The 54901-nt window shown below is 67.1% G+C and carries 65 protein-coding genes and 1 pseudogene (1 of these 66 cut by a window edge); 20 read left to right on the top strand and 46 right to left on the bottom strand.

The features are described 5' to 3' along the window. Positions 1 to 1731: pseudogene (locus WKF39_RS09970) on the bottom strand (hypothetical protein); the annotation flags it as partial. Positions 1732 to 2007: 276 nt separating this feature from the next. On the opposite strand from WKF39_RS09970, the gene WKF39_RS09975 reads away from it, so the two are divergent. The 4 genes from WKF39_RS09975 to WKF39_RS09990 are packed head-to-tail and all read left to right on the top strand — an operon-like array spanning position 2008 to position 5678. After that, complete coding sequence (locus WKF39_RS09975) at positions 2008 to 3261, top strand: glycosyltransferase family 4 protein (RefSeq protein WP_340387897.1); 1254 nt, start codon at positions 2008 to 2010, stop codon at positions 3259 to 3261. Further along, complete coding sequence (locus WKF39_RS09980; RefSeq protein ID WP_340387899.1) at positions 3248 to 3961, top strand: class I SAM-dependent methyltransferase; 714 nt, start codon at positions 3248 to 3250, stop codon at positions 3959 to 3961. The genes WKF39_RS09975 and WKF39_RS09980 overlap by 14 nt, the downstream gene beginning before the upstream one ends. A gap of 2 nt (positions 3962 to 3963) precedes the next feature. Beyond that, complete coding sequence (locus WKF39_RS09985; protein ID WP_340387902.1) at positions 3964 to 5031, top strand: prenyltransferase; 1068 nt, start codon at positions 3964 to 3966, stop codon at positions 5029 to 5031. Beyond that, positions 5013 to 5678 carry a class I SAM-dependent methyltransferase gene (locus tag WKF39_RS09990; protein ID WP_340387904.1) on the top strand — a complete coding sequence of 222 codons (666 nt, stop codon included), beginning with the start codon at positions 5013 to 5015 and terminating at the stop codon, positions 5676 to 5678. Before WKF39_RS09985 ends, WKF39_RS09990 begins: the two co-directional genes overlap by 19 nt. A 14-nt stretch (positions 5679 to 5692) precedes the next feature. Here the strand turns inward: WKF39_RS09990 and WKF39_RS09995 are convergent, their stop codons facing one another. After that, complete coding sequence (locus WKF39_RS09995; protein WP_340387906.1) at positions 5693 to 6715, bottom strand: aldo/keto reductase family protein; 1023 nt, start codon at positions 6713 to 6715, stop codon at positions 5693 to 5695. A gap of 15 nt (positions 6716 to 6730) precedes the next feature. After that, positions 6731 to 7510: an enoyl-CoA hydratase-related protein gene (locus tag WKF39_RS10000; protein ID WP_340388148.1), complete on the bottom strand. Its 780-nt coding sequence runs from the start codon at positions 7508 to 7510 to the stop codon at positions 6731 to 6733. Between the two features lie 198 nt (positions 7511 to 7708). Here WKF39_RS10000 and WKF39_RS10005 point away from each other — a divergent pair, with 198 nt between their 5' ends. Next, the gene (locus WKF39_RS10005) at positions 7709 to 7966 is read left to right on the top strand and encodes an HPr family phosphocarrier protein (RefSeq protein WP_340387908.1); all 258 of its coding nucleotides are present in this window, start codon (positions 7709 to 7711) and stop codon (positions 7964 to 7966) included. 78 nt (positions 7967 to 8044) lie between these two features. Continuing rightward, complete coding sequence (locus WKF39_RS10010) at positions 8045 to 8239, top strand: DUF6458 family protein (RefSeq protein ID WP_340387910.1); 195 nt, start codon at positions 8045 to 8047, stop codon at positions 8237 to 8239. A gap of 173 nt (positions 8240 to 8412) precedes the next feature. Here the strand turns inward: WKF39_RS10010 and WKF39_RS10015 are convergent, their stop codons facing one another. The 5 genes from WKF39_RS10015 to WKF39_RS10035 all read right to left on the bottom strand — a co-directional run bounded on the left by WKF39_RS10015 (position 8413) and on the right by WKF39_RS10035 (position 12343). Continuing rightward, positions 8413 to 9468, bottom strand: a complete 1056-nt coding sequence (locus tag WKF39_RS10015; protein WP_340387911.1) for an MFS transporter — start codon at positions 9466 to 9468, stop codon at positions 8413 to 8415. Further along, positions 9465 to 9989 carry a helix-turn-helix domain-containing protein gene (locus WKF39_RS10020; protein WP_340387913.1) on the bottom strand — a complete coding sequence of 175 codons (525 nt, stop codon included), beginning with the start codon at positions 9987 to 9989 and terminating at the stop codon, positions 9465 to 9467. The genes WKF39_RS10015 and WKF39_RS10020 overlap by 4 nt, the downstream gene beginning before the upstream one ends. A 49-nt stretch (positions 9990 to 10038) precedes the next feature. After that, on the bottom strand, positions 10039 to 11160 hold the full coding sequence (locus WKF39_RS10025; RefSeq protein WP_340387915.1) for an S-adenosylmethionine:tRNA ribosyltransferase-isomerase: 1122 nt from the start codon (positions 11158 to 11160) through the stop codon (positions 10039 to 10041). Position 11161: 1 nt separating this feature from the next. Then, positions 11162 to 11845, bottom strand: coding sequence for an SDR family oxidoreductase (locus WKF39_RS10030; RefSeq protein ID WP_340387917.1), 684 nt, complete (start codon positions 11843 to 11845; stop codon positions 11162 to 11164). 87 nt (positions 11846 to 11932) lie between these two features. Further along, positions 11933 to 12343 carry a hypothetical protein gene (locus tag WKF39_RS10035; RefSeq protein WP_340387919.1) on the bottom strand — a complete coding sequence of 137 codons (411 nt, stop codon included), beginning with the start codon at positions 12341 to 12343 and terminating at the stop codon, positions 11933 to 11935. Positions 12344 to 12401: 58 nt separating this feature from the next. Between WKF39_RS10035 and WKF39_RS10040 the strand changes: the two genes are divergently transcribed. Next, positions 12402 to 13259 carry an NUDIX hydrolase gene (locus WKF39_RS10040; protein WP_340387921.1) on the top strand — a complete coding sequence of 286 codons (858 nt, stop codon included), beginning with the start codon at positions 12402 to 12404 and terminating at the stop codon, positions 13257 to 13259. A 135-nt stretch (positions 13260 to 13394) separates the two neighbouring features. On the opposite strand, the gene WKF39_RS10045 is transcribed toward WKF39_RS10040, so the two are convergent. The 8 genes from WKF39_RS10045 to WKF39_RS10080 form a co-directional block, all read right to left on the bottom strand. After that, positions 13395 to 13598, bottom strand: a complete 204-nt coding sequence (locus WKF39_RS10045) for a cold-shock protein (RefSeq protein ID WP_056605450.1) — start codon at positions 13596 to 13598, stop codon at positions 13395 to 13397. A gap of 169 nt (positions 13599 to 13767) precedes the next feature. Beyond that, positions 13768 to 14721, bottom strand: coding sequence for a hypothetical protein (locus tag WKF39_RS10050; protein WP_340387928.1), 954 nt, complete (start codon positions 14719 to 14721; stop codon positions 13768 to 13770). Further along, positions 14718 to 15851, bottom strand: coding sequence for a hypothetical protein (locus WKF39_RS10055; protein ID WP_340387930.1), 1134 nt, complete (start codon positions 15849 to 15851; stop codon positions 14718 to 14720). Before WKF39_RS10055 ends, WKF39_RS10050 begins: the two co-directional genes overlap by 4 nt. Before the next feature lie 103 nt (positions 15852 to 15954). Then, positions 15955 to 16863, bottom strand: coding sequence for a tetratricopeptide repeat protein (locus tag WKF39_RS10060; protein WP_340387932.1), 909 nt, complete (start codon positions 16861 to 16863; stop codon positions 15955 to 15957). Positions 16864 to 16906: 43 nt separating this feature from the next. Continuing rightward, the gene (locus WKF39_RS10065; protein ID WP_340387934.1) at positions 16907 to 17455 is read right to left on the bottom strand and encodes a PH domain-containing protein; all 549 of its coding nucleotides are present in this window, start codon (positions 17453 to 17455) and stop codon (positions 16907 to 16909) included. A gap of 7 nt (positions 17456 to 17462) precedes the next feature. Next, complete coding sequence (locus WKF39_RS10070) at positions 17463 to 17621, bottom strand: hypothetical protein (RefSeq protein WP_340387936.1); 159 nt, start codon at positions 17619 to 17621, stop codon at positions 17463 to 17465. A 53-nt stretch (positions 17622 to 17674) separates the two neighbouring features. Next, entirely contained in the window at positions 17675 to 18637 is a 963-nt protein-coding gene (meaB, locus tag WKF39_RS10075) for a methylmalonyl Co-A mutase-associated GTPase MeaB (RefSeq protein ID WP_340387938.1), read from the bottom strand. A 22-nt stretch (positions 18638 to 18659) separates the two neighbouring features. After that, positions 18660 to 19850, bottom strand: coding sequence for an acetyl-CoA C-acetyltransferase (locus WKF39_RS10080; protein WP_340387940.1), 1191 nt, complete (start codon positions 19848 to 19850; stop codon positions 18660 to 18662). 116 nt (positions 19851 to 19966) lie between these two features. Between WKF39_RS10080 and mce the strand changes: the two genes are divergently transcribed. From mce to WKF39_RS10095, 3 genes are all read left to right on the top strand, one after another. After that, on the top strand, positions 19967 to 20413 hold the full coding sequence (gene mce, locus WKF39_RS10085; RefSeq protein ID WP_340387942.1) for a methylmalonyl-CoA epimerase: 447 nt from the start codon (positions 19967 to 19969) through the stop codon (positions 20411 to 20413). Between the two features lie 81 nt (positions 20414 to 20494). Further along, positions 20495 to 21832, top strand: coding sequence for a crotonyl-CoA carboxylase/reductase (gene ccrA, locus WKF39_RS10090; RefSeq protein WP_340387944.1), 1338 nt, complete (start codon positions 20495 to 20497; stop codon positions 21830 to 21832). A 116-nt stretch (positions 21833 to 21948) separates the two neighbouring features. Further along, on the top strand, positions 21949 to 23115 hold the full coding sequence (locus WKF39_RS10095) for a hypothetical protein (protein ID WP_340387946.1): 1167 nt from the start codon (positions 21949 to 21951) through the stop codon (positions 23113 to 23115). Here the strand turns inward: WKF39_RS10095 and WKF39_RS10100 are convergent. The 4 genes from WKF39_RS10100 to WKF39_RS10115 form a co-directional block, all read right to left on the bottom strand. Beyond that, the gene (locus WKF39_RS10100) at positions 23112 to 23897 is read right to left on the bottom strand and encodes an alpha/beta hydrolase (RefSeq protein WP_340387948.1); all 786 of its coding nucleotides are present in this window, start codon (positions 23895 to 23897) and stop codon (positions 23112 to 23114) included. The genes WKF39_RS10095 and WKF39_RS10100 overlap by 4 nt on opposite strands. Before the next feature lie 33 nt (positions 23898 to 23930). Next, positions 23931 to 24200, bottom strand: a complete 270-nt coding sequence (locus WKF39_RS10105) for a hypothetical protein (RefSeq protein ID WP_340387950.1) — start codon at positions 24198 to 24200, stop codon at positions 23931 to 23933. Positions 24201 to 24209: 9 nt separating this feature from the next. After that, on the bottom strand, positions 24210 to 24560 hold the full coding sequence (locus tag WKF39_RS10110; protein WP_340387952.1) for a hypothetical protein: 351 nt from the start codon (positions 24558 to 24560) through the stop codon (positions 24210 to 24212). Between the two features lie 111 nt (positions 24561 to 24671). Beyond that, positions 24672 to 25865, bottom strand: a complete 1194-nt coding sequence (locus tag WKF39_RS10115; protein WP_340387954.1) for a 3-hydroxyacyl-CoA dehydrogenase NAD-binding domain-containing protein — start codon at positions 25863 to 25865, stop codon at positions 24672 to 24674. A gap of 83 nt (positions 25866 to 25948) precedes the next feature. Between WKF39_RS10115 and WKF39_RS10120 the strand changes: the two genes are divergently transcribed. Next, the gene (locus WKF39_RS10120; RefSeq protein ID WP_340387956.1) at positions 25949 to 26344 is read left to right on the top strand and encodes a hypothetical protein; all 396 of its coding nucleotides are present in this window, start codon (positions 25949 to 25951) and stop codon (positions 26342 to 26344) included. Between the two features lie 4 nt (positions 26345 to 26348). Continuing rightward, positions 26349 to 27026: an endonuclease NucS gene (gene nucS / locus WKF39_RS10125; RefSeq protein ID WP_340387958.1), complete on the top strand. Its 678-nt coding sequence runs from the start codon at positions 26349 to 26351 to the stop codon at positions 27024 to 27026. A 13-nt stretch (positions 27027 to 27039) separates the two neighbouring features. Here the strand turns inward: nucS and WKF39_RS10130 are convergent, their stop codons facing one another. Both WKF39_RS10130 and WKF39_RS10135 read right to left on the bottom strand, forming a co-directional pair. Further along, the gene (locus tag WKF39_RS10130; protein WP_340387960.1) at positions 27040 to 27477 is read right to left on the bottom strand and encodes an SSI family serine proteinase inhibitor; all 438 of its coding nucleotides are present in this window, start codon (positions 27475 to 27477) and stop codon (positions 27040 to 27042) included. Beyond that, entirely contained in the window at positions 27443 to 27967 is a 525-nt protein-coding gene (locus WKF39_RS10135; protein WP_340387962.1) for a ferritin, read from the bottom strand. Before WKF39_RS10135 ends, WKF39_RS10130 begins: the two co-directional genes overlap by 35 nt. A 63-nt stretch (positions 27968 to 28030) precedes the next feature. On the opposite strand from WKF39_RS10135, the gene WKF39_RS10140 reads away from it, so the two are divergent. Both WKF39_RS10140 and WKF39_RS10145 read left to right on the top strand, forming a co-directional pair. After that, positions 28031 to 28198, top strand: a complete 168-nt coding sequence (locus WKF39_RS10140; RefSeq protein WP_340387964.1) for a hypothetical protein — start codon at positions 28031 to 28033, stop codon at positions 28196 to 28198. A gap of 121 nt (positions 28199 to 28319) precedes the next feature. Continuing rightward, entirely contained in the window at positions 28320 to 29096 is a 777-nt protein-coding gene (locus WKF39_RS10145) for an isocitrate lyase/phosphoenolpyruvate mutase family protein (RefSeq protein WP_340387966.1), read from the top strand. Here WKF39_RS10145 and WKF39_RS10150 read toward each other — a convergent pair. Further along, positions 29006 to 31207, bottom strand: a complete 2202-nt coding sequence (locus tag WKF39_RS10150; RefSeq protein WP_340387967.1) for a protein meaA — start codon at positions 31205 to 31207, stop codon at positions 29006 to 29008. The two genes, WKF39_RS10145 and WKF39_RS10150, sit on opposite strands and share 91 nt — an antisense overlap. Positions 31208 to 31286: 79 nt before the next feature. On the opposite strand from WKF39_RS10150, the gene WKF39_RS10155 reads away from it, so the two are divergent. Beyond that, positions 31287 to 31859: a cob(I)yrinic acid a,c-diamide adenosyltransferase gene (locus WKF39_RS10155; RefSeq protein WP_340387969.1), complete on the top strand. Its 573-nt coding sequence runs from the start codon at positions 31287 to 31289 to the stop codon at positions 31857 to 31859. 84 nt (positions 31860 to 31943) lie between these two features. Here WKF39_RS10155 and WKF39_RS10160 read toward each other — a convergent pair whose 3' ends face one another. The 15 genes from WKF39_RS10160 to WKF39_RS10230 all read right to left on the bottom strand — a co-directional run bounded on the left by WKF39_RS10160 (position 31944) and on the right by WKF39_RS10230 (position 43637). Next, positions 31944 to 32117: a hypothetical protein gene (locus WKF39_RS10160; protein WP_340387971.1), complete on the bottom strand. Its 174-nt coding sequence runs from the start codon at positions 32115 to 32117 to the stop codon at positions 31944 to 31946. Between the two features lie 104 nt (positions 32118 to 32221). Next, positions 32222 to 32668: a DUF2550 domain-containing protein gene (locus tag WKF39_RS10165; protein ID WP_340387973.1), complete on the bottom strand. Its 447-nt coding sequence runs from the start codon at positions 32666 to 32668 to the stop codon at positions 32222 to 32224. A gap of 19 nt (positions 32669 to 32687) precedes the next feature. After that, complete coding sequence (locus WKF39_RS10170; RefSeq protein WP_340387975.1) at positions 32688 to 33065, bottom strand: F0F1 ATP synthase subunit epsilon; 378 nt, start codon at positions 33063 to 33065, stop codon at positions 32688 to 32690. Further along, positions 33065 to 34582 carry a F0F1 ATP synthase subunit beta gene (gene atpD / locus WKF39_RS10175; protein ID WP_340387977.1) on the bottom strand — a complete coding sequence of 506 codons (1518 nt, stop codon included), beginning with the start codon at positions 34580 to 34582 and terminating at the stop codon, positions 33065 to 33067. Before atpD ends, WKF39_RS10170 begins: the two co-directional genes overlap by 1 nt. 5 nt (positions 34583 to 34587) lie before the next feature. Next, complete coding sequence (locus WKF39_RS10180; protein WP_340387979.1) at positions 34588 to 35523, bottom strand: F0F1 ATP synthase subunit gamma; 936 nt, start codon at positions 35521 to 35523, stop codon at positions 34588 to 34590. 2 nt (positions 35524 to 35525) lie between these two features. Further along, entirely contained in the window at positions 35526 to 37172 is a 1647-nt protein-coding gene (gene atpA / locus WKF39_RS10185; protein ID WP_340387980.1) for a F0F1 ATP synthase subunit alpha, read from the bottom strand. A gap of 50 nt (positions 37173 to 37222) precedes the next feature. Beyond that, the gene (locus WKF39_RS10190) at positions 37223 to 38023 is read right to left on the bottom strand and encodes a F0F1 ATP synthase subunit delta (RefSeq protein WP_340387982.1); all 801 of its coding nucleotides are present in this window, start codon (positions 38021 to 38023) and stop codon (positions 37223 to 37225) included. Continuing rightward, a complete protein-coding gene (locus tag WKF39_RS10195) occupies positions 38023 to 38565 on the bottom strand; it encodes a F0F1 ATP synthase subunit B (RefSeq protein ID WP_340387984.1) in 543 nt (180 codons plus the stop codon). Before WKF39_RS10195 ends, WKF39_RS10190 begins: the two co-directional genes overlap by 1 nt. 28 nt (positions 38566 to 38593) lie before the next feature. After that, complete coding sequence (locus tag WKF39_RS10200) at positions 38594 to 38794, bottom strand: ATP synthase F0 subunit C (protein WP_340388150.1); 201 nt, start codon at positions 38792 to 38794, stop codon at positions 38594 to 38596. A gap of 99 nt (positions 38795 to 38893) precedes the next feature. Next, a complete protein-coding gene (atpB, locus tag WKF39_RS10205; RefSeq protein WP_340387986.1) occupies positions 38894 to 39694 on the bottom strand; it encodes a F0F1 ATP synthase subunit A in 801 nt (266 codons plus the stop codon). 136 nt (positions 39695 to 39830) lie between these two features. Further along, positions 39831 to 40232, bottom strand: coding sequence for a hypothetical protein (locus WKF39_RS10210; RefSeq protein ID WP_340387988.1), 402 nt, complete (start codon positions 40230 to 40232; stop codon positions 39831 to 39833). Between the two features lie 28 nt (positions 40233 to 40260). After that, positions 40261 to 41382: an MraY family glycosyltransferase gene (locus tag WKF39_RS10215; RefSeq protein ID WP_340387990.1), complete on the bottom strand. Its 1122-nt coding sequence runs from the start codon at positions 41380 to 41382 to the stop codon at positions 40261 to 40263. Between the two features lie 88 nt (positions 41383 to 41470). Then, a complete protein-coding gene (locus WKF39_RS10220; RefSeq protein ID WP_340387992.1) occupies positions 41471 to 42121 on the bottom strand; it encodes an L-threonylcarbamoyladenylate synthase in 651 nt (216 codons plus the stop codon). 30 nt (positions 42122 to 42151) lie between these two features. Next, on the bottom strand, positions 42152 to 42646 hold the full coding sequence (locus tag WKF39_RS10225) for a VTT domain-containing protein (RefSeq protein WP_340387994.1): 495 nt from the start codon (positions 42644 to 42646) through the stop codon (positions 42152 to 42154). A gap of 58 nt (positions 42647 to 42704) precedes the next feature. Continuing rightward, complete coding sequence (locus tag WKF39_RS10230) at positions 42705 to 43637, bottom strand: SCP2 sterol-binding domain-containing protein (RefSeq protein ID WP_340387996.1); 933 nt, start codon at positions 43635 to 43637, stop codon at positions 42705 to 42707. A gap of 85 nt (positions 43638 to 43722) precedes the next feature. Between WKF39_RS10230 and WKF39_RS10235 the strand changes: the two genes are divergently transcribed. Next, positions 43723 to 44376, top strand: coding sequence for a helix-turn-helix domain-containing protein (locus WKF39_RS10235; protein ID WP_340387998.1), 654 nt, complete (start codon positions 43723 to 43725; stop codon positions 44374 to 44376). Here the strand turns inward: WKF39_RS10235 and prmC are convergent. From prmC to WKF39_RS10275, 8 genes are all read right to left on the bottom strand, one after another. Beyond that, a complete protein-coding gene (prmC, locus tag WKF39_RS10240; RefSeq protein ID WP_340388000.1) occupies positions 44363 to 45208 on the bottom strand; it encodes a peptide chain release factor N(5)-glutamine methyltransferase in 846 nt (281 codons plus the stop codon). The two genes, WKF39_RS10235 and prmC, sit on opposite strands and share 14 nt — an antisense overlap. Beyond that, positions 45205 to 46284 carry a peptide chain release factor 1 gene (prfA, locus tag WKF39_RS10245; protein ID WP_340388002.1) on the bottom strand — a complete coding sequence of 360 codons (1080 nt, stop codon included), beginning with the start codon at positions 46282 to 46284 and terminating at the stop codon, positions 45205 to 45207. Before prfA ends, prmC begins: the two co-directional genes overlap by 4 nt. A gap of 91 nt (positions 46285 to 46375) precedes the next feature. Beyond that, a complete protein-coding gene (rpmE, locus tag WKF39_RS10250; RefSeq protein ID WP_340388004.1) occupies positions 46376 to 46597 on the bottom strand; it encodes a 50S ribosomal protein L31 in 222 nt (73 codons plus the stop codon). Between the two features lie 263 nt (positions 46598 to 46860). Continuing rightward, a complete protein-coding gene (locus WKF39_RS10255; protein WP_340388006.1) occupies positions 46861 to 47343 on the bottom strand; it encodes a glutathione peroxidase in 483 nt (160 codons plus the stop codon). A 102-nt stretch (positions 47344 to 47445) separates the two neighbouring features. After that, positions 47446 to 49356 (bottom strand): transcription termination factor Rho, encoded by a 1911-nt coding sequence (gene rho / locus WKF39_RS10260; protein ID WP_340388009.1) that lies wholly within the window; start codon positions 49354 to 49356, stop codon positions 47446 to 47448. 205 nt (positions 49357 to 49561) lie between these two features. Then, a complete protein-coding gene (thrB, locus tag WKF39_RS10265) occupies positions 49562 to 50449 on the bottom strand; it encodes a homoserine kinase (RefSeq protein ID WP_340388011.1) in 888 nt (295 codons plus the stop codon). Then, positions 50446 to 51510 (bottom strand): threonine synthase, encoded by a 1065-nt coding sequence (thrC, locus tag WKF39_RS10270; RefSeq protein ID WP_340388152.1) that lies wholly within the window; start codon positions 51508 to 51510, stop codon positions 50446 to 50448. Before thrC ends, thrB begins: the two co-directional genes overlap by 4 nt. Beyond that, positions 51504 to 52823, bottom strand: a complete 1320-nt coding sequence (locus WKF39_RS10275) for a homoserine dehydrogenase (RefSeq protein WP_340388013.1) — start codon at positions 52821 to 52823, stop codon at positions 51504 to 51506. Before WKF39_RS10275 ends, thrC begins: the two co-directional genes overlap by 7 nt. 158 nt (positions 52824 to 52981) lie before the next feature. On the opposite strand from WKF39_RS10275, the gene WKF39_RS10280 reads away from it, so the two are divergent. The 4 genes from WKF39_RS10280 to soxR form a co-directional block, all read left to right on the top strand. Beyond that, the gene (locus tag WKF39_RS10280; protein WP_340388015.1) at positions 52982 to 53485 is read left to right on the top strand and encodes a hypothetical protein; all 504 of its coding nucleotides are present in this window, start codon (positions 52982 to 52984) and stop codon (positions 53483 to 53485) included. Positions 53486 to 53601: 116 nt separating this feature from the next. After that, entirely contained in the window at positions 53602 to 54300 is a 699-nt protein-coding gene (locus tag WKF39_RS10285; RefSeq protein WP_340388017.1) for an AzlC family ABC transporter permease, read from the top strand. After that, positions 54297 to 54611, top strand: a complete 315-nt coding sequence (locus WKF39_RS10290; protein WP_340388019.1) for an AzlD domain-containing protein — start codon at positions 54297 to 54299, stop codon at positions 54609 to 54611. The genes WKF39_RS10285 and WKF39_RS10290 overlap by 4 nt, the downstream gene beginning before the upstream one ends. A gap of 25 nt (positions 54612 to 54636) precedes the next feature. Beyond that, positions 54637 to 54901 carry the 5' portion of a redox-sensitive transcriptional activator SoxR gene (gene soxR / locus WKF39_RS10295; protein WP_340388021.1) on the top strand. It continues 185 nt past the right edge of the window, so only the first 265 of its 450 coding nucleotides appear in the window; the start codon lies at positions 54637 to 54639; its stop codon lies beyond the right edge, outside the window.

A 54901-nucleotide genomic window follows, 5' to 3' on the forward strand; every position in this document is an offset into this window, starting at 1 on the left:
CTTGGCGAGCTGCGCCAACGCAGCCTCACGATCAGCGGCAGCCTGCTCAGCGACCTTGTCCGCCTCCGCACGAGCAGCTTCGATACGACGCTGCGCATCCTGCTCGGCGGCCTCGAGACGCTTCGTGGCGGCCTCCTCGGCAGCCTTCTCCGACTCAGCCAGACGTCGTTCGGCGGTGGCCTTTGCCTGCGCTTCGGCCTCCTCGGCGAGGCGAGCAGCCTCGGCATTGGCCTGCTCGATTCGCTGTTGGGCTTGGCGCTCTGCCTCAGCCTTTGCTGTGGCGACCCGCTCGTCGGCGGCCCTCCGCAGCTCGGTGATCTTGGCCGCTGCGGCCGCGCGCTCACGCTCGATGTCTGCAGAGACCCGGTCGGCTTCCTGCTGGGCCGCGCTGACCCGCTCGGCCGCGGCCTTCTCGGCGGCGGCGAGCTTGGCAGCTGAGATCTCACGTTGGGCTGCTTCGTCGGAGACCAGACGCGCCGAGACTTCGGCACGCTCGCGCGCAGCCTCCTCCATCAGCCGGGCAGCCTCGGCCCGGGCAGCTGCGACCCGCTGCTGGGCAGCGGCACTTGCTGCGGCGAGCTTTTCGGCGAATGTCATCGGCACCGCGTCGGCCGACGCTGCGTGGGCATCGGGAGTCGGCTTGGGCGCCGGTTCAGGCTGCGCATTCTCGCCGAGTGAGGTGGTCGACGGCTTGTCGGCCGCCGCGGGCGCGGCCTTGTCGACCGGCTTGGATTCCTCGACCGGCTTGGCCGATTCGACCGGCTTGGACTCCTTCACCGGCTCCTCAACCTGCTTGGTCTCCTCAACCTGCTTGGTCTCTTCGACCGGCCTGGATTCCTCGACCGGCTTGGACTCTTCGACCGGCTTGGTCTGCTCGACCGGCTTGGTCTCTTCGACCGGCTTGGTCTCTTCGACCGGCTTGGACTCCTTGACCGGCTCGGGACTCGGGGCCTCGTTCTCGATCGTCTCGACCACGCGTTCCTCGACGACGGGGGGCTGGAGCGCAGCCGCAATTTTGGCCTCGTCCTCAGTACCGCCAGTGGAGGAGTCACCCGAGAGTTCTGCTGCGGTCGGCGCGCTGCCCAATCGGGAGAAGGCCGACCTGCTCCGGCCTGCAGGCTCGTCGACCGGGGCCGGCCGCTCGGTTGCGGTCGCGGCCGCATGCTGACCAGCCGCCGGGGGCTTCTCGTCCGAGACAGCGTCAAAGGTGAGGGTGGACTCCTGCTTGGACTCCTGGTCCGGCGGGGTCGCGACGGCCTCGCGGGCGGCATCGAGCTTTTCCGCGAGCGTCTTCTCGGCTGGCGCCTCGCCGTCCGATGAGTCGCTGCGGCGCATGGCGTGACGTTTGGAGGCGGCGGACGACTTGGCCGCCGTGCGCTCGGCCTTGCGCTTGTCAGCGGCGGCCTGACGGGCAGCACGAGCGGCGGCGCGGCGGGCACGCGGGCTGTCGTCGTCGCTGGCATCTGACGAATCGTCCTTGTTGTCGATGCTCTCCGCGGCCCGAGACAGCGCATCGCCGAGGGGCGGACGAGGGGCGGCCTTGTCCTTGCTCGCGGCGGGACCGGGCCCGGCCTTGTCCTTGCTCGCGGCGGGACCGGGCGCGGCCTTGTCCTTGCTCGCGGCGGGACGGGGCGCGGAACTGGCTTCCTCGCTCGCCAACATATCGGCGGCGACCTGCAAGGGGTCGGCCCGTCGACGCTCGATCGGCTGGTTGGGCTCTGAGTCGGTCATGACTCCCTCTCATCTACACCGCTGATGGCACGTCGTGCTCAGTATGCCCCATCAGCCACGTCTGTCACGCGGGTTTCAAGCACCCCGTCGGATCAGTGGGATCCGGCGTTTTCGATCCCTTCTTCCCCAACGACCGGTCGCCCCGAAAGGTCATGTGCATCCGGGCATCGGGACCACACGATCGGTCGCCGACCCCGTGAAGCACCCACCGGAGACGCACAACTTCGATCAACCCGGCATGATGTAGCCCTACCACCGAGTAACTGAGGAGGCCAGGTGCGCATCGCGATGCTGTCGTACCGAAGCAAGGCGCATTGTGGCGGGCAGGGCGTGTATGTCCGCCACCTCAGCCGCGGCCTGGTCGAGCTGGGCCATGACGTCGAGGTCTTTTCGGGCCAGCCCTACCCCGAAGATCTCGACCCGCGCGTCACCCTGACCAGGGTGCCGAGCCTCGACCTGTTCGGTGAGCCCGACCCGTTCCGGACGCCACGACTGAGCGAGTTCCGCAGCCCGATCGACGTCCTGGAGTATGCCCTCACCTTGACCGGGTGCTTCGCCGAGCCGCTGACGTTCAGCCTGCGCGCCTCGCGGCTGATCCGCGATCGGGCGGGTGAGTTCGACGTGGTCCATGACAACCAGAGCCTGGGCTACGGCCTTTTGTCACTCGTGCGGCGCGGCATCCCACTGGCTGCAACGGTCCACCACCCGATCAGCCGCGACCGGGCCGTCGACCTCGCTGCCGCGACCTGGAAGCGCAAGCTCTCGGTCCGCCGGTGGTATTCCTTCGTCCCGATGCAGGCTAGGGTCGCCCGCCGGATCCCGATCGTGCTCGCCGTCGCCGGCGCTTCTGCCGCCGACTCGATCGAGGACTTCGACCTGGATCCCGCCCAGATGCGCGTGGTCCCCCTCGGTGTCGACACGGAGCTGTTCTCCCCCTCATCTGCTCGTGTGCCGGGCCGCATCGTCGCGATTGCCAGCGCCGACCGGCCACTGAAGGGAGTCGTGCACCTGCTCGAGGCGGTTGCCAAGCTGCGTACTGAGCACGACGTCGACCTGCGACTCGTCTCCAACCTCGAGCCCGGCGGCGCCACCGAGCGCCGCATCGCCCAGCTGGGCATCGCCGACGCTGTCCACGTGGTCAACGGCATCAGCGATGAGGAGCTGGCCGCACTCCTCGCCTCGGCGGAGATCATGTGCGTGCCGTCGCTCTATGAAGGATTCTCACTGCCGACCGTCGAGGCGATGTCGTGTGGCACACCCGTCGTCGCGAGTCGGGCCGGAGCACTGCCCGAAGTCGTCGGCGACTGCGCCGTGCTGGTCGAGCCGGGCGACTCCGAGGCGCTGGCCGCCGCGGTCAAGGACCTGATCGAGTCGCCAGAGGAGCGTGCCCGTCTCGGTGCGGCCGGTCGAGCCCGGGCCCTCGAACGCTACAGCTGGACATCGGTCGCGCGGGCGACCGTCGAGGCATACACCGAAGCCATCGCCGCTGCCCGCGGCCGCACAAGCAGGAGCACGCATGCTGACCGTTGACTTCGATCGGCTGCGCGTCGGCCGTGGCACCCGTTTCATCGACGTGGGAGCCGGTGCCGGGCGCCACTCCTACGAGGCGCTGCGCCGCGGGGCCGACGTCACGGCATACGACATGGATGAGGTGGAGCTCAAGGGCGTCGACGAGATGTTCGGTGCTCTCGAGCTCGAGGGTGAGGTGCCGCCGGGCGGCTCGGCCGCCGTCAGGGTCGGCGACATCCTCGACATGCCGTATGCCGACGGGAGCTTCGACGTCGTGCTGGCGTCGGAGATCCTCGAGCACGTGCCGCAGGACGACGCGGCGATCTCAGAGCTCGTGCGCATCCTCGCGCCGGGGGGAATCCTCGCAATCACGGTGCCGCGCTGGCTGCCGGAGCGCATCTGTTGGGCGCTGTCGGATGAATATCACGGCAACGAGGGTGGCCACATCCGTATCTTCAAGGCCGACGCACTGGAGGCCAAGGTCGTCGCGAACGGAATGCGCTTCACCCACAAGCACCACGCGCACGCGCTGCACTCGCCCTTCTGGTGGATCAAGTGCGCCGTTGGAGTCGACCGGGAGCAGCACCCGCTCGTGCGGACCTATCACCAGATGCTGGTGTGGGACATGATGCAGGCCCCCGCCGCGACCCGGCTCGCCGAGCGCGCCCTCAACCCGGTGATCGGCAAGAGCGTCGCACTGTACTTCCAGAAGCCGCTCTGAACGTGGGCGTCTCAATCCCGTCTGTTCCCGGCGTCCTCACTGCGGACCAGATCCGGCAGACCGCCGACTCGATCGTGGCGACCCAGCTGCCGTCCGGAGCGATCCCGTGGTTCGAGCACGGCCATACCGACCCGTGGGACCACGTCCAGGCCGCGATGGGCCTGAGCGCAGCGGGTCGCCTCCCCGAGGCAGAGCGGGCCTACCAGTGGCTGCGCGATGTCCAGCGCCCCGACGGCTCGTGGGCCATCCGATACGTCGATGGCGTCATCGAGGACGCGCACGCCGACTCCAACTTCTGCGCTTATATCGCCACCGGCGTGTGGCATCACTGGCAAGTGACCGGTGACCGGGCGTTCGTCGACTCGATGTGGCCGACCGTCGCGCGGGGCATCGAGGTCGTCCTCGAGATGCAGCGCGCCGACGGCGCGATTGCGTGGGCCAGGTCTGCCACCCGGGTCGAGCCGGACGCCCTCGTGACCGGCAACGCCAGCATTCACCTGAGCCTGAGGTGCGCGATCGCCCTTGCCGACCTGGTCGGCGACGTCCGTCCGGACTGGGAGCTCGCGGCCGGGCGGGTCCGTCATGCGCTGGATGAGCATCCCGAGCTCTTCAACCCCAAGCCGACCCATTCGATGGACTGGTACTACCCGCTTCTCGGCGGGGCGCTGCCGCACGAGCGTGGAGCCTCGCGGATCGACGGGCGGTGGGACGAGTTCGTCGTCGACGGCCTCGGCGTGCGCTGCGTCTCCACCAACCCGTGGGTCACCGGAGGGGAGACGTGTGAGCTCGCGCTGGCCGTCGACACCCTCGGGCGTACGGACGAGGCTCGCGCCCAGCTCGCCGCGATGCAGCACCTCCGCGAGGACGATGGGTCCTACTGGACCGGCCTGGTCTACGACGCCGACGTCCGTTGGCCGATCGAACGTACGACCTGGACGGCGGCGACCGTGATCCTGGCCGCAGATGCGATCTCGCGGACGACTCCTGCCAACGGCCTCTTCCGCGGCAACGGCCTGCCGGTGTGCGAATGGGAAGTGAGCGACGCATGTCCGTGCCCGAGCCCCTTGTGACACCGTTCCCCGATCAGCTCGCGCGGCTCGCCGCATCCGTCAAGGGCTTCATGCCGCCCGACGAAGGGCTCGCGCTCCACGCGGCTGCGGCGTCATACGCCCGGCCGGGGGGTGTCTCGATCGAGATCGGCACCTACTGCGGCAAGTCGACGATCTACCTGGCGCATGCCGCGCAGTCGAGCGGCTCGACCGTCGTCACGATCGACCACCACCGCGGCTCAGAGGAGCACCAGGTCGGCTGGGAATATCACGACACGTCCCTCGTGGACCCCGAGACCGGGTTGTTCGACACCCTGCCGACGCTGCGCCGCGTCCTGGTGGCCGGGGAGCTCGAGGAGGTTGTGGTGCCGATGATCGGGCGCTCAGTTGCAGTATCGCGATGGTGGCGCACGCCCGTCGACCTGGTGTTCATCGACGGCGGGCACACCGACGAGGCCGCGCAACACGATTTCCACGGGTGGGCGCCATGGGTGCGCCTCGGTGGCGCCCTCGTGATCCACGATGTCTTCCCCGACCCCGCCGACGGGGGCCAGGCGCCGTACAGGATCTATCGCGAGGCGATCGACGGCGGCGAGTTCGTCGAGCGGTCCGTCACCGGGTCGATGCGCATACTCGAGCGAGTCGAGCTCACCCCCGACTCCCACTGAGTCGAGTCAGCACCTCAGACGACGCGCGTGGAGGGCGACGTGGTCTCTGCCGGATCCGTCTCGGGTATGGCGCCCAGCGCCTCGTCGATCGCCCCCCGCACCTCGTCGTCGAGCGTGAGCCCCGACGCCCGCGCATTGGACTCGATCTGCTCTGGACGCGAAGCACCGACGATGGCACCGGCGACGTTGTCATTGGCGAGCACCCAGGCGATCGCGAGCTGAGCCATCGTGACGTCGAGTCCGTCGGCGATCGGTCGAAGCCTCTGCACCGCGGTCAGCACCTCGTCATTGAGGAAGCGCTTGATCATGTCCGCGCCACCCTTCTCGTCGGTGGCTCGGCTGCCCGGAGGTGGCTCGGCACCCGGTTCGTACTTCCCGGTGAGCACGCCCTGCGCAATCGGGGACCACACGATCTGCGACACGCCCAGCTCGCGGGACGTCGGGACAACCTGATCCTCGATGACCCGCCACAGCATGGAGTACTGGGGCTGATTGGAGATCAGCTGGACACCGAGATCTCGGGCGAGCTCATGCCCGGCGCGAATCTGCTCGGCGGTCCACTCGCTGACGCCGATGTAGAGCGCCTTGCCGTGGCGGACCACATCGGCAAACGCCTGCATGGTCTCCTCGAGCGGAGTCTCGTAGTCATACCGATGCGCCTGATAGAGGTCCACGTAGTCGGTTCCGAGCCGTTGGAGCGAGCCCTCGATCGATTCCAGGATGTGCTTGCGCGACAACCCGGTGTCGTTGGGACCGCCCGGACCGGTCGGCCAATAGACCTTCGTGAAGATCTCGACGGACGCGCGGCGCTCGTCCTTGAGGGCCTCGCCGAGCACGGTTTCGGCCTTGGTGTTGGCGTAGACGTCGGCCGTGTCGAACGTCGTGATGCCCGCATCGAGTGCCGCCCGTACGCATGACAGTGCCGCGTCGTTCTCGACCTGCGAACCGTGCGTGAGCCAGTTGCCGTAGATGATCGCTGATCTTGAGGCCGCTGTTGCCGAGGTACCTGAAGTCCATGGTTCGAGCCTAGTCCGCACGCCAACCGCTGACTCTCAGCTTCCAGAGAAGGTCGCCTTGCCGGGCCCGTTGTCGATGAATGAGGTCATGCCGGCCGCTTGGTCGTCGGTCGCGAAGAGGGCAGCGAACTCCGCCCGCTCCAGGTCCAGACCGGTCTGCAGGTCGACCTCGAGTCCCCGGTCGATGGCACTCTTGGCGGCCCGCAGTGCGAGTGCCGGGCCCCCGACGAACTGAGCCGCCCACTCGACCGATCTGGCATAGACCTCATCGGCGGGGTGCAGCTGATCGACGAGGCCGATCGCCAGCGCCTCCTGGGCATCGACGAACCGTCCGGAGTAGATCAGCTCCTTGGCCTTCGCCGGGCCGACCAGTCGGGCGAGGCGCTGCGTGCCGCCGGCGCCCGGAATGATGCCGAGGAGGATCTCGGGCTGCCCGAGCTTGGCGTTGTCAGCGGCAAAGCGCACATCGGTCGCAAGGGCGACCTCGCACCCGCCGCCCAGGGCGAAGCCCGTGATCGCCGAGATGGTGGGCTTGCCGATCGCAGCGAGCGCCCGGGTGAATTCCTGCAGGAGGTGGGCGTGCCGCCCGAGCTCCTGATAGGTCATCGCCGACATCTCCTTGATGTCGGCACCCGCGGCGAAGACCCGTTCGCCGCCGTAGACGACGACCGCGGCGACATCTTCACGCTGGTCGGCCTCGGCGCTGACCTCGACGATCTCCCGCTGCAGCTGCGCGTCGAGGGCGTTCATCTTGGGCCGATCGAGCCGGATCGTCCCCACGCCGTCCTCGACCTCAAGTCGTACGAACTCACCCATCGTGGCCTCCAGCCGCATCGTCGGCAGTCGGTGCCGCCATCGCGTCGAGCATAGGACAGCACCCGGGGCCGGCCGCCTCCACCCGGACCCTTGACATCCAGAGGTCGACGGGGTCGGATCAGCACCAGACCACCGCAGTGCATACATACGCACACGCAGCCCTCGTCCGCGCCGACCGTGCGGGCCGAAAGGACCACCGTGCCCACCAAGAACGTTGTCGTCGGCTCAGCCGTCGGACTTCACGCCCGACCGGCAGCCCTCATTGCCCAGGCCGCCGCCGAAGCCGGTGTGCCGGTCACGATCGCGAACCCCGGTGGCACCCCCGTCGACGCCGGCTCGGCGCTCATGATCATGACGCTGGGCGCCAAGGCCGGGGCAGAGGTCATCGTGGAGACCGCCGACGAGGCCACGCTCAGCACGATCGCCGGCCTCATCGAACAGGATCTCGATGCCTGATCCTCCACTGCGGGGTGCGACTGGGAGGTGCCGGACGCTAAGGTGCAACGACTGCCCCACGACGAAAAGGCTGAACCCATGACCATCGGTGGATCCATCGTCCTCCTCGCTCTCGGCGCGATCCTCTCCTTCGCCATCCAGGACTCGATCAACGGGGTCGACCTCGTCGTGGTCGGCTACATCCTGATGGCGGCCGGAGCACTCGGCGTGCTCCTCAGCCTGGTCCTCAACGGTCAGCGGACCCAGCGCCGGGACGACCTCCCCCCGCGCTGAGCGGCTCCTTCACGAGGAACAGCGGCGCGGCGAGGGCGAGTACGCCTCCGCCCACGACGATCGCCATAGCTGTCGACGCGCCGGTGGCGATCGCACCCAGGGCGATCGCCCCGAGCGAGCCCGCGGGTTGCATCGCCATGGACGCGAGCGACAAGACGGTCGCGCGATTCTCGCTACCGACCTGCTCGTGCAGCAGGGTCTCGTAGATCGCCCCCGCGGCCGAGTGCACGGCGTAGGTCGCGAACAGCCCGGCGATCAACCCCACCGGCCCGGCGGCCAGTCCCATGCCGGCGACCATTGCGCCCTGCACGATCCTCAGAGCGACCGAGATGTGAACCAGGCTCCAATGCCGCAGCAACAACGGGACTGCCGATGCACCGAGTGCCGAGATGCCGAGATGCCGAGATGCCCCAGGCTGCTGCCGTGACCGGCCCCATGAGCGCGGCCGCTGCTTCACGGTCCGAGACGAGCTCGGAGAGTCGAATCGGCATGAACGTCTCGAAGGCGATCATCCCGAACCCCCAGAACAGCTCGACCGCCACGAGCGCACGCAGCACGCGCGAGCACCCGAGCAGGCGTATGCCCGCGATCATCACACCGGGAGTCGCCCGAACTGAGGACAGGACGCCGGCCACCCGGGTCGCTCGGTCCTCGTCCATCATCACGAGAGTCGCGATGATCTGCACCCCGGCGAGCCCTGATGCGATCCAGTAGGGCAGAGCCAATGAGCTCGCGCGGCCGAATGGCGCCCACGCGACGAGCAACCCCGACATGACGGCGCCCGTGGCGATCGAAGCCCCGACGACGGTGGCGTAGCCCGAGAGTCCGCGCGCGACGGTGGCGGACCGATCGACGACACTCACGTCCTGGTGGACCCGATCGACGAACCACGCGTTCAACGGTCCGCTGTCGAGCGCACGGAAGACACCGGCCAGGGCCACCGCCGTCGCGAACGCGAGTGGCGTCTGGGCCGAGGCATAGACGACGTATGACACCACGGCGAAGGCCGCGGACGCGATGAAGACCGGCTTGCGGCCCAGCGCGTCCGCGAACCTCCCGGTCGGCAGCTCGAGGCACAGCACGACGACGCCTTGGACAGCGACGACGGAACCGACTTCGACAATCGTCAGCCCGCGGTCGAGCGGGAGCAGCGCCGAGACCGGGATGGTGAATCCGGTGGGCAACCACCGCAACGCCGCGAGTAGCCAGAAGCGCCTGCGCGGGCTCATCCCGGGTGCGGTAGCGCGAGGACGTGCAGCGATACCCGCTCAGAGCCGGCCCTCTTCGAATAGCGTTCGATGACAGCCTCGATCTCCTGCTCGAGCGCCTCGAGGTCCTCGGGGTCAAGGGTCACCAGATAGTCGCTGTGCCCGATCCCGCGGCGCGGCTCGGTCCAGGACGCCAGGCCCTCTCGCAGGTGGTCCTCCTGGCGCCGCCGGACCGCGTCGACATACTCCCGTCCGCCATCGAGATCGGCAAGAGAGGCCGGGAAAGACGTCATGTCGTGCAGTGACTTCCATCGGCGCTCTCGGCCTGACGGCTGCTCGTCGGCGTCGCCGACGAAGCCGAACCGCTCGAGCTGGCGGAGGTGGTAGGACGTCGAGCCGCTCGACTCTCCCAGCTGGCGACCCAGCTCGGACGCCGTCGAGGGGCCCGCTGCCCGCAGGGCCCCGAGAAGCTTCATGCGAAGCGGATGCGAGACCGCCTTGAGGGTGTCGAGATCCTCAACCACCTTGCTCGTGAGTGCCATGACGTCACCATATGATTGCAAAGACTATTTTGCAAATGGGTCTTTGCGGTTATGCAGCCACCGCCTCCGCCCGCGCTGGCAGCAACAATGCCGCGTCGCCGAACTCGTGCCAGTGATAGCCGGCGTCGACCGCAGCGTCATACGCCTGCTGCGTCAATCGTGAGCCCGCGACCGACTCGACCAACAAGAGGTGCGATGCCGCCGGGTCGTGCCACCCCGTGATGAGGCCGTCGACCACGCGCGGGGGCGCTTCGCGGGACACCACCCGGCTGGTCCAGCCCGCGGCCGGCTCAAGGACGGCGCGGCCGGGCATGCCGATCACCGCGGATTCCAACGCGCGGGTGACGGTCGTACCGACCGCGATGACCCGCCCTCCCCCAGCCCGCGTCGCGTTGACGAGGCGAGCGGTCGAGTCGGCGACCTCGAACCACTCCGGCTGCGGTGCTTCGCCGACCTCCTGGGACGACACACCGGTGTGCAGCACGATCGGCGCGATCGCGATCCCCCGCGACACCAATCGGGTGACGACCTCGGGCGTGAACGGCCGGGCCGCGCTCGGCATCTCGGCGCTGCCGGGCGTCGTGCCGAAGATCGTCTGGTAGTCCTCGATCGGATACCGCTGGTCGAGATAGCCGTACGCAATCGGCCGACCGACCCGAGCGAGCACGGCTGACAACGCTTCCGCGCCGGAGTACGCGGCGCGCCACAGCCGGCTGCCCACCCCGGTCGGCGATGACGCCGCTCGCGGGTACGGGTCGAGCAGGGTGAAGGCTTTCGCCCCGCCTACGCCTGCCAAGGTCAGCAGCTGGCCGGCGCGGGCGTGCAGGACGGCGCGTGCGGCATCCGGTGACGTGCGGATCTCCACGACCCACGTGCCGTCGCGTAGATCGGTCGCAACGTGCACGACCACCGGCTCACCTGCACGCTCCCGGTCCGACAACACGGCATCGAGCTCTCCCGCAATGGTCTGCGACACGTTGACGACCACCAGGTCCCCGGGCTCGAGATGCTCAGCCACATCACCGAACCTGGCGTGCGAGACCCGGTGGCCGTTCGCCACGAGCAGGCGCACGTCATCGCGGCGCAACCCTCGCGCCTCAGCCGGAGATGGGGTCGTCCGGCCGCCCGGCGGGGAGAAGATCGTGTGCGGCTCGATGTCGATCGTGGCCATGTCAGGCTCCCGGGAATGCTGGGGCGAGCTGCGCTGCCCGGTAGCGCCCGCTCGGTGGCCGGCCGGCGAGCAGGGCGAGGAATGCGGGCACGACGCTCTCCGGCAGGGGGCGATCCGTGATGTCCTCACCCGGGAACGCCTCCTGATGCATCTGCGTACGCATGTCACCCGGGTCGATCGCCCACCAGCGCACGTCGAGGTCCTCTGCAGCGAGTGTGAGAGTGAGGTGGTCCAGCGCGGCCTTGCTGGCGGCATACGCGCCCCACGTCTCAAAGTGCTCGACGGCGGCATCGGACGAGATGTCGATGATGGCCGCGCCAGGACGAAGCAGCGGTCGCAGCGTGCGGACCAGGGCCATCGGTGCCACGACATTGGTCTCCCACACCTGACGAAGACCGTCGTCGCTCGAGTGCAACACGGGGCGGAGCGGACCACCCAGCGTGCTCGCATTGTTGACGAGCAGGTCGAGACCATCGCGGAACCTCCCGGCCAGCGCCGACCGATGAGCCTCATCGGTCACGTCTCCGGCCACGGCCGCCACACGTGGCCCCAGCTCGCTGGCGGCAGAGTGCACGCGGTCGCGATCGCGACCGGTGATGACCACGTCCCAGTCGTCCGCAGCCAGGCCGGCCGCCAGAGCGCGGCCCAGACCCGCCGACCCGCCGGTGATGAGTGCTTGAGGCATTGATCGCCCTTCCGTTGGTGTCGAATGTTCAGGACACCAGCGAACAACCTCAACATTGGTTGAGGTCAACCCATCGAGGCGAGTAGGTCAGACCACCTTGCCGGCGAACACGCAGTAGGTGAAGAAGACGACCCCCAACAGCAACCCCACGTGGCCGAGGATCGAGAGTGACGGACCCTGCGCCCAGCTGTCGTTGACCGAGTCGGCCGCGTGCCGGCCGCCACCGGGCAGCCATCGCGCCAGGATCAGTACGCCCGCCACGACCTCGAGCCACCAGATGCCGAGCGCCGCATAGCCGAGACGGTCACTCGGCGAGGTCAGGTAGTAGCTCCACACCGCCAGGGCGATGACGCCCAGGACCGTGTGGGCGTTGAGGATTGCTCCGGAGATCTGCGCATTGCCGGGCTGCCGCTCCGTGCCGGACAGCCGCATCCTGGTCAACAGCACCACGACGGCCGCCAAGGCCGTCAACATCCACAGCACGTCGTCGATCTGCACGCTGCATCGTGGCACACGTACCGCCCCGACGGATAGCCGTGCTCGGTAACCTGAACCCGTGACCCAGACCTTGCGCGATGACGACCTCGTGCTCGAGCCAACCTCCGGCTCCGAAGAGTTCACCGGCTTCGCGATCGTGCTCGCCGGTCAACGGGTCGGCACTGTCGCGTTGCGTGCGGAGGATGGCCGCACCGCTTCGATCCGATGGAACGCCGGCACGGACATCCCGGTCGCGACCAGGGCCCTGCGCCTGGCCCTCGCGCACGCATTCGAGGAGCTCGGCATGACGCGGGTCGAGGCGCGGATACCAATCGAACGCCTCAGCGATGTCCGGGCTGCGTCGATCGCCGGCATGCGGCGCGAAGGCGTCCTGCGCGGTGCCGGCGGGGATCCCGACCGCGCGCTGCTCGCGCGGATCGCGGACGATCCCGAGCCGTACAGCCGAGACGGATTCATCGCGATCCTCAACGCCGGCCTGCCGACCAAGCGGGTCATCAGTCAGGGTCTGCTCCGCGACGAGCTGGGCCGGGTGCTGCTGTGCGAGCTGACGTACAAGAAGGAGTGGGACCTGCCCGGCGGCGTCGTCGAGGTCGGCGAGGCGCCGTCGATCGGTCTTGTCCGGGAGCTGCAGGAGGAGCTCGGCATCACGGTCGAGGTCCGTGACCTCGTGACGGTCAACTGGCTGCCGGCCTGGCGTGGCTGGGATGACGCGTGCATCTTCTTGTTCGATCTCGGCGTGGTGCAGAGCTCGATCACCGAAGGCATGACCCTGCAACCGGCGGAGATCAAGTCGGTTCGGTGGTGTGCTCCCGAGACCGTGCGCGCCAACGCCGCCGCCGCCGCGATCGAGCTGCTCGAGGCGGTCGGATCCGGCTCGATGCCGACATACCGCGAGGCCCCCAAAGCCGCCGAATAGCTCCCGGACCCGCTGGGAGTAGGGGTTTGGGGCATGACAAAGGCCCGGGAGCCGAAGCTCTCCGGGCCTTTGCCGCTGATCTCAATCAGAGGGGACGGCAAGCCGTCCCCATGCTCTTGCGAGCCTGTGTCTCAATCAGAGGGGACGGATGTTCGTCGCCTGCAGGCCCTTTTGGCCCTGCTCGACGTCGAACTCGACCTTCTGGTTCTCATCCAGCGAGCGGTAGCCGCTGGACGCGATGGCGCTGAAGTGCGCAAAAACGTCTTCGCTGCCGTCGTCGGGGGCGATGAATCCAAAGCCCTTGTCAGCGTTGAACCACTTGACGGTTCCTGTAGCCATGTTGTTTCTCCTCTTGGCGAGTTGTCACTCACGACTTTCGCGAGTGACTGTCGCGACACACATCCAACCTGCGAGAAGAACTAGCTACCTTTACGGAACTTGATCATTCGTACGGCCCAACGTCGTGCAACACGAACCATCGTAGCGGTTCATCGCCCAAACGCGTGGATCACTCCGAGTCGGCGCTCACAACACCGCCATATTGGCCGATCGCACGGGGCTTTCCGCTGCCTCCCGGGATCTGCAGAAGCACCTGGTGGTAGTAGCGCAGACGGCCTGAGCTGGAGATGCCGGACGACAGAAATGCCTTCTGCGGCGACCCGTCGGGCCAGCTGACCGTGAGGCCCTCCTTGACCGTGTAGGTGTCCAGCCGGAGCAGCGTGACGAATGCCAACGCTCCCCCATCACTCGTGCGCAGGACGTGCTTGACGTCGTTCGCGCCCCACGACTGATCGAAGGACACCCCGTTCAGCGAGGAGTTGTTCTCGACCGTGACCCGCATCTGCTTGACGAACGAATCCTCGGCCACCTTGCCTGCATCCGCCGACGACGGATCCGCGAGCATCTTGGCGTACGCCTTGGCGGCCTCGGTGGCCGACATCGCCATGCCGACGCCGTCGTCCGGCTTCACGGTCAGCGCCTCGCCTTCCTGGGTGCGAATGTCGGGGATCGGCGTGTCGGCCAGGGTTTCAGGGGTGGCCACGAGCAGCCATGGCTCCACGGCGGTGCCCCGCTCGAAGATCTGGACGCGGTTGACCCCCCGCTTCTCATCACGCACGACCGCGTAGAACCACAGCGGATACTTCGTGAACCGCGGCGTGAGCACGTCGGTGACCTGCACGGCCGCAGTGTCTTGCGTCTGGGTCTTCGCCAGCCGCTGCGACACCTCGAAGGATCCGCTGTCGATCGCAAGCACCGGGCCACTCTCGACCGTGGACAACGGCTTGGCGTCGAGCAGCTCGATGGCGGTGTTGCGGACCGTGCGATAGCGGTTGAACACCGAGGTGACATCGGCCTTGCGGGCCGCAGTCTTCTCGACCGTCTGGTCACCGCGCTTGTGGGGCACGGCGCATGCCGACGTCGCCAGCAGACAGGCCAGGACGAGCAGGACGACCTTCCTCATCTGTCGTCCTCCTCATCGATGACCTCGAACTCGGCCAGCTCGTCCTCGCTGACCTCGTGCTCGACCCCGTCCTCGTCGACGAAGACGTAGACCACGCGCTCCGGGTCCGGCGCGGGGGCTGGGTCCGGTTCTGGCTCCGGCTGAGGCGTCGGCGCCGGTTCTGGCTCCGGTTCTGGCTCCGGTTCTGGCTCCGGTTCTGGCTCCGGCTCTGGCTCCGGCTCTGGCTCCGGCTCTGGCTCCGGCTCTGGTTCTGGCTGAGGCGTCGGCTCCGGCTCGACGCCCCCAGCGATCTCCGCCGCGGTCAGGACACCGGGAACCTTGGGAACGAGCGGTTCAGGGGCGGGTTCTGGCGAAGTTTCGGTGTCGACCGGGTCAGGGTTGACCGGGTCGGGCCATGGCTCGTCCGGGCCTGACTCCTCGACGATGTCGTACTCCTTCGCCTCTTCGGCCGAGAGCTCGTGCTCGACGCCGTCCTCGTCGACGTAGACGAAGACGACCTCCTCCTCATCCTCGACCTCATCCTCGTCGTCCTGCCACCAGGCGCCCCGACGCCAGACCAAGGCCAGCCAGGCGACTCCGAGGCCGAGCAGCAACAGACCAAGGCCCTTGTAGAAGCCGCCCTTGACGCCATAGGCGAGCGTGACCTCGAGACCTGACAGGTTCGTCGAGCCGACCGTCAGGATCGCGACCGACACCGATTCATCCGGCAGCGTCGTGCTGATGCTGGCTCCGCCCAGCCCGGCCGACTGGACGATCCACCAGTCCAACGCGGTCGGCGCACCCGGCAAGCCACCTGCCCCGGAGGTCTGCCTGGTCTTGACCGTCCACGGGGTCTGGAAGTCAGTGACCTCAAGTCGCTCGGTCTTGCCGACATAGCTCTGCACGTCGACCGTATTTCCGAGCCCGACGAAGACCGGCTTCCTGACCGGGACCTCGGCAAGTATGTCGACCTGCACATCGGCCCAGGAGATGACCTTGGGCGCAGTCACCACGGCGATCCCGTCGGTGCCGACCCGGTGCGGACCGGTCGAGCGGCGGCTGTCGGGGCCGAGCATGATCATGACAACGAGCCCGACCAGTGCAACGAGGACGCCGAGCACCGTCAGCGCCCAGCCCAGCCTCGTCCGCATGTCCACGCTCCCTTGGGCACCAACGACTTGCCGCCGCCGTGAGCCTACCCGTGATCGGGCTCCCGCTCAGACAGGCAGAGCGGTTGCCCCCCGAAGAAGCCGCTCAGAACAGTGCTGAAGCGAGCGCCCGGCGGGCCGTCGCGACCCGCGGATCAGACACTCCGACGACGGTGAACAGCTCGAGCAGGCGGGCGCGAACGAGCTCGCGGTCATCTTCGGAGGTGCGCTTGACGAGCCCGATCAGCCGGTCGAAGGCATCGTCGACATGACCTCCGCTCACGTCCAGATCGGCCACCAGCAACTGCGCCTCGAGGTCGTCGGGGGCGTCTGCAGCGGCCTTGCGCGCGGCCTGCAGCTCAGCGCCCTGCGTGCGCGCCAACAACTTGACACCCGCGAGCCGCTCGCCGATCTCCGTGTCGGCCGGATATTGGGCGAGCAGCTTCTCGTACTCCGCGACGGCGGTCGTGAAGTCACTGGCCGCGAATGCCGCGTCGGCCTCGGCGAAGCGCGGGTCATCGACCGGCTCCGGATCATCAGCCGGAGCGTCCGTCTCACCGGCCGGCTGAGCCCGACCCGTGAGGCCGTTCTGCGCGGCTACGTTGACGAGCTCGTCGAAGTAGCGGCGGACCTCCTCCTCGTCGACGGTGCCCTGGAACAGCGGCACCGGCTGGCCCTTGACCAGGCCGACCACGAGCGGCACCGCCTGCGCCTGGAGGGCCTGTGCAATCGCGGGGTTGGCGTCGATGTCGACCTGGGCCAGGACGATCTGCCCCCCGTACGTCGACGCGACCGCGCCGAGCGTCGCGTTGAACTCCGCGCTCTGCGGGGAGCGCGGCGACCACAGGCTGAGCACGACGACGTAGTTCATCGAGGCCTCGAGGGCCGCGGACTGGAAGTTCTGCTCGGTGATGTCGACGACGTACGACGCTGTGCCGGCTGCCGGCGGGGCCGCCGGTCGGGCAGGCTGCTTGAGCGCGGAGAGGTCGATGGCGCCGGGGCGGGAGAAGTTCATGGGCTCATTGTATGAAGCCGCCGGTGAACACAATCGCGAGTGGTCAGTTGCCGTCCATCAGCCGTTGCTGCATGGTGCGGCCGCGCAGACCGGACTGCTGCACGACGCGCTGGATCGTGAGGTCGCGGGCGTCGGGGTCACCGATGAAACGGATGTGCCGAAGCCCCTGTGCCTGCGCCGCCGATTCGAAGATGAAATGGCCGTAGCCGAGGATGCGACCGAGCAGCGGCTTCTCGACCGTGATGTCGAGGATCCTGGTGATCGGCATCGTGGCGATGCGCACCGAGAAGACCCCGGTCGCCCTGAAGACCCGCATGTTCGTGATCACGAAGAGATCCCGGCGTTCGCGCAACGTCAGATAGAGCGCGTGCGCGCCGAGCCCCAGCCCGGCGACGATGAACAGCCAGCCGAGCTCGATCGGGCCGATCACGGCGAGCATCCAGAGCACCAACATGCCGATGCCTTCTGCGATGGGTCGCCAGAACACGATGTTGTGGTGCCGTACGAGGTCGATCACCACCTCGCCCTCATCGGCGAGGAGATGACTGCCGATCTCCTGATCGGGCAGCCGGTCGAGCAGTGCCCGGATCACAGGACGCCTAGTTGACGAGCTCGTTGAAGAAGATGCCGATCTGCCCGAAGGCATCCATGATCGCGCCGAACGCGTCGCTCACGGCGTCGGCGGCTCCGGCCGGGGCCGTCAGCAGGTAATAGATGACAAAGCCGACGACGAGCAGCGCGATGACCTTTTTCAACACCCGACCATTGTCGCCAATCCGTTCCGGCTGGCCGTGCAGGCGCGCCGGACGGGTCAGACGTGCTCCATGAGGGTGTCGGCCGCGGCGAACGGATCGGTAGTGCCCGCCAGGACCTGCTCGGCGAGCGAGTCGAGTCGAGCGTCGCCGGACAGGTCGGCAAATCGGGACTGGATCTCCGCCAGGGCGAGCGCCTCGATCTCACGGCGTAGCCGGGCCAGCCGCCGGCGCGCGAGCTCTCCGGAGTCGCTCAGATGTTGGTGATGCGCCGACACCTGCTCGGCCACCTCGTCCACCCCTTCCCCACGGGTCGCGACGGTGAGGATGATGGGCGGCTTCCATCCGCTGTCTGGCCGATCCGTCATCGCGATGACCGATCGCAGCTCCCGCCTGGTCGAGGCGGCGCCGTCCCGATCGGCCTTGTTGACCACGAAGATGTCGCCGATCTCGAGGATGCCGGCCTTGGCGGCCTGGATCCCGTCACCCATGCCCGGCGCAAGCAGCACGAGCGTGGTGTCGGCGAGTCCGGCGATCTCGACCTCGGACTGCCCGACCCCGACGGTCTCGACCAGCACGACATCGCAACCGGCTGCGTCGAGCACCCGCAGCGCCTGAGGCGCTGATGCGGAGAGGCCGCCGAGATGCCCACGACTCGCCATCGACCGGATGTAGACGCCTTGGTCGGTCGCGTGGTCCTGCATACGTACGCGATCGCCCAGAAGCGCTCCACCCGAGAACGGTGACGTGGGGTCGACCGCGAGCACCCCGACGCGCCTGCCCTGGGCTCGAAGCGCCGACACCAGCGCGGAGGTCGACGTCGACTTGCCGACACCCGGCGACCCGGTGATCCCGACGATGTGCGCAGACCCGGTGTGGGGCGTCAGTGCGGCACTGACCTCACGCAGCGACGGCGAGCGGTCCTCGACCAACGAGATCAGCCGCGCCACAGCCCGGGCCTCGCCGGCTCGCGCACGTTCCACGAGCTCGGCGACCGGGACGGCGCGGCTGCCTCGGTTCACCGTGTGGTTGCCGACTCGCCGACTACTTCTTGGGGACGCGGATGATCAGGGCGTCGCCCTGGCCGCCGCCACCGCACAGCGCGGCCGCACCGATCCCGCCACCGCGGCGGCCGAGCTCGAGGGCCAGGTGCAGGACGAGGCGAGCGCCGCTGGCGCCGATGGGGTGACCCACGGCGATCGCGCCACCATTGACGTTGACCTTGTCCTCGGAGACGCCGAGCGCTCGGGTGCTTTCGATACCGACCGCCGCGAAGGCCTCGTTGAGCTCGAACAGGTCGATGTCGCCGACCTCGATTCCTTCCTTGGCAGCGGCGTGGGCGATCGCGTTGGCGGGCTGGAGCTGCAGGCTCGAGTCAGGACCGGCGACAACGCCAGCCGCGCCGATCTCGGCGATCCAGGACAGTCCGAGCTCCTCGGCCTTGGCCTTGCTCATGACGACGACCGCGGCCGCGCCGTCGGAGATCTGGCTGGCCGAGCCAGCCGTGATGGTGCCTTCCTTGTTGAAGGCAGGACGCAGCTTGCCGAGCGACTCGGCGGTCGTGTCGGCCCGCACACCCTCATCCGCGCTGATGACGATCGGATCACCCTTGCGCTGCGGGATCTCGACCGGGACGATCTCCTCGTCGAAGACGCCATTCTTCTGCGCGAGGGCCGCCAGCTGGTGCGAGCGGGCGCTGAACGTGTCCTGCTCCTCGCGGCTGAGCTTGACCCCGTCGGCGTTGATCTGCTCGGTGAGTCCGCCCATCGCCTGATCCGTGAGCGCGTCCCAGAGGCCGTCGTATGCCATGTGGTCGGTCAGCTTGGTGTCGCCGTACTTGGTGCCTTCGCGCGATCCCAGCAGGAGGTGCGGGGCCTGGGTCATGGACTCCTGGCCACCGGCGACGATGATCTCGTGCTCGCCAGCACGGATCAGCTGGTCGGCCAGGGCGATCGCGTTGATGCCGGACAGGCAGACCTTGTTGATGGTGATCGAGGGCGTCGTCAGCGGGATACCGCCCTTGAACGCGGCCTGGCGAGCGGGCACCTGGCCGGCCCCGGCTCCGAGGACCTGTCCCATGATGACGTAGTCGACCTGGTCACCGGCGACTCCCGCCTTCTCGAGCGCTCCCTTGATGGCGAGACCACCCAGATCGGATCCCGAGAGGGACTTGAAGCCACCGAGGAGGCGGCCGATCGGGGTGCGGGCACCGGCGACGATCACGGACTGGGTCATTGAGTTGCTCCTTCGCAAGACATTTCTGCCACTTTACTCAGACGTGACGACCGAGTACCGATCATGTGCGATGGATCACGCCTCGACGACCATCTGCGTGCCATACCCTCGTCTGCATGCCTGAAAGCTCCCTAGTCCCCGGCCACCTGCTCCTTGCGATCGATCATGTCGGCATCGCGGTGCCCGATCTCGACGACGCCCTCGAGTTCTACGCCAACACGTTCGGTCTGCACTCGGTGCACGAGGAGATCAACGAGGAGCAAGGTGTGCGCGAAGCGATGCTCGCGGTCGGCGACTCCGACCAGCGCATCCAGCTCCTCGCCCCGCTCAGCGAAGACTCCACGATCGCCAAGTTCATTGCCCGCAACGGCCAGGGCATCCAGCAGCTCGCCTACCGGGTCGCCGACATCGAGGCGGTGTCGGCGATCCTGCGCGAGCGCGGCGTGCGGCTCCTCTATGACGCACCCAAGCGCGGCACATCTGACAGCCGGGTCAACTTCGTGCACCCCAAGGATGCCGGCGGCGTGTTGGTGGAGCTCGTCGAGCCTGCCGCACACCACTGAGGCGGGCATCACAGCCGGAGCCCGTGGCGGCTCCGGTTAACGATGGGTAACATCGCGGAGACCCCGAACGAAGGACGCCACGTGCAGAACATTCTCGACGCCATCCAGGCCGGCGACACCGCTCCCGAGGACTTCGCGAGCATCCAGCTCCCCGAGACCTACAAAGGCATCACCGTCCACAAGGACGAGGTCGACATGTTCGAGGGCCTCGCCAGCCGCGACAAGGATCCACGCAAGAGCCTCCATCTCGACGATGTGCCGATCCCCGAGCTCGCGCCCGGCGAAGCCCTCGTCGCGGTCATGGCCAGTGCGATCAACTACAACACGGTGTGGACGTCGATCTTCGAGCCCGTCTCGACGTTCAGCTTCCTCGAGCGCTACGGCCGCCTGTCGGAGTACACCAAGCGCCACGACCTGCCCTATCACGTGGTCGGCTCTGACCTCGCCGGCGTCGTCCTGCGCACCGGACCCGGGGTCAACAAGTGGGCGCCGGGCCGCGAGGTCGTCGCACACTGCCTCTCGGTCGAGCTCGAGGCCCCCGATGGTCACAACGACACCATGATGGATCCCGAGCAGCGGATCTGGGGCTTCGAGACCAACTTCGGCGGTCTCGCACAGCTCGCCATCGTCAAGGCCAACCAGCTCATGCCCAAGCCCGACCACCTGACCTGGGAAGAGGCCGCGAGTCCCGGCCTGGTCAACTCCACGGCATACCGCCAGCTCGTCTCGACCAACGGCGCCAACATGAAGCAGGGCGACACGGTCCTGATCTGGGGCGCTTCGGGCGGCCTCGGCTCCTATGCGACACAATTCGCCCTCAATGGTGGCGCGACACCGGTGTGTGTCGTCTCGTCCCCCGAGAAGGCCGCGATCGTCAAGAAGATGGGCGCCGAGCTCGTGATCGACCGCTCCGCGGAGGACTACAAGTTCTGGAAGGACGAGAACACGCAGGACCCCAAGGAGTGGCTGCGGTTCGGCAAGAAGATCCGCGAGCTCACCGGCGGCGACGACCCCGACATCGTGTTCGAGCACCCGGGTCGCGAGACCTTCGGCGCGAGCGTCTTCGTCGCGCGCAAGGGCGGCACGATCGTGACCTGCGCATCGACGTCCGGCTACATGCACCAGTACGACAACCGATACCTCTGGATGAACCTCAAGCGCATCGTCAGCTCTCACTTCGCCAACTACCGCGAGTCGTGGGAGGCCAACAAGCTCATCGACAAGGGCCTGATCCACCCGACCGTCTCGCGGGTCTACTCCCTGGAGGACACGGGGCAGGCCGCGCTCGATGTGCACCACAACCTGCACCAGGGCAAGGTCGGCGTGCTGTGCCTGGCCCCCGAGGAGGGACTGGGCGTCCGGGACGAGGAGAAGCGCGCCCTCCACGTCGACAAGATCAACCGGTTCCGCGGGGTCTGAGGCCCGCGGGCAGCGGGCACCGGCAGGCTCATGATCGGGCCATACCGGTGCCCCATCTCGGCCGGGTAGGGTGGAGACACACCTGACAACCTCCTATCTCCACGAATGGGAACAGCATGTCCGACCAGTCCGGATTGTCCATCTTCGACGCCGCCGAATCAGCTGGCGACGCATCCTTCCCACTGGCCCGACGTGGTGGCTATGACAGCGACGCCGTCGACGCCTGGGTGCGCACGAAGTCCGCGGACTTCCAACGTGCTGTCGAGAGCCTGAAGGCCGCGCAGGGTGAGAACGAGAACCTTCGCGAGATCGTCGACAAGCTCAAGGATCGGGTCGAGGCTGTGGAGAAGCCCACCTACACCGGCCTCGGCAATCACGCCGCCCAGCTCTTGGGACTGGCCGAGCAGGAGGCCGAGGACGTCCGCAGCCGCGCCGTGCGCGAGGCCGACGAGCTTGTCAAAAAGGCCGAGGAAGAGGCCGCCATGGTGCGAGCGGCGGCGAATCACCAGGCCGAGGAGATGCGCGGCCACGCCGTCGTCGAGCTCGAGGAGAAGCGCAAGCAGCTGCTCGAGGACGCTGAGGCCATGCATGCCGAGGCGCTCGCCCATACCGAGGACCTGCGCGCCCACGCAGAGCGCGAGGCCGCGCAGGTCAAGCTCGCCGCCGACCAGGACGCGCAGAACATGCGTCTCGGCGCGACCCGCGAGGTCGAGCAGGCCCGCGCTGCGGCCGACCGCGAGGTCACGGAGGCTCGACGGGTGCTCGCCGTCGAGAAGGAGCGCCTCGCCCGCGAAGCCTCCGAGAACCATGCCTCGGCAACCGACCAGACCGGCAAGCTCGTCAAGGACGCGGAGACGCGCGCCAAGGCGGCCGATGACCGCGCACGCGACATCATGGCGCAGGCCGTCAAGGCCCGCGACGCAGCCAACGCCGATGCTGCCCGACTGCTCGACAACGCCAAGACCGAGGCCACGCAGCTCGTGTCCGGCGCGAGCGCTGAGGCCCAGCACATCCGGGTGAGCGCCACGACCGACGCAGAGCGCCAGACCCGTGTCCTGAGGGCCGAGGTCGAGGAGCTCCAGCGCAAGCGCGAAGGCATCATGGCCCAGATGGGGCAGCTGCGCGACATCGTCTCGACATTCGCCCCCACCGCTGTCCAGGACGTTCCGCCTGCCGAAGACAAGCCCGACGCGCAGGCAGACGGCGAGCCCGAAGCAGGCGCGCAGCCCGTCGAGGCAGCTGAGATCGACTCAGCCGACCTCGATCAGGAAAAAACCAGCTAGTCCGCCGATCGCGGCGCGAACGCCGCCACGGTGCGGTCGCGGTATGCCGATGAGTCGGCTCGCTCCATCGGTCCGTCCCAGCCGTCGGGCAACGGGAGAGCCACGGATGGGGCCAGCCGCTTCGTGATCTCATCGAGCGCCCGCTCGGCGTCGCCGACCCACAGATGCTTGGCGTCGTCGATCGCGATGACCTCCGCGTGCGGGATCGCCGCGAATCGTTCGCCCGCCTCGGTGGGCTGCAAGTAGTCATCGTGCTCGGGAACCAGTGCCGTGACGGACTTGCCGGATCCGGCCCACGCCTCGAGGTGCTCCGGCTTCGAGTAGCGAAGCGGCGGTGACAGCAGCACGATGCCCTCGACGACGGGCTCGAGGCCGTACATCAGGGCCAGGTCCGTGCCGAAGGACCAGCCGACAAGCCATACGTGTGGCAGCTCGGCGAACTCCGCATACTCAACCGCGGCAGCCACGTCGAACCTCTCTGCGACCGCATCGTCGAACGCTCCCCCGCTGGTCCCCTGCACGCTGGAGGTGCCGCGGGTGTTGAAGCGGAGCACCGCGATGCCGGCGAGTGCGGGCAACCGGTAGGAGGCCTTGCGGAAGAGGTGGCTGTCCATCATCCCGCCGTGGGTCGGCAGGGGGTGCAGGCAGATCATCGTCGCAACCGGCTCCCCCGCCGGAGGCAGAGCCAGCTCGCCGACCAGGCTCACCCCGTCCGCGGTCTCCAAGATGATCTGCTCGCGCCGGGCGGGCAGCACGGAGTTGCCGCGGATCTTCTCGGTCATACGTCCCTCAGTCTCTCGAGTCTGCCCATGGAGTCAGTGTTTTCTGGCCCAGCAGGCGGTGTGCCAGTGTCGGCGTTCATCGATCGCTGCCTCGCTCAGCAGTGCCTTCTGAACCGGCCACGCGACCAGGTGTGCGGTGACCGGGCGGATCACCTGAGCACACCCCGGGCAGCGATAGTCCTTGCCCGCACCCGATCCCCGGATCTGCCGGACATACCAAGCGCCATCGGCCTTGGTCACGATCTGCTCGGTATGGGTTCGCAGAGCTGGTCCCGTGCGCTGGGCAACCCTGCGGCGAGGCATGGACCCAGTCTACGGAGTGACGCAGTAGCGCCGGACCCAGCCTTCACGGGCAGCCGATGCCTGGATTGCCTCATCGAAGGTGAGGATCGTGACCTCTGCGGCACCGCCGCGCTGGAACAGCACGACGTCGGTCAACGCCGGCTTCTCCCTGCAGGTGAGTCCGGCCGACTCCTGCTCCGAGATCGCGGCTGCAAGCGCCGTGTCGCTGCTCTTGGTGTCCAGGATCATGGGAGTCGCCTCGCCGTACTGGCTGGCGAAGGACGATATCGCGATGTATCCGACCAAAAGCCCGGTCGTCACCACAGCCACGGCGATGCGCACCAACCGGGCCGCCACCACGACGGGTGCCGTGCTGATCATCGCCACTCCTGTCCACGTGGTCCCCTGGACAGTGCAACGACCCCGACAACCCGGAGTTACCGGCGTCTCAGGAAAAAGAACTCACACCGGATCGGCGTAACTTTTTGCCCCTCAGTACGTGTGGAAGCCCTCGCCGGTCTTGCGGCCCTGCTTCCCCTCGGCCACGAGCCGCTCCAGAGTCGGCGCCGGCGTCCAGCCTGCATGGCCGAATGTCGACACGAGCGTCTGCTGGATCGCGAGGGAGACATCGTTGCCGACGACGTCGAGCAGCTCGAACGGGCCCATCGGCAGCTTGGTCTCCTTCATGGCGTCGTCGATCTCGGTGAGCGAGTCACCGCTGGCCTCGTGCAGCTTGATCGCATCGTTGAGGTAGGGGAAAAGCAGAGCATTGACGATGAATCCGGCGCGGTCGCCGCAGGACACCGGGTGCTTGCCGGTCGAGAGGCACAGCGCGCGTACGGTCTCGGCAACTTCGGGAGTCGTCTCATCGGCGGACACGACCTCGACGAGCTTCATGACCGGCGCGGGGTTGAAGAAATGCATGCCGATGACGTCCTGGGGACGTGACGTGGCCGCCGCGCAGTCGCTGATCGACAGGGACGAGGTCGTGGTGGCCAGGATCGCACCCGGCTTGGTGATGCGATCGAGGTCGCGGAACAGCTCGAGCTTGATGTCGAGATCCTCGGCGATGGCCTCGACGACGATGTCGACTCCGGCAAGGGCTTCGCGCTCGGTCGAGCCGGTCAGTCGGCTCAGCACACTCGCCTTGCCGTCCTCGTCGAGCTTTCCGCGCGAGATCGCCTTGTCCAGGCTCTTGGTGATGCGGGCAACGACGCCGTCGACCTTGTCCTCGGACCGACCGACGTAGACGACGTCATACCCGGACTTGGCGAAGACCTCGACGATGCCCGATGCCATCGTGCCGGTGCCCACGACGCCGACGGTCTCGATCTCGTGGCGGAGCTGGGGTTCGCCGCCCTCGTCCGCGCCGCCCGCCTGCTCGAAGGACGTGCCGTCCGCGGCCATCGTCGTGAGGATGCCGGACGGTTGGTGCAGCTCGTCGCCGGTCTCGGCGAACAACTTCTCCAAGCCCGTCGTGACGGTCCGGGCGCCGAGGGCATCGACGAGTGCGAGCGGGCCGATCGGATAGCCACAGCCGAACCGCATCGAGGCGTCGATGTCGTCACGAGTCGCGTAGCCGCTCTCGTACATCGTTGCAGCGTGATTGAGGTAGGGCAGCAGGAGGGTGCGGGCGATGTCGGCCGCCCGGTCATTTGCGGACAGTCGGTCGACGATTTCCTGCATGGCTACTCCTGAGTAATAAGCGGGTCGTGTCAGACTAACGTGACAGTGCAACGAGCTCCATGGGGAGAACTATGAAACGACGTATGACGATGGTTACAGCCATCGTCGGCCTCGGTCTGGTAGGGCTCAGCGCCTGCACCGGGAGCAACGACAAGCCCGAGGACGCAGACCCGACGACCAGTGCGTCGGCAAGCGGTACGCCGACCACCAACGGCCCCACGCCGTCGGTCGATCCGTCGACCGATGGCGCGATCAAGCTGCGCGGCGACTGGCAGGACACCAAGGCCAAGTGGGTCGTGCACTTCCACGAGGACGGCACGTTCGTCGAGGACTTCGAGGGCGTGGTCGACTTCCGCGTCGGCAAGTACTCCGTCGACGGCGACACGGTCTCGCTGATCGGTGACGACGGCAACACCGACAAGGGCACCGTCAAGGGCGAGACTCTCGTCTTCAAGCTCGGCACCCTGACCAGGATGTAGACGGTTGCGCCTTGTCATCGCGCGCTGCCGAGTGGACTACGCCGGCCGGCTCGCCGCACATCTGCCCCTTGCCACGCGCCTCATCATGGTCAAGAACGACGGCTCGGTGCTGATCCACTCCGACGGCGGGTCATACAAGCCGCTCAACTGGATGAGCCCGCCGTGCACGCTGCGCGAGGGTGTGGCCGACGACGGCGCCGTCGAGTGGACCGTCAACGCGGGCAAGACCGACGACACCCTGCGCATCCGCATCGAGGAGGTCCTGCACGACTCGGCACACGACCTGGGCATCGACCCGGGACTGCAGAAGGACGGCGTGGAGAAGCACCTCCAGGAGCTGCTCGCCGAGCACACCGCAGCACTTGGTGTCGGCATGAGACTGGTGCGCCGGGAGTTCATGACCGCGATCGGCCCGGTCGACCTGCTCTGCAAGGACGGCTCCGACGGCTCGGTGGCCGTCGAGATCAAGCGACGAGGTGACATCGACGGTGTCGAGCAGCTCACACGCTATCTCGAGCTGATGAACCGCGATCCCCGGCTGGCGCCGGTACGCGGCATCTTCGCTGCCCAGGAGATCAAGCCGCAGGCCCGCACCCTGGCGCAGGACCGGGGTATCCGGTGCGTCGTCGTCAACTACGACGAGCTGCGCGGCATCGACGACCCGAGCCTGCGACTGTTCTAGGTGGCTGCTCGGTTCAGAGCAGCGGTACGTCGAAGAAGGTCGTGCCCAGCTGGTCCCATCGATCGACCTCGCAGCCGTTGGCGCGAGAGAACGCCGCGTCGACCTTGTCGCCATCGAAGGTGCCGGTGACCGTCGCCGTCTGGGGACCACCGAACAGCTGGGTGCACGCCTGGTCCTCGCTGACTGGCTCGAACACGTCGGCGCCGGCGCGGTCAAGAGCCTTGCAGGCCTCGGCCGGCTGCGGATGATCGCCACCTGCCGGATCGCACGTCAGCTCGTACGTCTGAGGGTCGGCACCTTCGTCGGTGATCACCGTGATGGTCAGAGACGTCGTCGGGCCGGACGATCCGGTGTCGGCGTCCTTGCCGCATCCTGCCGGGAGCAGCAGGCCGAGCGCGACCAGCGCCGCGGCGAACCTACGCACCGGCGATCGGCGGCGCGGTGGGGTCACGGTCAGCACCCTTGTCCTCGCGGGCGATCCAGTCCTCAATGCGTTCGTAGTCGTCCTTGGAGCGAGTGACGACCGCAAGCAGGTCGCTCATCTTGGCGATCTCCTCGACCTGCTCCTTGATGAACCACTGCATGAACTGATCGGAGGCGTAGTCATTGTTTTCACGCGCAATGCGAGTGAGCTCGTTGATCTCCTGCGTCACCCGCTTCTCCTGGGCAAGTGCAGCCGCGACGGGCTCGATGACGTCCGCAAAGTCGACCCTCGGGGCAGCGAGCGCGGGAATGATCGGGACCTCGTCCGCATCGAGGAGGTACTGCACCATCATCATCGCGTGATCGCGCTCCTCGACGGCCTGCTGATAGAACAGTGCGGCCATCTGGGGCATCGTCAGAGCGTCGTAGTAGGTCGCGATCGCGACATACTGCTGATGCGCGCCGAACTCGAGGCCGAGCTGCTCGTTGAGCTTCGCGACGAATGCTGGTGCTGCCATGTGACCCACTCCTCTTGTCTCGCACTTAGGCGAGGCTCACCTCACGCTGGTACTCTAGTGCTTGTGCCGAAGTCACCCAAGAAGAAGTGCTGCAGCGACAAACCTGCCTGCAAGCGCTGCCCCCTTCGCATGATGAAGGACGGCACCCTTCCCGAGGGTTACACCGTCAAGAAGCGCAAGCTCACCAAGGTCAAGAAGAAGCACAAGACCAAGGACAAGATCGCCGCCTGAGCGGTGCCACGAGCCTAGGGCAAGCCGCCCGGCACCGGCCACGAAGGACTGGCTAGCCAAAGTCGCCTGGCGGCTTCGAGACCGCCGGTCCCGAGCGCGGCCCGGGCCGTACGGTGGAGGCATGAGCGAACTCTCCCAGCAGGCCCAGACCCTTCTCGCGCTGCACACCGACCCGGCACTCCTCAAGGTCGTCAACGTCTGGGATGCGATCAGCGCCCGCGTGGTGTCCGAGGTCGAGGGCGTGACCGCGCTGGCGACCGCAAGCCACTCGATCGCGGCGGCATATGGCTACGCCGACGGGGAAAACATCCCGGTCGAGCTCATGATCGAGGCGGCCGGCGGCATCGTCGCCGCGACCGACCTGCCGGTCACCGCAGACCTCGAGGCCGGCTACGGCAACCCGCGCGAGACCACGCTCAGGGCGATCGGGGTCGGCGTCGTCGGCGCCAACCTGGAGGACCAGATGGCGCCGATCGCCGAAGCGGTCGCTGCGGTCGAGGCCGTGCTCGACGCTGGTCGGCAAGAAGGAGTCGAGTTCGTGCTCAATGCGCGTACTGATGCATTCCTCAAGGCTGGCGACAAGCCGCACGCCGAGGTGCTGGCCGATGCCATCGAGCGTGGCCGGGCCTACCTCGCTGCCGGCGCTCCCGTCGTGTTCGTGCCCGGCAAGGTCACAGAAGATGACATCAAGGCGTTCGTGGACGCGTGGGGGCCCCAGAAGCTGACCCTCATCGGCGCGCCCGGCTCGGTGCCGCTGGCCCGTATGGAGGAGCTCGGCGTGGCGCGGGTGTCATACGGCCCGTTCAGTCAGTCCGTGGCGCTCATGGCGCTGCAGGACCTGACCGCCGACATCGTCGCCGGCGGCGGCCTGCCCGCGGATTTCCGCGTCCTCAACTGACCGCGGTTTACCACGGTCCCTACGAAAAGGTCGTCCGCCCTAGGCAAATTTCCCCCGGGCGGACGCAACTTGCCTAGGGACCGTGGTAAACCGTCGGGGGGGTAGGTGAGGCCGTTGGCCTTGCGGATCTCATCGACGATGCGGTCCATGATCGGGGTCATGCCAAAGTCCTTCGGGGTGAAGACCGCGGCGACGCCGGCGGCTTCCATCTTGCGGGCGTCGGACTCGGGGATGATGCCGCCGACGATCAGCGGTACGTCACCGATGCCGGCCTCTGCCATGGCTTTCTGGACACCGGGGACGAGCTCCATGTGCGATCCGGAGAGGATCGACAGCCCGACGCAGTGCACGTCCTCGGCCACCGCGGCGGCGACGATCTGCGCCGGCGTCAGCCGGATACCCTGATAGATGACCTCGAACCCCGCGTCCCGCGCGCGTACGGCGATCTGCTCGGCTCCGTTGGAGTGACCATCGAGGCCGGGCTTGCCGACCAGGAAGCGCAATCGCGTGCCAAGCTCATCACCGGTCTGGCGCACCTTCTCGCGCACGGCGGTCAGCTCCGCGCCGGCCTCGGCAACGCTGCCGACACCGCTGACACCGGTCGGTGCGCGATACTCGCCGAACACCTCACGCAGCGCTCCGGCCCACTCGCCGACCGTCGCCCCGGCGCGTACGGCCGCGAGTGTCGCCTCCATCAGGTTTGCCTCGGTCTTGGCCTCCCGCCGCAACCGATCGAGCGCCTCGTCGACGGCTCCCTGGTCACGCCCATCGCGCCACGCACTGACGTCGGCGATCGCGTTGGCCTCGGCTTCGGGGTCGGCGGTCATGATCGCCGCATCCAGGTCCTCGGTCAGCGGAGACGGCTCGGTCTCGATGTAGGAGTTGACGCCGACGACCTTCATCTCACCGGCCTCGATGCGCGCTCGGCGCTCGGAGTGGGACCCGACCAAGGCCTGCTTCATGTAGCCGGACTCGACGGCCGCAACAGCTCCGCCCATGGCCTGGACCCGGTCGATCTCGGCCTTGGCGCCCTCGATCAGCTCGCTGACCTTGGCCTCGATCACGACCGAACCCTCGAAGATGTCGTCGTACTCCAACAGGTCCGACTCGAATGCCAGCACCTGCTGGAGCCGCAGCGACCACTGCTGGTCCCACGGGCGCGGCAGGCCCAGGGCCTCGTTCCAGGCTGGGAGCTGGACCGCGCGGGCACGTGCGTCCTTGCTGAGCGTGACACCGAGCATCTCGAGCACGATGCGCTGGACGTTGTTCTCGGGCTGCGCCTCGGTCAGGCCGAGGGAGTTGACCTGAACGCCATAGCGGAAGCGGCGCATCTTGGGATTCTCGACGCCGTAGCGCTCGCGGGTGATCTCGTCCCAGAGACGGCCGAAGGCACGCATCTTGCACATCTCCTCGACGAACCGCACCCCTGCGTTGACGAAGAACGAGATCCGCCCGACGACCTCTTCGAACTCATCGGCCGGCACCTGACCCGAGTCGCGCACCGCGTCGAGGACGGCGATCGCGGTCGTGAGTGCGTAGGCAAGCTCCTGCGTCGGCGTCGCTCCGGCCTCCTGCAGGTGATAGCTGCAGATGTTGAGCGGATTCCACTTCGGGATCGTGCTGACGGTGTACGCGATCATGTCCGTCGTGAGACGAAGTGAAGGCGCTGGTCCGAAGACGTAGGTGCCGCGGGACAGATACTCCTTGATGATGTCGTTCTGGGTCGTGCCCGACAGCTGCGCGGGGTCAACGCCCTGCTCTTCGGCGGCGACCTGATACATCGCGAGCAGCCACATCGCGGTGGCATTGATCGTCATCGAGGTGTTCATGGTGTCGAGGGGGATGTCGTCGAACAGCTGCCGCATCGCGCCGAGGTGCGGGATCGGGACACCGACCTTGCCGACCTCGCCGCGGCTCAGCTCGTGATCCGGGTCATAACCGGTCTGGGTCGGCAGGTCGAAGGCCACCGACAGGCCGGTCTGGCCCTTCGACAGATTGCGGCGATAGAGCGCATTGGACTCAGCCGCCGAGCTGTGCCCGGCGTACGTGCGCATCACCCAGGGCTTGTCCGGCACAGTCTTGGGATCGTCAGGCACAGTCTTGTCAGGCATGGGGGTCAGGTTACCTCTCCGTAACCTCGACGGTCACGGCTTGTCGAGGCGTTCCTGCTCACACTCGTAGACTCTGGTCATGGTCAATCTGACGCGGATATACACCCGGACCGGCGACGACGGCACCACCAACCTCGGCGACATGAGCAAGACGAGCAAGCTCGACCTGCGGCTCGGCGCCTACGCCGATGTCGATGAGGCCAACAGCCACATCGGCTTCGCGATCTCACTCAGCGGGCTCGATGACGATGTCGTCGCCGTGCTGACCCATGTGCAGAACGACCTCTTCGACGTCGGCGCAGACCTGTCATGCCCCGTCGTGGAGGACCCGCAATTCCCCCCGCTGCGTGTCGAGCCGGACTACATCGATCGGCTCGAAGGCTGGTGCGACCACTACAACGAGCAGCTGCCCAAGCTGCGGTCGTTCATCCTGCGCGGTGGTACGCCGTCGGCCGCCGCGGTGCACATCGCCTGCACTGTCACGCGGCGCGCTGAGCGCTCAGCGTGGGCAGCGCTCGAGGAGCACGGCGAGACCATGAACGTGCTGACCGCCAAATATCTCAACCGGCTCAGCGACCTGCTGTTCATCCTCGGACGCCACGCCAACCGCAAGGACGGCGACGTCCTCTGGGTTCCGGGCGGTGAACGCTGACGCGCAGTCGGGCACCGCTCTTCGAGCTGATCGGCATATGCGGCTGATCAGCTCGAAGAGCGGTGTGGTCGACGAGCTGGGAAGTCAGTCCCAGTCGATCGCGTTGGTCGCGGCGCCCGTGGGCGCCGGCTGGGGGGCATCCCAATCGATGCCCTTGACGATCTTGTGCTCCTGACGAGGCGCGGCCGATGCGGCCGGCGCGAGGCCGACTGCTGCAATGACCGACACAGATGCTGCGGCGATAAGACGCTTGAACACGATGATGTACCTGCTCCCTGATAACAACAGGAGGTCCTCCCCCCCTCCCTGATTGTCTCCCGCAGCACCGAGACCGTCAATCACCTCGAACCCGATCGTGTCGTTCAGAGGACGTTGTTGACCCGCTGTCCGGGCGGGGAGGACTCGAGCCACGACAGCAACCCGGTCAAGGCGTTGGCGCTCATCGCGAACTGGCGTATACCGGCCGCATTCTCGGTGGCGACGATGACGTGTCCGGCATGGATCGCGTGCACCTCATGCCCGACCGGCTCCCGACGACGGTCGATGCGCACGTCACCCCGAGTGAAGCGATGGGTGGGCCGCATGGAGAACGAGAACGCGCGGAACCACTCGAGCTCGGTGTCGCGGTAGACCGCCAGCCCCAGCATCCAGCCCTTTGCCTGAGCCTCGGCATGGCGATTGACGCTCATCTCGAACGTGCCGCCCGACCGGGCCAGGACTCGCCGCCGGACCAGCAGCCCGACGACCAGCAGCACCGACAGGCCGAGGATGACCGCAAGGGAGTCTACGAACCACAACCACACTGGCATCGTGACCTCCCTCCGTGCGTCAGGACGCCTTGTCGATGAGGCGCAACTTGGCCTCGGCGCGCAGAACTGCGTCCTGATCGTCATCGGACTGGGCGGCCTCGAGCTCGGCGAGAGCCTCGCCCGCATCGACCTCAGAGGCGAGGAAGGCGTCCTCGCTCAGGATCGACACATGGTTGTCGGAGACCGAGAGGAATCCCTCGGCGACCGCAGCGCGTACGACCTCACCGTCGACGGGCTTGATCTCCACGACCCCCGGCACGAGCAACGACAGCAACGGCGCGTGACCGGCCAGGACGCCGAGGTCGCCTGTGACCGTGCGGGCGGTCACCTGGCTCGCCTGACCCGACCACACCACGCGGTCGGCGGCGACGAGCTCGATCTGCAACGGGTCGGCCATCAGAGGCTCTTCTGGATTTCTTCCCACTTCTTGTCGACGTCTTCAAGACCGCCGCACATGAAGAAGGCCTGCTCAGCCACGTGGTCGTAGTCACCGTCACAGATCTTGCTGAAGCCGTCGATCGTCTCGTCGATGGAGACGGTCGAGCCCTCGATGCCGGTGAACTGCTTGGCCACGTAGGTGTTCTGGGACAGGAAGCGCTGAATGCGACGCGCACGGGACACGAGCGTCTTGTCCTCTTCGCTGAGCTCGTCGACACCGAGGATCGCGATGATGTCCTGGAGCTCCTTGTTGCGCTGCAGGATGCTCTTGACCCGGTTTGCCGTCCGGTAGTGATCGTCGGCGATGTAACGCGGGTCGAGGATGCGTGACGTCGAGGTCAGCGGGTCCACGGCCGGGTAGATGCCCATCGACGCGATCTCACGGTTGAGCTCGGTCGTCGCGTCGAGGTGCGCGAACGTCGTGGCCGGGGCCGGGTCGGTGTAGTCATCTGCGGGGACATAGATGGCCTGCAGCGACGTGATCGAGTGGCCGCGAGTCGACGTGATGCGCTCCTGCAGCACGCCCATCTCGTCAGCCAGTGTCGGCTGGTAGCCCACCGCGGACGGCATACGGCCGAGCAGTGTGGAGACCTCGGAACCGGCCTGCGTGAAGCGGAAGATGTTGTCGATGAACAGGAGCACGTCCTGGTTCTGGACATCGCGGAAGTACTCGGCCATCGTCAAGGCCGACAGCGCGACGCGAAGACGCGCGCCCGGCGGCTCATCCATCTGGCCGAACACCAGAGCGGTCTGGCCGAGGACGCCGGCCTCTTCCATCTCGGCGATCAGGTCGTTGCCCTCACGGGTACGCTCGCCGACTCCGGCGAACACCGACACACCGCCGTGGTCGCGCGCGACACGGGCGATCATCTCCTGGATCAGCACGGTCTTGCCGACACCGGCGCCGCCGAACAGGCCAATCTTGCCGCCCAGCACGTAGGGAGTCAGGAGGTCGATGACCTTGATACCGGTCTGGAACATCTCGGTCTTGGACTCGAGCTGGTCGAATGCGGGGGCCTTGGCGTGGATGCCACGGCGCTCCGCGACCTCCCACTTCTCGCCCTCCTTGAGGTTCATGACGTCGCCCGTGGTGTTGAACACCTTGCCGAGCGTCTGGTCACCCACGGGGACCGAGATGGGTCCGCCGGTGTTGGTGACCGTCGCACCGCGGACGATGCCGTCGGTGGGGCGCAGGCTGATCGCGCGGACCAGGCCGTCACCGATGTGCAGGGCGACCTCGAGCGTCAGCGTCTCGGTCTCACCGTCGATCGTGGTGTCGACCTTGAGCGCGTTGTACATCTCGGGGATGGCATCGCTGGGGAACTCGATGTCGAGCACCGGGCCGATGACGCGAGCGACCCGGCCGGTGGCCAGCTTCTCGGCGCTGTCGGAGGTGTTGTCGGAGGCCTGATCTGCGGCCTTGTCGTCAACCTTGTCGTCGGCCTTGTTGGCTGCGGTCTTCTTGGCGGTAGGCATCTCTCTCACTCACTCCCAGCGGTGGCGTCGGCCAGCGCGTTGGCGCCGCCCACGATCTCGCTGATTTCCTGGGTAATACCCGCCTGGCGGGCCTGGTTGGCGGTCCGTGTGTACTTCTGGATCAGATCTTCGGCGTTGTCCGTCGCGGACTTCATGGCCTTCTGGCGGGCTGCAAGCTCCGAGGCGGACGCCTGCAGCAAACAGTAGTAGATGCGGCTGTGGATGTACTTGGGCAGCAAGGCGTCGAGCACGTCGTGCGCCGAGGGCTCGAACTCGTACAGCGGCAGCACCTCATGATCCTCCGGCGCCTCCGTGCCCTCGATGACCTCCAGCGGCAGCAGTCGGATGACGTCAGGCTCCTGCGACAGCATCGACTTGAACCGGGTGAACACCACGTGCAGCTCATCAACGGCGTGCTCAGGGTTGACGTCTTCATCGTCGTCGTCATCACCGATGTTGAAGGCCTTGACGAGGACGTTGCCGATCTCGCGGGCGTCGGCATACTCAGGCTTGTCCGAGAAGCCGGTCCACGACTCGATGAACTCGCGCTGACGGAAGTTGTAGTAGGCCTCCGCCTTGCGTCCGGCGAGGTAGAGGTCGACCTCCTTGCCGTCGCCGTGAAGCTTCTCCACGAGTCGCTCCGCCTCCTTCATGACCGAGGCGGAGTAGGCCCCGGCCAGACCGCGGTCGCTCGCAATGACCAGCACCGCCGCCCGCTTGGGATCTTCCTTCTCGGTCGTCAACGGGTGGTCGACGTTGGAGAAGGTCGCGACGGCCGACACGGCGCGCGTGAGCTCACGGGCGTACGGCGCTGCCGCCGCGGCTCGCTGCTGCGCCTTGATGATGCGCGACGCAGCGATCAGCTCCATGGCGCGCGTGATCTTCTTGATCCCCTGCGTGGATCTGATCTTCGCGCGTAGCTCGCGTACCGATGCTGCCATCGTCAGCCCCGCTTCTGCTTGACGATCTGCTCCTGCTCGACGTCCTCGTCGGCCAGAGCCTCGTGCTCCTCGTGGCCGGCCTTGACGTTGACCTGGCTGCCGTCGCCGGTCTCGAACTGCTCGACGAACGACTCATAGGCACCCTCGAGCGCCTGCTCGTTGTCATCCTCGAACTTCCCGGACTCGCGGATGGCCGACAGGATGCCCTCGTGCGAACGCTTGAGATAGTCCAGGAACTCGGACTCGAAGCGGCTGATGTCCTCGACCGGCACCGGGTCGAGCTTGCCCGTCGTCGCGGCCCAGATCGACACGACCTGGTGCTCGACCGGGAACGGTGCGTACTGGCCCTGCTTGAACAGCTCCATGATGCGCTGACCGCGTGCGAGCTGCTGCTTGGACGCTGCGTCGAGGTCCGAGGCGAACATCGCGAACGCCTCCATCGCGCGATACTGCGCGAGCTCGACCTTGAGCGAACCGGTGACGGCCTTCATCGACTTCTGCATCGCCGCGCCACCGACGCGTGACACCGAGATGCCGACGTCGACCGCGGGACGCTGGTTGGCGTTGAACAGGTCGGACTGCAAGAAGATCTGACCGTCCGTGATCGAGATGACGTTGGTCGGGATGTATGCCGACACGTCGTTGGCCTTGGTCTCGATGATCGGCAGGCCCGTCATCGAGCCGGCGCCGAGGTCGTCGCTCAGCTTGGCGCAACGCTCGAGCAACCGCGAGTGCAGGTAGAACACGTCGCCCGGGTATGCCTCGCGGCCCGGCGGGCGGCGGAGCAGCAGTGACACGGCGCGATAGGCCTCGGCCTGCTTGGACAGGTCGTCAAAGATGATCAGCACGTGCTTGCCGGCGTACATCCACTCCTGGCCGATGGCCGAGCCGGTGTAGGGCGCGAGGTACTTGAAGCCCGCCGAGTCCGATGCCGGAGCAGCCACGATCGTGGTGTACTCCAGCGCACCGGCCTCTTCGAGCGCGCCGCGCACAGCGGCGATCGTCGAGCCCTTCTGGCCGATCGCGACATAGATGCAGCGGACCTGCTTGTCCGGATCGCCCGAGTCCCAGAAGTCCTTCTGGTTGATGATCGTGTCGATCGCGATCGCGGTCTTGCCGGTCTGGCGGTCACCGATGATCAGCTGGCGCTGGCCGCGGCCGATCGGGGTGAGCGAGTCGATCGACTTGAGGCCGGTCATGAGGGGCTCGTGCACGCTCTTGCGCTGCATGACGTTGGGGGCCTGGAGCTCGAGCGCGCGACGCTTGTCGGTCTTGATCTCGCCGAGTCCGTCGATCGGGGCGCCGAGCGGATCGACCACGCGACCGAGGTAGGCGTCACCCACGGGGACCGAGAGGACCTCGCCCGTACGGCGAACCTGCTGGCCCTCTTCGATGCCGGAGAACTCACCGAGGATGACGACGCCGATCTCGCGGACGTCGAGGTTGAGCGCGAGGCCGAGCGTGCCGTCCTCGAACTCGAGGAGCTCGTTTGCCATTGCCGAGGGGAGACCCTCGACGCGCGCGATGCCGTCACCAGCCTCGGCGACGATGCCGACCTCTTCGGTCGCAGCGGCGCTCGGCTTGTAGTCGGCCACGAACTTCTGCAATGCGTCGCGGATCTCGTCCGGACGGATCGTGAGTTCCGCCATAATGTGCCTGCCTTCTTGGATGTGAAAAAGTGCGGTCGGTGAGAGTGGTTCTAGCCTGCAAGACGCCGGCGGGCGACTTCGAGACGAGTGGACATGGAGCCGTCGACGACCTCGTCACCGACGGAGACGGTGATGCCTCCGACGATCGAGGGATCAACGACGATGTTGAGATGGACGTCCCGTCCGTACTTGCCGGCAAGCGCCTTGGCCAGCCGGGTCTTCTCGGCTGCGCTGAGCTCGTAGGCGACCCGCACCTCGGCCAGCAACCGGCTGCGGCGAGCAGCGGCGGTGTCACCGAACGAGGACAGGACCTTCTCGAATGAGCCGGTGCGTGCCGCGGCGGCCTGGTTGGCGAGCGCCAGCGTGGCCGGCGACACCTTGCCGTCGAGCAAGGAGGCCAGCAGGCCGGCCTTGGCATCAGCGGGGATCGCTCGGTCGGACACGACTCGGCGCAGCTCGGCGTCCGAGCGCACGAGACGCTCGATCTCGAACAGCTCGGTCTCGAGAGCGTCGAGCTTGCCGGCAGCATCGGCCGCGGCGACCTCGGCGGCCACTCCCGCAGTCTCGAGTCCGTCGGTCAGGTCACGCATCGAGGCCCAGCGCCCGCTGACGGCGGTGCTGAGCACCTTCAGCGTGTCCTTGCCGACCTTCTGGCCGAAGACCTGCTCCGCCAGTCCCACCTTGGCCGAGGCCTCGGTGGACGGGTCGGTCAGCACCCTGCGCAGGGCCGGAGCACTGTCCAGTGTCGACACGACACCGAACAGCTCGGTCCCGAGGTCGCTGGACGAGCGCTTCGCCGCATCGACTGCGGCGAGTACGTCGGCCAGGGACTTCGCTGAAATGCCTCGCATCAGTTGGCCGACTCCTCGAGCTCGGCGATGAAGCGCTCGACCGTGCGCTTCTGGCGCGCATCGTCATCGAGGGCCTCGCCCACGATGCGACCCGCCAGCTGCGTCGCCATCGAGCCGACCTCGCCCTTGAGCTGGGCGAGGACCTGAGAACGCTCGGCCTCGACCTGCGCATGCGCCGTCGAGGTGATGCGCTCCGCCTCGGCCTGCGCCTGGGCGCGGAGCTCGGCGATGATCTGTGCGCCCTGCTCCTTGGCTTCCTCACGGATCGCCGCGGCCTCACTGCGAGCCCCGGCGAGCTGCTCGGTGTACTTGTCGAGCGCCTCCTTGGCTTCCTTCTGGGCAGCCTGTGCTTCCTCGATGCCGCCCTCGATCGCGGCTGTGCGATCGGCGTAGGCCTTTTCGAACATCGGCACGACGATCTTCCAGATCAACAGGAAGAGCAGAGCGAAGAAGACCAAGCCGATGATGATCTCCGCCGTGTGCGGAATCAGAGGATTGAGCTCCTCTGTCTCCTCGGCCGCCGCGAGACGTGTCGTGATCATAGGTGCGCCTTCTGTCGAGAGATCGGAATCAGGTGTTGGTCGACTTGAGGACGAACGCCAGGGCGAGCCCGATGATGAAGAACTGCTCCGCGAGAACGAAGCCAAGGATCGCGATCTGGCGCAACTTGGCCTCAGCCTCGGGCTGACGCGCGACACCGGTGACGAACGCGGCGAAAATCAAGCCAACGCCGATACCGGGGCCGATCGCGGCGAGGCCGAGACCGACCATGTTCAGTGTGCCGATGGACTCCACGGCATTTCCTTTCGTTGTGACGCTCAGGTGAGCATCGCTATTGGGGCGGTGCGTATGAAGTTGTGGGCTGGGGACTCAGTGCTCGTCGGCGATCGCTTCGCTGATGTACATCGAGGTGAGGAGGGTGAAGACGTACGCCTGGAGGAACATCACGAGTATTTCCAGGAAGCTGATGGCAATGGCCAGGACTACTGAGAAGACGCCTGCGACCTTGTTGAGGAGCGGGTCGGAGTGCAGCAGGAGGTATTCGCCACCGAGGGCGAACAAGATCACGAGCAGGTGGCCGGCGAACATCGTCGCGAACAGACGAAGCGTCAGTGTGATGGGTCGCAGGATGATGTTGGACAGGAATTCCAGTGGCACCAGCAGTGGCAGGATCCACCAGTCCATGCCGGGCGGCACCGTTTCATGCTTCAGGTAGCCGAAGAAGCCCTTCTTGGCGATGCCCGCGCCGTTGTAGACCAGCCAGGCCAAGACCGCGATCCCCAAGGGATAACCGATGTGCGACATCGACGGGAACTGGACCGCCGGGATGATCCCATAGAAGTTGTTGACCAGCACGAAGAGAAACAGAGAGAACAGGAAGGGGACGAACTTCTTGAAGTCCTGCGACCCGATGTTCTCCCGTGCGATGCCGTTGCGGACGAAGCCGTAGACGAGCTCCCCCGCGAACTGCATGCGCCCCGGCACCACGGCAGCGGGACGAGCCATCGAATAGAACAGCCCGACGATGAGAAGAGTCGACAACGCGACTAGAAGCATCGGCTTCGTGACGCCGAGCTCGCCGATGTGGAAGATCGCCGGAAGATCGAAATCGGCGGGACCAGGGCTGGGCGGCTCCGCCGAAGCGGCGAACGTGGTCAAGGCGAGTGTCACTCGGTCACCTTCGGGTCATGGCGTGGTCGCCCGCGACTTTCGTCGATCAGGCATACGGCCAGCGTCATTGTCGGCGATTCCTACGGCCCGGAGGCTCCGGAGGATGTTCGCTGCTCCAGAGGTTATCAGGGGAACCTCAGTCGCTGTCACCCAGGTCATAGGTGGGCACACGCTCACGACGGAACGCCCGGATTTGCAGCAGCGTCCAAGAGAGCGACGCTGCGATGGCGGCAATGCCGAACCAGGCCGAGTCGACGTGCGTGGCCACTCCCCCGACGTCGAAAAGGAGCACAAGGACGATCAGCATCGCGACGGCCTTGGTCGTGAAGAAGGCCAGGGCGACCGGAAGCGACAGTGCCGCGCTGGCCTTGACGAGAGGGCTGAGGACGACGGGAGTCGAGCCGAGGAACAAGATGACCACCAAGCCGCCTATGACCGCCCCGATCACGCCGTCCCCGCCCGTGGCGATGCCCGCCGCAGCGGCGATGACGGCGGTGATCGCCAGCACGGGCAGGAGAACAGGACGCAGCGCACTCATGCCGGTCCCAGGATGATTCGCTCGTTCTTCATGACCAGACCTTCTCTTCGAGCTTGGGCAGCAGGAACACCGCTGCGATGGTGATGACCGTCAGGGCGCCGAAGCCCACGATCGACTGCCAGCCGCTGAACAGGCTGATGACGACACTGCCGAATGCAACGAGTGCCGCGAAGGCATACATCAGCAGGACGGCGCGGCGGTGCGAATGACCGATCTCGAGCAGCCGGTGGTGAATGTGCATCTTGTCCGGGCTGAACGGCGAACGGCCGGCCCGGGTGCGTCGCACGACCGCCAGCGCGAGGTCGACGAACGGCACCAGCAGGATCGCGAACGGCAAGATCAACGGGAGCAACGCCGGGAGGAAGCTGTTCTGCGCTCCCCCGATGCCTTCGGAGATGCTGGTCGCCGGGAACTGGCCGGTCAGGCTGATCGACGAGCAGGCCAATACGAAGCCGATCAGCATCGACCCGGAATCGCCGATGAACATGCGCGCCGGGAAAAAGTTGTGCGGCAGGATGCCGATGCAGGCCCCCGCGAGAGCCGCGGTCAGCAGTGCGGCCGCGATGGCACGCGTCTCACCGTTCTCGACCGCGAGCACGAATGCGTAGGCGAAGAAGGCCACCGCACCGATCGCGACCATGCCGGCCGCGAGCCCGTCGAGCCCGTCGACGAAGTTGACCGCGTTGGCCGTGCCGACGATCAGCACGACCGTGAAGATCATGGCCTGGACCTGGTCGAGGCCGATGTAGTTGCCGTAGAGCGGGAGGTAGACGAACTGCACGCCCTGGGCGACCACGATGATGCCGGCCAGCACCTGCCCCGCAAACTTGCTCAAGGCGTCTAGCTCATAGAGGTCGTCGACGACGCCGACCAGGCAGATGACCGCGCCACCGAGGATGACTGCCCGGGCGTCCTTGAACACCCCGTCATCGGCCATCGAGAGGAACGGCAGGTTGGTCGCGACGAGGTAGGCGGCGATCAGCCCGCCCAGCATCGCGGGCCCGCCGAAGTAGGGCGTCGGGATGGCGTGGACGTCGCGGTCGCGCACGCGTGCAACGGCTCCGAAGCGGTAGGCCAGCATGCGGGCGATCGACGCGAGCAGATAGGTCACGCCCAGGGCGATGCCGAACACGACCAGGTATTCCCTCATGCCGCCACCTCCACCAAAGACCCACGATACGGAGGTGACGGCCTGAGCCCTGCCTCATGATTCGTTCGCTGACGCTCACTCATGGGCATTAGTCGGCGTCCTCGGGAGGTTCGATCGTGTTGTTGTAGGCGTGCAGCTGCTCGATCGAGATCGACCCGGCCCGCAGGACACGAGGTGTCGAGCCGGTCGCATCGAGGATCGTGGATGGAAGGCCCGACGTGCTGGGGCCGCCGTCGAGGTAGACCGCGACCCGGCCGCCCAGCATGTCCTCGGCGTCGTCGACGGTCAGCGCTGCCGGATCACCCGTGGTGTTGGCACTGCTGACCGCGAGCGGCCCGGTCTGCTTGAGCAGCGCCAGCGCGCGCCGGTCGTCGGGCATACGGACTGCGACGGTGTTGTGCGTCTCGCCCAGATCCCACGTCAGCGAGGGCTGCTGGCTGCAGATCACGGTGAGCGGCCCTGGCCAGAATGCCTCGACGGTCGAGCGGAGCCACGCCGGTATGTCGATTGCCAGCGCATCGAGCGTCGTCGGGGCCCCGACGAGCACCGGCGGCGGCATGTGCCGCCCGCGCCCCTTGGCATTGAGGAGATTCTGCACGGCCTTGGGACTGAACGCATCGGCGGCGATGCCATAGACCGTGTCGGTGGGGAGGACGACGAGCTTGCCCTCCTCGAGGGCCGCCTGGGCGGCGAGGAGACCACGGTCGAACTCCTCGTCCACGCTGCAGTCGAACTTCACCCGGTCATCCTAGGAGGTCGTGGCACGAGGTCAGAACCAGCTGACCTCGTGGAGCAGGAATGCGATCGCGAGGAACTGGATCATCCGGCCCACGAACACCATCGTGAGGAACAGCCATTGGGGCTGCCGCGATGCACCCGCCACGATCGTCACGATGGCAAGCGGCGGGATCCCTACGAGCGATGACACGAACGCCGTGAGGGCTCCTGCGTAGGGCCGGTCGAGCAGCCCGAGCAGCCAGTCGCTGATCCTGCGGATCCAGGCGAAGAAGGCGTTGCGGGGCGGTTTGCGCTCGGCCGAGCGGATCTTGCGGCTGCCCTTGCGGGCGAGCTGGAAGACGAATGCCTTGCCGATCGTGGTCGCGATGACGAGGGACACGATGATCAGGACCACGCTGAGCTGGCTGTCGACCTTGAGCCCGATCGCGACCACGTAGGCCTCGGCGTTGATGAAGATCGGCAGCAGCGCCGAGCCGATGCCCCAGGCGAACGCACCCAGCAGCTGAAGAATCAGGTCGCCGCCCATAAGATCACACACCCTATCCGCGAGGACAGGGTGTCAACGCACCACCTCGACCGGCTGGTCAGCCTTTTGCGGAAGGGATGCGCACGGCCGAGCTCAAGGCCAGTGCCGCGCTCAAGTCGCCCTTGACCCTCAGTGACCCCTTCATGAAGGCGATCGTCGGATTGAGGTTGCCGGTCGCGAGCTTGAGGAACTCCGCGCCACCCAGGGCGATCGTGACCGATCGCCGCCCCTCTCCGGCGGGCGTCACGGTGCATGCACCGCGGTCGATCTCGACGAGGTAGCGATCGTCCTCGGCAGGGCCGCCACCGATCTTGAAGCACGCCGCCACCCGCAGCTTGGCCGAGCGCTTCTCGTCGAGGTATTCGGGGAACCGGCGAAAGATCTCCCCGAGGACGACCGGACGGAAACCGCCACTCATGATCTCTCGCAGGTGTGCGTCCTTGGTACGCGAGATGACACCGGCCACCTCCACAGCGTCGAGGGCCGTCGGATCGACCGCAACGCCTTGGCTGCCCGGCACCCGGAAGACACCACCCACCTGGATGGCGAGAGCCTCATCGCCGACCACTCGGATGTCGCCGGCCAGCACAAGCAGGGCGGCGCTCGCGGTTCCCGACAGCAATCGCAGGAACGTGATCGCGTCCGTCGTGATCGTCAGGTCGGGCTCGTCAGGACCCGATGGATCGACAGCGACCGAACCGTCCGCGAACGCCGCGTCATATGACCCGTCGAGACCCTTGCCGCGCCTGACCACGAAGCGCACGATGCCGGAGACCTCGGCCAGCCGCTCGGGGACCGCGAACTCGGCGAACCGGCCGAATCCTGCGTCAAGCGCCGCCTCCCGGATCGGGTCCTGATCGATCAGGGCGCGCAGCTCACGGTCGGGTGTCTCGGCGATCAGGCGGGCAATCTCCTCGGCATCGACACCCGCGAATCGCTCGGCCAGCTCCTCGGGTTCGATACCGTCCAACCATGCGTGAAGATCGCTCATCGCCGCCTCCTAGATTCCTACCGTCAGGTAGGATCGGCATCACCGTAGTGACTGGAGTCGCTCGTGTCAACGAACGGAGAACGCGATGACCGCTCGCGCAGCGGAGTCCCCGGCCGGCAGCCGAGCGGCCCATCTCGGCCCCGAGCTCCGGCGGCCTCTCGTCCTCGACGCGGCCCGCGCGGTGTGGATCGAGCGCGGTTACCGCGGCACGACGATGGCACTCATCGCCGCTGAGGCGAAGGTCAGCAAGCCCGTCCTGTATGCCTGCTATGCCGACAAGCACGAGGTCCTCCAAGCGCTGCTCGACCGTGAGGAGAAGCTCCTCATCGCTGCGGCGCAGAGCGCCCTGCCCGACGAGCTCGACGTCGGTGATGTCGAGCTCATGATGACGTCCGCATACGAGGCGTTCTTCACCGCCGCGGTCGACAATCCCGCGTCGTGGCTGGTCGTGTTCGAGGCGCAGCAGCTCATCAACGACGAGATCGCCGAGCGGATCCGCCGCGGTCGCACCCTGGTCGGCAACCAGGTGACGTTCCTCGTCTCGCACTACTTTGCCTCGGTGTCACAGCCTCTTGACGATCGCGAGGCGCAGATGATCGCGGAGAGCCTGCTCGCGCTCGCCGAGACGCACGCTGCGCGGCTGCTACGCCACGGCGACGGCGACAATTGGACGATCACCGAGCTGGCGGCGTCGGTCACCCGGTTCGTGCTGCGCAGCTGGCCGATCAGCGAGGCTTGACCGCGGTCACGTAGCGGGGGCGCTGCGCAAGATCCTGGTGGTCGCGCACGGCGGCCCACCTGTCGCTGAAGACCGCAGGGGCGGACTCGCCCTGCACGTCGGCGTGCTCCGCGCCGACGACTCCCCCCGGCTTCAGCAGTCGCCACGCGGTCTGCTCGACGACGCGCATCGCGTCGAGCCCGTCGTCGCCGGACCACAGGGCCAGCGCCGGGTCGTGGTCTCGGGCCTCCGGCGCGACGCTCTCCCAGGCGTCCAGCGGGATGTAGGGCGGATTGGCGACCACGACGTCGACCGTGCCATCGAGATCGGTGAAGGCATCGGCCATGTCGCCGAGTCTCAGGTCGACCCCGGTGCCGACCAGGTTGCGCTGCGCCCACTCGAAGGCCGACTCGTCGAGCTCGACCGCGTGGACTGTCGCGGCCGGAACCTCGTGGACGATCGACAGCGCGATCGCGCCCGCACCGGCGCACAGCTCGACCACGACCGGTTGGGTCAGTGTCTTGGCATGATCGACGGCCCAGCCAGCCAGGACCTCGGTCTCCGGGCGAGGGACGAACACGCCGGGCCCGACCTCGATGTCGACGTAGCGGAATCCTGTCGAGCCGGTCAGGTGCTGTAACGGGAACCGTCTGGCGCGGGCCCCGACGAGCTCGAGGAATGCGTCTCTTTGATTCCCGTTGGGCTTGGCCCGGCTGATCAAGGACCCGCGGGGGACACCTGTGACGTGGCTCAGCAGCGTTTCGGCGTCGTGGCGGGGCGAGGCGACCCCGGCCACCTGGAGCGTCTCGGTGGCCTCGGCCAGGAGCCGCTCGGCCAGCGAACGTACGGTCACTCGCCGGACTCGACCGCAGCGAGTCGATCGGCCAGCTCGGTGTCGACGAGCGACTTGATGACATCGTCGAGGGCACCGTCCATGACCTGGTCGAGGTTGTAGGCCTTGAATCCTGTGCGGTGGTCGGAGATCCGGTTCTCGGGGAAGTTGTAGGTCCGGATCCGCTCGGAGCGGTCGACCGTACGGATCTGCGACTTGCGGGCATCCGAAGCCTCGGCGTCCGCCGTCGCCTGCGCGGCCTCCAGGAGACGAGCCCGCAGGATGCGCATCGCCTGCTCCTTGTTCTGCAGCTGGCTCTTCTCGTTCTGGCAGCTTGCGACGACGCCGGTCGGCACGTGGGTGATGCGCACCGCCGAGTCCGTCGTGTTGACGCTCTGGCCACCTGGGCCCGAGGACCTGTAGACATCGATGCGCAGATCACTGTCGAGGATCTCGATGTCGATGTCCTCTGCCTCCGCGAGCACGAGCACGCCGGCCGCTGACGTATGGATCCGGCCTTGCGACTCGGTGACCGGCACCCGCTGCACGCGATGCACGCCGCCCTCAAACTTCAGCAGGGCGTGCGGAGCCTCACCCGGCGCCGGTGTGCCCTTGGCCTTGACCGCGAGCGTCACGGACTTGTAGCCGCCGAGCGCCGACTCGGTCGAGTCGAGGATCTCAGTCTTCCAGCCGCGCTGTTCGGCATACCGGGTGTACATCCGGTGCAGGTCACCGGCGAACAGCGCCGACTCCTCGCCGCCCTCACCGCCCTTGATCTCCATCAGCACGTCCTTGGAGTCGGCCGGGTCACGGGGAACCAGGAGCCGCTGCAACCGCTCGCTGAGCTCGTGCAGGCGCGGCTCGAGCGCCTCGATCTCCGCAGCGAACGAGTCGTCGTCGGCCACGAACTCCCGCGCGGCCTGCAAGTCATCGGTGACCTGCTGGAAGTCGCGGTATGTCTTGACGATCGCGGTCAGCTCGGCGTATCGCTGGCCCAGCTTCTTGGCCAGCCCCTGGTCGGAGTGCACCGCGGGATCGGACATGCGGACCTCGAGCTCGGCATGCTCGGCGACGAGCGTGTCGACGGCTTCGAACACGGTGGCTCCTCGGGCTGGGCGGAATCGAGTGCTTCGGACACGACAACGGCACCGACCCGTACGCGATGTACGGGTCGGTGCCGAAGTTGAGCTACTTGCTCTCGGTCGTCTTCTTGGCGTAGCGCTTCTCGAAGCGGGCGACGCGGCCGCCGGTGTCGAGAATCTTCTGCTTGCCGGTGTAGAACGGGTGGCACGCGGCGCACACATCGGCACGGAGGGTGCCGTTGGTGGCGGTGCTGCGGGTCGTGAACGAGTTGCCACAGGTGCAGGTGACCTGAGTCTCGACGTACTCGGGGTGGATGCCTTGCTTCATGATGTCCTCTCGGCGGTCGCTGGGTCGTCTCGCGGGTTGCGATCCGTGAACCAGAACCAAGGATTGATTGTGCCAGTTGTCACCCGTCATAAGGAAATCGGGGCGGGATAAATTCCCCGGGCTGGCCAAGGCCGTACTTACGCTGACGGGTCACTTTTTGCCCTTTGACGGGTCAGTTCCTGCCCCAACTCTCGGCACTCTTGTGACCCGTCACCGGGCAACAAGTGACCCGTCAGCTGGCCCTGCGCTTCGCGCGGGCCTCCTCAGGCGGGCAGGAGCTTTTCGATGTCGCCCTTGATCTTGTCCGGTGAGGTCGTCGAGCCATAGCGCTTGATGACATTGCCATCGGAGTCGATCAGGAACTTGGTGAAGTTCCACTTGATCTTGCTGGGACCGAGACCACCCTTCTCCTTCTTGAGCCACTTGTAGAGCGGGTGGGCGCCGTCGCCGTTGACCTCGATCTCGGAGAAGAGCGGGAAGGTGACTCCGTAGTTCTTCTCGCAAAAAGTCGCGGTGTCATCGTCCGAGTCCGGATTCTGATGACCGAACTGGTCGCACGGGAAGCCGAGGACCACGAGTCCCCTGTCGACGTACTCCTGATAGACCTGCTCGAGGCCCTTGAGCTGAGGGGTGAAGCCGCACTGTGTGGCGGTGTTGACGACGAGCAGGACCTTGCCCTGGTAGTCGGCGAGGAGCTGCTCCGAGCCGTCGATCGCGGTGGCGGAGAAGTCATAGGCGGTTGTCATGACCCCAGACTAGGGCTGAGCCTCAACCCCGGCTCGGCGAAGCGGTCCACAAACGCCACGAGCCCGGCCCCTTCGCGGGGCCGGGCTCGTGGCATCGGTCGATCAGCTGTCGCCGTTGGGCGCGGTCTGCGGCAGCGTCTTGTTGATCTGCATCAGGAACTCGACATTGCTCGTGGTTTTCTTGAGCTTGTCGAGGATCAGCTCGAGGCCCTGCTGGCCTTCCAGGCCCGACAGCACCCTTCGCAGCTTCCAGACCACGGCGAGCTCGTCCTTGCCCATCAGCAGCTCTTCGCGACGCGTGCTCGAGGCATCCACGTCGACCGCCGGGAAGATCCGCTTGTCGGCGAAGTCGCGGCGCAGGCGGAGCTCCCAGTTGCCGGTGCCCTTGAACTCCTCGAAGATCACTTCGTCCATGCGCGAGCCGGTCTCGACGAGCGCTGTGGCGAGGATCGTCAGCGAGCCACCGTCCTCGATGTTGCGCGCGGCGCCGAAGAACTTCTTGGGCGGGTAGAGCGCCGACGAGTCGACACCGCCGGACATGATGCGCCCGCTGGTCGGGGCGGCGAGGTTGTAGGCACGGCCGAGGCGCGTGATGCCGTCAAGCAACAGCACGACGTCGTGACCCAGCTCGACGAGGCGCTTGGCGCGCTCGATCGCCAGCTCGGCGACTGTCGTGTGGTCGGTCGCCGGACGGTCGAACGTCGAGGCGATGACCTCACCTTTGACGGTCCGCTGGAAGTCAGTCACCTCTTCGGGACGCTCGTCGACCAGGACGATCATCAGGTGGCACTCGGGGTTGTTCTCGGTGATGGCGTTGGCGACCTGCTGCATGATCATGGTCTTGCCGGCCTTGGGCGGCGAGACGATGAGTCCGCGCTGGCCCTTGCCAATTGGAGCAACCAGGTCGATGACGCGGCCGGTCAGCCCGCTGGCCTCGCCCTCGAGGCGCAGGCGCTCCGACGGGTAGAGCGGCGTGAGCTTGGCGAACTCAACCCGCTTGATGCTGTCCTCGACAGTCATCCCGTTGACCGACTCGATCTTGACCATCGGGTTGAACTTTTCCTTGCGCTCGCCCTCGCGGGGCTGGCGCACCTGGCCGAGAACCGCATCGCCGCGACGAAGCCCCCACTTGCGGACCATCGAGAGCGAGACGTAGACGTCGTTCTCGCTCGGCAGATAACCCGTCGTACGTACGAATGCGTAGTTGTCGAGGATGTCGAGGATGCCAGCCGCGGGCACCAGGACATCGTCCTCGGTGTAGGTCGTGTCGACGTCGACACCGCCCCGTCCGCCACCGGCGTTGCGGTTGCGCCCCCGACGGTTGCGACGTCGGCCGTTGCCGAAGTCGTCATCGTCCTCGAGGGGGGCCCCACCGCCGGAATTCTGGTTGCGATTGCCGGCCTGGCCCTGGTTGCGACCGTTGCCTCCGCCGTCTTCGGCGTTGCGGTTCTGGTTGCGATTGTTTCCGCCGCCGCCGTCATTGTTGCGGTTCTGGTTGCGGTTGTTGCCGCCGCCGTCGTTGCGGTTCCGATTGCGGTTGCGGTTGCCGGAGTCCTCGTCAGACGAGTCCTCACCCTTGGGCTCTGCCTTGGGCTCGACCTTGTCGACCTTGTCGGCCGTGTCTGGGTTGTCGGCCTTGGGCTCTGTCTTGTCGGCCTTGCCGGCCTTGTTGCCGCGTGCTGTTCTGGGCTCGGCCTTGGCCGGCGCCTTCGTGGCGGGCTGCTCGCTCTTGGCTGCCGCGACATCGCCCTTGCTGGTGTCGACCTTGCTGGGTGCCGCGGCGGCGACTGCGGCCTTGGTGGACGTGCCGGCGTCACCTCGAGCGATCTTGATCGCGTCGATCAACGCGCCCTTGCGCATCTTGGCAGCACCGTCGATGCCGAGCTCTCCGGCGATGTCCTGGAGCTCAGCGAGCACCTTGCCTCCCAGGCCTCCCCCGGTCTTGCGGGGGGCGGCGGCCACGGCGTCTGCGGCAGGTGCGGAGGATTCAGGTGTGATGGTGGTTTCAGTCACGTAGGTTCCTTTGGATGGGGCCACAAGGCCTCATGTCCGGAGATCCGGATCGCATGATGGCTTGCCCGTATCCGACGGGCGACTTGAATGGCTCTGCGACTTGCGTGTCACTGTCGGGGAGTTTGAAAACTCGACTCCGACTCATTCACTGTAACACCATGGGGTCGCCCAGCATTTCTGCTGGGTTCGTGTTGCGGCACGGCGTTCAGCGGACCAGCGCGCCCTCGACATCGACCGCCAGCTCGTGCACGGCCCAGCCCTGCGGAGCACGCTCGGCAATGCCTCTGGCGAACGACAGCACGGTCGGCCCGGCTCCCGAGATGATCGTCGGAATCCCCTCCACCCGCAGCTGTCGCAGCAGCTTGTATGACTCCGGCATCGCGCCGGCTCGATAGGACTGATGGATCCGGTCCTCGGTGGCCGAGATGAGGTGCTCCGGTGCCACAGTCAGCGCCGCGATGAGCAGCGCCGCGCGGCCGGCATTGAGTGCGGCATCGCGGTGGGGGACGGTCTCGGGGAGCAAACCACGCGCCCGCTCGGTTGATACCGCTTCAGGCGGCACGAAGACCGTCGTCTCGACCGTGGTCTCGAGCCGCTGCATTTCGGCCGCGGCCCCGTCGATCCAGGCGATCGTCAACCCGCCGAACATCGCGGCGGCGACGTTGTCAGGATGGCCCTCCAGATCGACCGCGAGCTGAAAGGCCGCCCGGTCGTCAAGCCGATCGGCGCCGCCGTCGACCAGCGCGCGGGCGAGCACGATGCCACCCACGATCGCCGCCGCCGACGAGCCGAGGCCCCGGCCGTGCGGGATCGCGTTGACGCAGGTCAGCCTCAAGCCGGCGGGGCGCTCCCCCAGCAGGTCGAATGTCGCGTTCATGGCCCTGACGACCAGGTGGTCACCGGACCTCGGGACGTCCTCGGCGCCTTCCCCCGTGACCGTGATCTCCAGACGCTCGTCACCCTTCGACTCGAGTACCTCGGCAGTCAGGTCGTCGTGAAGCGACAGGGCCAGGCCGAGGGCATCGAAGCCCGGGCCGAGGTTGGCGCTGGAGGCCGGCGTCCGCACGGAGACCGGGCCGACCACGAACGTCATACGAGCCCGGCGACCTCGGCCGCCGCGTGGACGTCGACGTCGATGGCCGAGTCGACGATCGAATCGACTCCCGAGAGTGCGGTCTCGGTGTCCTTGAGCCCGTGCCCCGTCACCGTGATGGCGATCGTCAACCCTGGCTCGACGACGCCGGCGGACTTGAGCAGCCCGGCAACCCCGGCCGCAGATGCCGGCTCGACAAAGACACCGTCACGCGAGGCCAGCTCACGCTGGGCGCTGAGGATCTCCTGGTCCGTCACGGCCTCGATCCGGCCGAGGGAGTCGTCGCGCGCGGTCACCGCGAGCTGCCACGAGGCTGGGTTGCCGACGCGGATCGCGGTCGCGAGGGTCTCGGGGTGCTCGACCGGGTGGCCCAGCACGATCGGCGCGGCACCCTCGGCCTGGAAACCCCACATCGAGGGCGTCTTCTGAGCGAGTCCGGCCTCGGCGTACTCCTGGTAGCCCAGCCAGTAGGCCGAGATGTTGCCGGCGTTGCCGACCGGGAGGACATGTAGGTCAGGCGCCTTGCCCAAGGCGTCGACGATCTCGAACGCCGCGGTCTTCTGACCCTGCAGCCGTACGGGGTTGACCGAATTGACCAGGGCCACGGGGTATTGGTCGGCGAGGTCACGGGCGACCTGAAGACACTGGTCGAATCCACCGTTGACCTGGATGACAGTGGCGCCGTGCATGACGGCCTGCGCCATCTTGCCCGCGGCGATCTTGCCGTGCGGGACCAGGACTATCGGGGTCAGCCCGGCCCGCGAGGCGTATGCCGTCATGGATGCGGACGTGTTGCCGGTCGAGGCGCACACGACGGCCTTGGCGCCTTCGCCGGCCGCCACCGAGATCGCGGCAGTCATGCCGCGGTCCTTGAAGGATCCGGTCGGGTTGTCTCCCTCGACCTTGAGCCAGACCTCGCCGCGAACGATGCCGGAGAGCCACGCGGAGTGGACGAGCGGTGTGCCACCCTCACCGAGGGTGATCACCGGGGTCTCGGGGGTGACCGGGAGCCACTCGCGGTACTCCTCGATCACTCCGCGCCAGAGATGAGCCATCAGGATCCTCCCTCGACGCGCATCACTGAGGTGACGTCGCGCACCATGTCGAGCCCACGGAGCGATGCCACGGTTGCCGACAATGCGGCGTCGTCGGCCTCGTGAGTCACGATCACGAGCTGGGCGTCCGAACCGCTGCCCTCCTGGCGCACCGTCCGGATCGAGACGTCGAACGCCGCGAACTGCTGCGCCACCGAAGCCAGCACGCCCGCTCGATCATCGACGTCGATCGACACGTGGTAGCGGGTGCGGGCCCGACCCATGTCAAGCACCTCGAGCTGCGCGTGGGTCGATTCGCCGGGCCCGAAGACGCTGCTGCGACGGTTACGGGCCACCGACACGACGTCTCCGAGGACCGCGCTCGCGGTCGGGGCGCCGCCCGCTCCGGGGCCGTAGAACATCAGTTGACCGGCTGACTCGCTCTCGACGAAGACCGCGTTGTAGGCGCCGCGGACACTCGCCAGCGGGTGTGACAGCGGGATCATCGCGGGATGGACCCGGGCAGAGACAGCAGGTCCGTCAGGCGTTTCGTGCTTCTCGCAGATCGCCAGGAGCTTGACGACGCACCCCATCTCCTCGGCGGAGCGTACGTCCGCGGCCGTCACGTCAGTGATGCCCTCACGATGTACGTCGCCGATCGTCACCCGGGTATGGAATGCGAGCCCGGCCAGGATCGCGGCCTTGGATGCCGCGTCGAAGCCCTCGATGTCAGCGGTCGGGTCGGCCTCGGCATAGCCGAGCCGCTGGGCTTCGTCGAGCGCCTCAGAGAACCCTTGTCCCGTCGTGGTCATGGCGTCGAGGATGAAGTTGGTCGTGCCGTTGACGATGCCGAGCACCCGCTGCACACGGTCGCCCGCGAGCGACTCGCGCAGCGGCCGTACGATTGGGATCGCGCCGGCAACGGCGGCCTCGAAGTAGAGGTCGCGCTCGGCCTTCTGGGCCGCCTCGAACAGTGTGGCGCCGTCCTCGGCCAGCAGGGCTTTGTTGGCCGTGACGACGGAGGCGCCGTTATCGAGCGCGGCGAGGATCAGCTCGCGAGCCGGTTCGATGCCACCGATCACCTCGATCACGACGTCGATGTCGCCGCGGCCGACCAGGCCCGCGGCGTCGGTCGTGAACAGCTCGGCCGGGACGTCGAGGTCGCGCTCACGGCCCAGCCGGCGTACGGCAATGCCTGCCAGCTCGAGCGGCGCACCCACCCGCTGCGCAAGCTCATCCGCGTCCCGCGTGAGCAGCCGGGCGACTTCGGTGCCGACGACCCCGCAGCCCAACAGGGCAACGCGGAGCGGACGACCGGGGGACCACAAGGATGCACTCACCGGTCAAGGGTATCGGCGACGGCTACCTGGGGCGTGACATGGTTGGTCGAGAAGCCCATAGCCCAGCTGTGCGTTGCTCGTTGAGTACATGACGGGATGCGCACCGTGCCGCCCCGGAGAGGTAGACCGTGCACCTGACCCGCCCTTCTCGTCATCAGGTGATCCTGACCGTGTTGTTCGGCGGTGCCGCAATTCTGCTGGTGGTCGCTCTGATCCTGTGGCGCCAGAGCTCAAGTTCCGAGGCCGAGTCCGGCGACGCGTTGGGATCGCAGTTCGAAGACCCGTTGGGCAGCGCCCTGAGCCTGCCCGAAACCTCGCTGCCCAGCCGCGAGCAGAAGGCTGCGCTGAAGAAGATGCTCGGAGGATCTCTGACGGTGTCCAACGGGCTGGGCGCCAAGCACCGGGTCAGGGTCGAGGCGACCTCTGACGGCTCGTCGTATCTGGGATTTCTCTACCGCGATGGTGCTGGGGCCGGCGTGGTCTTCAGGCCAGGCGGATTCTCGACGACGAGGACCGTACGCGGGGAGCTGCCAGCTGCCAAGCTCGCGGTGCAGGTCATGCCCGACGCCAGTTTCGCAACATGCACGATCTATATCGACGGCAAGAGAGCCGATCGCCGCACCGCGACCCGACGAGGCGACATCGTGGTGTGCCTGGCCTGAGCCCACACATGCTGCTAGTTGGTCGGGTCGGGGTCCCCTGTGCAACCGGAAGTGCAGTTGAGATCAAGCCTTGGGCCGGTTCGGATGGCCGGCCGGCCTGATGACAGGCTGGGGGCATGCCCAGCCGTCCCGAACCGCGAGGCGAGGATCGCCGGGCATCGTTCCAGGCGGGGGCGCGTGCTGCGATCCCCTATGCCTCTGTCGGCGCGCTGCTGTCGATGTCATTTGGTGTGCTCGCCCGCGATGCCGGATTCCCGGTCGCGGCAGTAATCGTGATGTCGGCTGTCGTCTTCGCCGGCTCGGCCCAGTTCGCGGCCGTCGCGATCCTCGCGGGCGGCGGATCCGCCGGGGCGGCGATCGCTGCGGCAGCACTCATGAACTCCCGTTTCCTGCCGATGGGGGTCGCCCTCGGTCCGTCCCTCCCGGGCCCGCCGCTGCTGCGAGCCGCCCAGGGGCAGACCGTCGTCGACGCCTCATGGGCGATGGCCAACCGGGGTGATGGAACCTTCGACCGGTGGTTCCTGTTCGGCTCGACGGCCCCGCAGTACGTCACCTGGATGACCGGCACGACGGTCGGCGCGCTGGGCGGCAACCTGCTCGGTGACACCTCGCGCTTCGGGTTCGACGCGATATATCCGATGTTCTTCCTCGCCCTCCTGATCGCCGAGATCAAGGACCGGCGGACAGCTGCCGTGGCCGGAGCCGGTGCGCTCGTCGCCCTGTCGCTCGTGGAGGTCGCCCCGGCCGGCCTCCCGGTGCTCGCCGCGAGCCTCGTGGCGCTGTGGGGACTGCGTCGGCAGGAGCCGAGCAGGTGACGGCCACGATCTGGTGGACCATTGCCGGCTGCACCGTCGTCACTGCATTGATCAAAGCGTTCGGCCCTGTCGTGATGGGCGGCCGCGAGCTGCCGGCCCGTGTCGGCGGCGTGATCGTGCTCATGGCACCGGCCCTGCTGGCCGCTCTCGTGGTCTCGAGTGCGCTGGCCAACGGCGAGCACTTGCACGTCGGCGCTGACACCGTCGGCGTGGCCGCTGGCGCAGCAGTGCTCGTGCTGACCCGCGCCGGCGTCCTCACCTCAGTGCTGGTCGCTGCCACGCTCACGGCAGCGCTCCGCCTGCTGGTGTGACCGGAGCACAAGTATGGTTGAGGTTGTGCCCCCGACGAAGCATCCGGACCTGACCCCTGGCGAGGTCGCCACTCGCGCCGGAGTAGCGGTCTCGGCGCTCCACTTCTATGAGCGTGAAGGACTCATCGAGAGCGAGCGAACTGCCGGCAACCAGCGGCGTTACCACCGCGATGTCCTCCGCAGGATCTCCTTCATCCGTACGTCTCAGGGTCTCGGGATCAGCCTCGCCGCCATCCGCGAAGCGCTCGCGACCCTGCCGGGCGGCAAGGTGCCGACCAAGGCGGACTGGG

This window comes from Aeromicrobium sp., assembly GCF_037719875.1.
GTDB lineage: Bacteria > Actinomycetota > Actinomycetes > Propionibacteriales > Nocardioidaceae > Aeromicrobium.

Excerpts from the sequence above, each read along its gene's own strand:
- WKF39_RS09980 (WP_340387899.1), top strand. The coding sequence starts at position 3,248 with ATGCTGACCGTTGACTTCGATCGGCTGCGCGTCGGCCGTGGCACCCGT.
- WKF39_RS10000 (WP_340388148.1), bottom strand. The coding sequence starts at position 7,510 with ATGGGTGAGTTCGTACGACTTGAGGTCGAGGACGGCGTGGGGACGATC.
- WKF39_RS10010 (WP_340387910.1), top strand. The coding sequence starts at position 8,045 with ATGACCATCGGTGGATCCATCGTCCTCCTCGCTCTCGGCGCGATCCTC.
- WKF39_RS10015 (WP_340387911.1), bottom strand. The coding sequence starts at position 9,468 with ATGAGCCCGCGCAGGCGCTTCTGGCTACTCGCGGCGTTGCGGTGGTTG.
- WKF39_RS10020 (WP_340387913.1), bottom strand. The coding sequence starts at position 9,989 with ATGGCACTCACGAGCAAGGTGGTTGAGGATCTCGACACCCTCAAGGCG.
- WKF39_RS10025 (WP_340387915.1), bottom strand. The coding sequence starts at position 11,160 with ATGGCCACGATCGACATCGAGCCGCACACGATCTTCTCCCCGCCGGGC.
- WKF39_RS10030 (WP_340387917.1), bottom strand. The coding sequence starts at position 11,845 with ATGCCTCAAGCACTCATCACCGGCGGGTCGGCGGGTCTGGGCCGCGCT.
- WKF39_RS10045 (WP_056605450.1), bottom strand. The coding sequence starts at position 13,598 with ATGGCTACAGGAACCGTCAAGTGGTTCAACGCTGACAAGGGCTTTGGA.
- WKF39_RS10050 (WP_340387928.1), bottom strand. The coding sequence starts at position 14,721 with ATGAGGAAGGTCGTCCTGCTCGTCCTGGCCTGTCTGCTGGCGACGTCG.
- WKF39_RS10055 (WP_340387930.1), bottom strand. The coding sequence starts at position 15,851 with ATGCGGACGAGGCTGGGCTGGGCGCTGACGGTGCTCGGCGTCCTCGTT.
- WKF39_RS10060 (WP_340387932.1), bottom strand. The coding sequence starts at position 16,863 with ATGAACTTCTCCCGCCCCGGCGCCATCGACCTCTCCGCGCTCAAGCAG.
- WKF39_RS10080 (WP_340387940.1), bottom strand. The coding sequence starts at position 19,850 with ATGACCCAGTCCGTGATCGTCGCCGGTGCCCGCACCCCGATCGGCCGC.
- mce (WP_340387942.1), top strand. The coding sequence starts at position 19,967 with ATGCCTGAAAGCTCCCTAGTCCCCGGCCACCTGCTCCTTGCGATCGAT.
- WKF39_RS10095 (WP_340387946.1), top strand. The coding sequence starts at position 21,949 with ATGTCCGACCAGTCCGGATTGTCCATCTTCGACGCCGCCGAATCAGCT.
- WKF39_RS10100 (WP_340387948.1), bottom strand. The coding sequence starts at position 23,897 with ATGACCGAGAAGATCCGCGGCAACTCCGTGCTGCCCGCCCGGCGCGAG.
- WKF39_RS10105 (WP_340387950.1), bottom strand. The coding sequence starts at position 24,200 with ATGCCTCGCCGCAGGGTTGCCCAGCGCACGGGACCAGCTCTGCGAACC.
- WKF39_RS10110 (WP_340387952.1), bottom strand. The coding sequence starts at position 24,560 with ATGATCAGCACGGCACCCGTCGTGGTGGCGGCCCGGTTGGTGCGCATC.
- WKF39_RS10115 (WP_340387954.1), bottom strand. The coding sequence starts at position 25,865 with ATGCAGGAAATCGTCGACCGACTGTCCGCAAATGACCGGGCGGCCGAC.
- WKF39_RS10120 (WP_340387956.1), top strand. The coding sequence starts at position 25,949 with ATGACGATGGTTACAGCCATCGTCGGCCTCGGTCTGGTAGGGCTCAGC.
- WKF39_RS10135 (WP_340387962.1), bottom strand. The coding sequence starts at position 27,967 with ATGGCAGCACCAGCATTCGTCGCGAAGCTCAACGAGCAGCTCGGCCTC.
- WKF39_RS10145 (WP_340387966.1), top strand. The coding sequence starts at position 28,320 with ATGAGCGAACTCTCCCAGCAGGCCCAGACCCTTCTCGCGCTGCACACC.
- WKF39_RS10150 (WP_340387967.1), bottom strand. The coding sequence starts at position 31,207 with ATGCCTGACAAGACTGTGCCTGACGATCCCAAGACTGTGCCGGACAAG.
- WKF39_RS10155 (WP_340387969.1), top strand. The coding sequence starts at position 31,287 with ATGGTCAATCTGACGCGGATATACACCCGGACCGGCGACGACGGCACC.
- WKF39_RS10165 (WP_340387973.1), bottom strand. The coding sequence starts at position 32,668 with ATGCCAGTGTGGTTGTGGTTCGTAGACTCCCTTGCGGTCATCCTCGGC.
- WKF39_RS10170 (WP_340387975.1), bottom strand. The coding sequence starts at position 33,065 with ATGGCCGACCCGTTGCAGATCGAGCTCGTCGCCGCCGACCGCGTGGTG.
- atpD (WP_340387977.1), bottom strand. The coding sequence starts at position 34,582 with ATGCCTACCGCCAAGAAGACCGCAGCCAACAAGGCCGACGACAAGGTT.
- WKF39_RS10180 (WP_340387979.1), bottom strand. The coding sequence starts at position 35,523 with ATGGCAGCATCGGTACGCGAGCTACGCGCGAAGATCAGATCCACGCAG.
- atpA (WP_340387980.1), bottom strand. The coding sequence starts at position 37,172 with ATGGCGGAACTCACGATCCGTCCGGACGAGATCCGCGACGCATTGCAG.
- WKF39_RS10190 (WP_340387982.1), bottom strand. The coding sequence starts at position 38,023 with ATGCGAGGCATTTCAGCGAAGTCCCTGGCCGACGTACTCGCCGCAGTC.
- WKF39_RS10195 (WP_340387984.1), bottom strand. The coding sequence starts at position 38,565 with ATGATCACGACACGTCTCGCGGCGGCCGAGGAGACAGAGGAGCTCAAT.
- WKF39_RS10200 (WP_340388150.1), bottom strand. The coding sequence starts at position 38,794 with ATGGTCGGTCTCGGCCTCGCCGCGATCGGCCCCGGTATCGGCGTTGGC.
- WKF39_RS10210 (WP_340387988.1), bottom strand. The coding sequence starts at position 40,232 with ATGAGTGCGCTGCGTCCTGTTCTCCTGCCCGTGCTGGCGATCACCGCC.
- WKF39_RS10215 (WP_340387990.1), bottom strand. The coding sequence starts at position 41,382 with ATGAGGGAATACCTGGTCGTGTTCGGCATCGCCCTGGGCGTGACCTAT.
- WKF39_RS10225 (WP_340387994.1), bottom strand. The coding sequence starts at position 42,646 with ATGGGCGGCGACCTGATTCTTCAGCTGCTGGGTGCGTTCGCCTGGGGC.
- WKF39_RS10230 (WP_340387996.1), bottom strand. The coding sequence starts at position 43,637 with ATGAGCGATCTTCACGCATGGTTGGACGGTATCGAACCCGAGGAGCTG.
- WKF39_RS10235 (WP_340387998.1), top strand. The coding sequence starts at position 43,723 with ATGACCGCTCGCGCAGCGGAGTCCCCGGCCGGCAGCCGAGCGGCCCAT.
- rpmE (WP_340388004.1), bottom strand. The coding sequence starts at position 46,597 with ATGAAGCAAGGCATCCACCCCGAGTACGTCGAGACTCAGGTCACCTGC.
- WKF39_RS10255 (WP_340388006.1), bottom strand. The coding sequence starts at position 47,343 with ATGACAACCGCCTATGACTTCTCCGCCACCGCGATCGACGGCTCGGAG.
- thrB (WP_340388011.1), bottom strand. The coding sequence starts at position 50,449 with ATGACGTTCGTGGTCGGCCCGGTCTCCGTGCGGACGCCGGCCTCCAGC.
- WKF39_RS10285 (WP_340388017.1), top strand. The coding sequence starts at position 53,602 with ATGCCCAGCCGTCCCGAACCGCGAGGCGAGGATCGCCGGGCATCGTTC.